The 57671-nt window shown below is 70.6% G+C and carries 49 protein-coding genes (1 of these 49 running past the window's edge); 31 read left to right on the top strand and 18 right to left on the bottom strand.

All coding sequences use genetic code 11. The features are described 5' to 3' along the window. Nucleotides 1-813, top strand: partial view of a S8 family peptidase gene (locus AB0H82_RS24580; protein WP_362996138.1) — the 3' portion only. 762 nt of this gene lie to the left of the window's left edge; the window shows 813 of its 1575 coding nt (coding positions 763-1575); the start codon falls outside the window, past its left edge; its stop codon occupies nt 811-813. A 25-nt stretch (nt 814-838) separates the two neighbouring features. Here AB0H82_RS24580 and AB0H82_RS24575 read toward each other — a convergent pair whose 3' ends face one another. Continuing rightward, nucleotides 839-2050, bottom strand: coding sequence for a serpin family protein (locus AB0H82_RS24575; RefSeq protein ID WP_362996136.1), 1212 nt, complete (start codon nt 2048-2050; stop codon nt 839-841). Nucleotides 2051-2129: 79 nt separating this feature from the next. On the opposite strand from AB0H82_RS24575, the gene AB0H82_RS24570 reads away from it, so the two are divergent. From AB0H82_RS24570 to AB0H82_RS24540, 7 genes are all read left to right on the top strand, one after another. Then, a complete protein-coding gene (locus AB0H82_RS24570) occupies nt 2130-3374 on the top strand; it encodes a DUF4190 domain-containing protein (RefSeq protein ID WP_362996134.1) in 1245 nt (414 codons plus the stop codon). 58 nt (nt 3375-3432) lie between these two features. After that, on the top strand, nt 3433-4650 hold the full coding sequence (locus AB0H82_RS24565) for an alpha/beta hydrolase (RefSeq protein WP_362996132.1): 1218 nt from the start codon (nt 3433-3435) through the stop codon (nt 4648-4650). A 112-nt stretch (nt 4651-4762) separates the two neighbouring features. Then, on the top strand, nt 4763-5518 hold the full coding sequence (locus AB0H82_RS24560; protein ID WP_362996130.1) for a GntR family transcriptional regulator: 756 nt from the start codon (nt 4763-4765) through the stop codon (nt 5516-5518). A 215-nt stretch (nt 5519-5733) separates the two neighbouring features. Continuing rightward, on the top strand, nt 5734-5919 hold the full coding sequence (locus AB0H82_RS24555) for an SPOR domain-containing protein (RefSeq protein ID WP_362996128.1): 186 nt from the start codon (nt 5734-5736) through the stop codon (nt 5917-5919). Nucleotides 5920-5993: 74 nt separating this feature from the next. Then, nucleotides 5994-6392, top strand: a complete 399-nt coding sequence (locus AB0H82_RS24550) for a (deoxy)nucleoside triphosphate pyrophosphohydrolase (RefSeq protein WP_362996126.1) — start codon at nt 5994-5996, stop codon at nt 6390-6392. A 181-nt stretch (nt 6393-6573) separates the two neighbouring features. After that, nucleotides 6574-6990, top strand: a complete 417-nt coding sequence (locus AB0H82_RS24545) for an ATP-binding protein (RefSeq protein WP_362996124.1) — start codon at nt 6574-6576, stop codon at nt 6988-6990. Between the two features lie 173 nt (nt 6991-7163). Continuing rightward, nucleotides 7164-9803 (top strand): SpoIIE family protein phosphatase, encoded by a 2640-nt coding sequence (locus AB0H82_RS24540; RefSeq protein WP_362996122.1) that lies wholly within the window; start codon nt 7164-7166, stop codon nt 9801-9803. 32 nt (nt 9804-9835) lie between these two features. Here AB0H82_RS24540 and AB0H82_RS24535 read toward each other — a convergent pair whose 3' ends face one another. The 7 genes from AB0H82_RS24535 to AB0H82_RS24505 all read right to left on the bottom strand — a co-directional run bounded on the left by AB0H82_RS24535 (nt 9836) and on the right by AB0H82_RS24505 (nt 17762). Then, nucleotides 9836-10549 carry a PspA/IM30 family protein gene (locus AB0H82_RS24535; protein WP_362996120.1) on the bottom strand — a complete coding sequence of 238 codons (714 nt, stop codon included), beginning with the start codon at nt 10547-10549 and terminating at the stop codon, nt 9836-9838. Nucleotides 10550-10639: 90 nt separating this feature from the next. Next, on the bottom strand, nt 10640-12733 hold the full coding sequence (locus AB0H82_RS24530; protein WP_362996233.1) for a TPM domain-containing protein: 2094 nt from the start codon (nt 12731-12733) through the stop codon (nt 10640-10642). A gap of 100 nt (nt 12734-12833) precedes the next feature. After that, the gene (locus tag AB0H82_RS24525) at nt 12834-13766 is read right to left on the bottom strand and encodes a hypothetical protein (protein ID WP_362996118.1); all 933 of its coding nucleotides are present in this window, start codon (nt 13764-13766) and stop codon (nt 12834-12836) included. Nucleotides 13767-13790: 24 nt separating this feature from the next. Then, complete coding sequence (locus AB0H82_RS24520) at nt 13791-14564, bottom strand: succinate dehydrogenase/fumarate reductase iron-sulfur subunit (RefSeq protein WP_362996116.1); 774 nt, start codon at nt 14562-14564, stop codon at nt 13791-13793. Further along, nucleotides 14561-16510, bottom strand: coding sequence for a fumarate reductase/succinate dehydrogenase flavoprotein subunit (locus tag AB0H82_RS24515; RefSeq protein ID WP_362996114.1), 1950 nt, complete (start codon nt 16508-16510; stop codon nt 14561-14563). The genes AB0H82_RS24520 and AB0H82_RS24515 overlap by 4 nt, the downstream gene beginning before the upstream one ends. A gap of 16 nt (nt 16511-16526) precedes the next feature. Next, nucleotides 16527-17363, bottom strand: a complete 837-nt coding sequence (locus AB0H82_RS24510) for a hypothetical protein (RefSeq protein WP_362996112.1) — start codon at nt 17361-17363, stop codon at nt 16527-16529. Nucleotides 17364-17447: 84 nt separating this feature from the next. After that, complete coding sequence (locus AB0H82_RS24505) at nt 17448-17762, bottom strand: hypothetical protein (protein ID WP_362996110.1); 315 nt, start codon at nt 17760-17762, stop codon at nt 17448-17450. Nucleotides 17763-18084: 322 nt separating this feature from the next. Here AB0H82_RS24505 and AB0H82_RS24500 point away from each other — a divergent pair, with 322 nt between their 5' ends. The 7 genes from AB0H82_RS24500 (at nt 18085) to AB0H82_RS24470 (ending at nt 28947) form a co-directional block, all read left to right on the top strand. Further along, nucleotides 18085-20424 (top strand): ABC transporter family substrate-binding protein, encoded by a 2340-nt coding sequence (locus AB0H82_RS24500; protein WP_362996108.1) that lies wholly within the window; start codon nt 18085-18087, stop codon nt 20422-20424. Between the two features lie 252 nt (nt 20425-20676). Then, complete coding sequence (typA, locus tag AB0H82_RS24495; protein ID WP_362996106.1) at nt 20677-22593, top strand: translational GTPase TypA; 1917 nt, start codon at nt 20677-20679, stop codon at nt 22591-22593. A 532-nt stretch (nt 22594-23125) separates the two neighbouring features. Next, nucleotides 23126-24751, top strand: a complete 1626-nt coding sequence (locus AB0H82_RS24490) for an ABC transporter substrate-binding protein (protein ID WP_362996104.1) — start codon at nt 23126-23128, stop codon at nt 24749-24751. Nucleotides 24752-24833: 82 nt separating this feature from the next. Further along, nucleotides 24834-25763, top strand: coding sequence for an ABC transporter permease (locus AB0H82_RS24485; RefSeq protein ID WP_362996101.1), 930 nt, complete (start codon nt 24834-24836; stop codon nt 25761-25763). Further along, the gene (locus AB0H82_RS24480; protein WP_362996099.1) at nt 25756-26718 is read left to right on the top strand and encodes an ABC transporter permease; all 963 of its coding nucleotides are present in this window, start codon (nt 25756-25758) and stop codon (nt 26716-26718) included. Before AB0H82_RS24485 ends, AB0H82_RS24480 begins: the two co-directional genes overlap by 8 nt. A gap of 11 nt (nt 26719-26729) precedes the next feature. Beyond that, complete coding sequence (locus AB0H82_RS24475; protein WP_362996097.1) at nt 26730-27791, top strand: ABC transporter ATP-binding protein; 1062 nt, start codon at nt 26730-26732, stop codon at nt 27789-27791. After that, complete coding sequence (locus AB0H82_RS24470) at nt 27784-28947, top strand: dipeptide ABC transporter ATP-binding protein (protein WP_362996095.1); 1164 nt, start codon at nt 27784-27786, stop codon at nt 28945-28947. The genes AB0H82_RS24475 and AB0H82_RS24470 overlap by 8 nt, the downstream gene beginning before the upstream one ends. 1076 nt (nt 28948-30023) lie before the next feature. Here AB0H82_RS24470 and AB0H82_RS24465 read toward each other — a convergent pair. The 6 genes from AB0H82_RS24465 to AB0H82_RS24440 form a co-directional block, all read right to left on the bottom strand. Continuing rightward, entirely contained in the window at nt 30024-30560 is a 537-nt protein-coding gene (locus AB0H82_RS24465) for a GNAT family N-acetyltransferase (protein ID WP_362996093.1), read from the bottom strand. A gap of 133 nt (nt 30561-30693) precedes the next feature. Beyond that, nucleotides 30694-31728, bottom strand: coding sequence for a dipeptide ABC transporter ATP-binding protein (locus AB0H82_RS24460; RefSeq protein ID WP_362996231.1), 1035 nt, complete (start codon nt 31726-31728; stop codon nt 30694-30696). A 26-nt stretch (nt 31729-31754) separates the two neighbouring features. Next, entirely contained in the window at nt 31755-32795 is a 1041-nt protein-coding gene (locus AB0H82_RS24455) for an ABC transporter ATP-binding protein (RefSeq protein ID WP_362996091.1), read from the bottom strand. A gap of 20 nt (nt 32796-32815) precedes the next feature. After that, a complete protein-coding gene (locus tag AB0H82_RS24450) occupies nt 32816-33796 on the bottom strand; it encodes an ABC transporter permease (RefSeq protein WP_362996089.1) in 981 nt (326 codons plus the stop codon). A gap of 91 nt (nt 33797-33887) precedes the next feature. Continuing rightward, the gene (locus AB0H82_RS24445; RefSeq protein ID WP_362996087.1) at nt 33888-35675 is read right to left on the bottom strand and encodes an ABC transporter substrate-binding protein; all 1788 of its coding nucleotides are present in this window, start codon (nt 35673-35675) and stop codon (nt 33888-33890) included. An 86-nt stretch (nt 35676-35761) separates the two neighbouring features. Beyond that, on the bottom strand, nt 35762-36787 hold the full coding sequence (locus AB0H82_RS24440) for an ABC transporter permease (protein WP_362996085.1): 1026 nt from the start codon (nt 36785-36787) through the stop codon (nt 35762-35764). 397 nt (nt 36788-37184) lie between these two features. Between AB0H82_RS24440 and AB0H82_RS24435 the strand changes: the two genes are divergently transcribed. From AB0H82_RS24435 to AB0H82_RS24415, 5 genes are read left to right on the top strand one after another with little or no spacing between them, the layout of a single operon-like run. Beyond that, nucleotides 37185-38819: an ABC transporter substrate-binding protein gene (locus AB0H82_RS24435; protein ID WP_362996083.1), complete on the top strand. Its 1635-nt coding sequence runs from the start codon at nt 37185-37187 to the stop codon at nt 38817-38819. 18 nt (nt 38820-38837) lie between these two features. Then, nucleotides 38838-39761, top strand: coding sequence for an ABC transporter permease (locus tag AB0H82_RS24430; RefSeq protein ID WP_362996081.1), 924 nt, complete (start codon nt 38838-38840; stop codon nt 39759-39761). Continuing rightward, nucleotides 39754-40746: an ABC transporter permease gene (locus AB0H82_RS24425; RefSeq protein ID WP_362996079.1), complete on the top strand. Its 993-nt coding sequence runs from the start codon at nt 39754-39756 to the stop codon at nt 40744-40746. Before AB0H82_RS24430 ends, AB0H82_RS24425 begins: the two co-directional genes overlap by 8 nt. A 6-nt stretch (nt 40747-40752) precedes the next feature. Next, complete coding sequence (locus tag AB0H82_RS24420) at nt 40753-41799, top strand: ABC transporter ATP-binding protein (protein WP_362996077.1); 1047 nt, start codon at nt 40753-40755, stop codon at nt 41797-41799. Further along, a complete protein-coding gene (locus tag AB0H82_RS24415; protein WP_362996075.1) occupies nt 41786-42844 on the top strand; it encodes a dipeptide ABC transporter ATP-binding protein in 1059 nt (352 codons plus the stop codon). The genes AB0H82_RS24420 and AB0H82_RS24415 overlap by 14 nt, the downstream gene beginning before the upstream one ends. Nucleotides 42845-42866: 22 nt before the next feature. Here AB0H82_RS24415 and AB0H82_RS24410 read toward each other — a convergent pair whose 3' ends face one another. Next, a complete protein-coding gene (locus AB0H82_RS24410; RefSeq protein WP_362996073.1) occupies nt 42867-45044 on the bottom strand; it encodes a prolyl oligopeptidase family serine peptidase in 2178 nt (725 codons plus the stop codon). Between the two features lie 147 nt (nt 45045-45191). On the opposite strand from AB0H82_RS24410, the gene AB0H82_RS24405 reads away from it, so the two are divergent. From AB0H82_RS24405 to AB0H82_RS24365, 9 genes are all read left to right on the top strand, one after another. Next, nucleotides 45192-45386 carry a hypothetical protein gene (locus tag AB0H82_RS24405; protein ID WP_362996229.1) on the top strand — a complete coding sequence of 65 codons (195 nt, stop codon included), beginning with the start codon at nt 45192-45194 and terminating at the stop codon, nt 45384-45386. A gap of 22 nt (nt 45387-45408) precedes the next feature. Next, the gene (gene mshB / locus AB0H82_RS24400) at nt 45409-46329 is read left to right on the top strand and encodes an N-acetyl-1-D-myo-inositol-2-amino-2-deoxy-alpha-D-glucopyranoside deacetylase (protein WP_362996071.1); all 921 of its coding nucleotides are present in this window, start codon (nt 45409-45411) and stop codon (nt 46327-46329) included. Next, nucleotides 46326-46820 carry a DUF6113 family protein gene (locus AB0H82_RS24395; RefSeq protein WP_362996069.1) on the top strand — a complete coding sequence of 165 codons (495 nt, stop codon included), beginning with the start codon at nt 46326-46328 and terminating at the stop codon, nt 46818-46820. The genes mshB and AB0H82_RS24395 overlap by 4 nt, the downstream gene beginning before the upstream one ends. A gap of 164 nt (nt 46821-46984) precedes the next feature. Beyond that, entirely contained in the window at nt 46985-49060 is a 2076-nt protein-coding gene (locus AB0H82_RS24390) for a hypothetical protein (protein WP_362996067.1), read from the top strand. Between the two features lie 99 nt (nt 49061-49159). Beyond that, complete coding sequence (locus AB0H82_RS24385; RefSeq protein WP_362996065.1) at nt 49160-50092, top strand: ABC transporter ATP-binding protein; 933 nt, start codon at nt 49160-49162, stop codon at nt 50090-50092. A 14-nt stretch (nt 50093-50106) separates the two neighbouring features. Further along, entirely contained in the window at nt 50107-50844 is a 738-nt protein-coding gene (locus AB0H82_RS24380) for an ABC transporter permease (RefSeq protein ID WP_362996227.1), read from the top strand. A 59-nt stretch (nt 50845-50903) separates the two neighbouring features. Then, entirely contained in the window at nt 50904-52058 is a 1155-nt protein-coding gene (locus AB0H82_RS24375) for a sensor histidine kinase (protein WP_362996225.1), read from the top strand. A 123-nt stretch (nt 52059-52181) separates the two neighbouring features. Next, nucleotides 52182-52325, top strand: a complete 144-nt coding sequence (locus AB0H82_RS24370) for a hypothetical protein (protein WP_362996064.1) — start codon at nt 52182-52184, stop codon at nt 52323-52325. A gap of 23 nt (nt 52326-52348) precedes the next feature. Continuing rightward, nucleotides 52349-52996 carry a response regulator transcription factor gene (locus AB0H82_RS24365; RefSeq protein ID WP_362996062.1) on the top strand — a complete coding sequence of 216 codons (648 nt, stop codon included), beginning with the start codon at nt 52349-52351 and terminating at the stop codon, nt 52994-52996. 20 nt (nt 52997-53016) lie between these two features. On the opposite strand, the gene AB0H82_RS24360 is transcribed toward AB0H82_RS24365, so the two are convergent. The 3 genes from AB0H82_RS24360 to AB0H82_RS24350 form a co-directional block, all read right to left on the bottom strand. After that, the gene (locus AB0H82_RS24360; RefSeq protein ID WP_362996060.1) at nt 53017-53871 is read right to left on the bottom strand and encodes a transglutaminase-like domain-containing protein; all 855 of its coding nucleotides are present in this window, start codon (nt 53869-53871) and stop codon (nt 53017-53019) included. An 81-nt stretch (nt 53872-53952) separates the two neighbouring features. Next, complete coding sequence (locus AB0H82_RS24355; protein ID WP_362996058.1) at nt 53953-54783, bottom strand: transglutaminase-like domain-containing protein; 831 nt, start codon at nt 54781-54783, stop codon at nt 53953-53955. Nucleotides 54784-54882: 99 nt separating this feature from the next. Continuing rightward, on the bottom strand, nt 54883-55884 hold the full coding sequence (locus tag AB0H82_RS24350; protein WP_362996056.1) for a GNAT family N-acetyltransferase: 1002 nt from the start codon (nt 55882-55884) through the stop codon (nt 54883-54885). Between the two features lie 143 nt (nt 55885-56027). Here AB0H82_RS24350 and fdxA point away from each other — a divergent pair, with 143 nt between their 5' ends. Beyond that, on the top strand, nt 56028-56348 hold the full coding sequence (gene fdxA, locus AB0H82_RS24345) for a ferredoxin (protein WP_362917932.1): 321 nt from the start codon (nt 56028-56030) through the stop codon (nt 56346-56348). A gap of 94 nt (nt 56349-56442) precedes the next feature. Then, on the top strand, nt 56443-57537 hold the full coding sequence (locus AB0H82_RS24340; protein ID WP_362996054.1) for a bifunctional succinyldiaminopimelate transaminase/glutamate-prephenate aminotransferase: 1095 nt from the start codon (nt 56443-56445) through the stop codon (nt 57535-57537). Nucleotides 57538-57671 lie beyond the last annotated feature (134 nt).

The raw sequence follows: 57671 nt of genomic DNA, 5'->3' as shown, positions 1-57671 counted from the left end.
ATGTCGCTCGGCGGCGGCGCCGACAGCGCGCTCGACACGGCCGTCCGCAACTCCATCGCCTCCGGCATCACCTATGCCGTGGCGGCGGGCAACGAGTCCACCGACGCGTCGACCAAGTCGCCCGCGCGCGTGGCGGAGGCCATCACCGTCGGTGCCACGACCAGCACCGACGCCAGGGCGAGCTACTCGAACTACGGCAGCATCCTCGACCTCTTCGCCCCGGGCTCCTCGATCACCTCGACGTGGAACTCCGGCGACAGCGCCACCAACACCATCTCCGGTACGTCGATGGCCTCCCCGCACGTCGCGGGCGCGGCCGCGATCTACCTGGGCCAGAACCCCTCGTCGACCCCGGCGCAGGTGTCCTCGGCCCTGGTCAGCGCCTCCTCGACGGGCGTCGTCACCAGCCCGGGCACGGGCTCGCCCAACCGTCTCCTGAACGTCACCGGGGGCACGACCAACCCGCCGGGCAAGAAGTTCACGAACGACACGGACTACGCGATCCAGGACAACGCCACGGCCGAGTCCCCGGTGACCGTGACCGAGGTCCCGGGCAACGCGCCCGCCGCCCTGAGCGTGCCGGTGACCATCCAGCACACGTACATCGGTGACCTCCAGGTCCAGCTGATCGCCCCCGACGGCACCGCCTACACCCTCAAGGGCTACGGCACCGGCGGCAGCTCGGACAACATCAACACCACGTACACGGTGAACGCCTCCTCGGAGACGGCCAACGGCACGTGGAAGCTGCGGGTCAGCGACAACGCGGCGCAGGACACCGGGAAGATCGACTCCTGGAGCCTGCAGTTCTGACACCGGGAGAACCTGAGTACGTGAGTCAGTGATCCTCGTCCTCGCGGTACGGCTCCGGGTCGGTGACCCAGCCCGCCGCGAGGACGAGGCGTGACGTGCGGTGGACGGCGAGGAAGCCGAAGGGGCGGTCGAAGGTGGCGTCCACGTCGGTGGTGATGTAGCGCTCCTCGGGCATGCCCATGGCAGCCGCGTCGAACGCCGTGACGGCCGCGGCCCGGAAGCCGCGCGCGCTGAACGTCGCGGTCGCGGTCTGCTCGCCCTGCCGGAGCGCCACGGGCTCGGCCGCGATCCCGGGGAAGTGGCCGCGCGTCGCGTCCCTCGCCGAGGTCAGGCCGAACAGCTCGTGCCGCTTCATCAGGTCGTGTTGAGCGGTCAGAGTGAACGGCACGGTCGTGACGTGCAGCGTCGGCGGGTGGGGGAAGAGGGAGCGCACCCTGCTCACCTCCAGGCCCGGTCCCACTTCTCCGTACGGCAGTTGAGTCCCCGGCGCCACCGCGACCCTGCGCGCGAGGACGTCGACGCCCGCGCCGAGCACCTGCCCCGGGCCCATGTGGTCCTCGCCCAGCAGCAGATGGACGTCGACCCCGGTGTTGCCGAGCACCTTCAGCTCGGTCACCGCCCCGGCGGAGGTCTGTGCGACGCCGACGCGGTCCAGGAGCGACGTCGACCGGCGCAGGGCGGCCAGGAAGCGGTCCCGCCACGGCCCCGCCACCGGAGCCGTCACGGAGTCCTCGAAGGGCCGTATCCACTCCGTCCGCAGGGCCAGCGCGCTCGCCAGGACGAACTCGGTGTCCTTGTCCGGACGGGCCGGCATCCGCTCGATCCGACCGCCCGTCCGCTCCGCCGCCCACGCGTCGAGCGCCGCCCCGTCCTTCCCCGGGTCACCGGTCAGTACGCCCAGCGCCTCCACCGGCACCCCGTCGCGCCACGCGTCGCGCAGGGTGAGGGTGCGCCTGGTCCACAGGCCGAGGGCCGCGTCCAGACCCCGTACGCGGTCCATCGCGGCCAGCAACTCCCGCGCTGCCGCCGCCGCTTCGTCGGCCGGCAGTCCCACCGCGTCCGCGAGTTCCGTGCGGGCCGCGCCCGATGCCCCGTCCGCGAGGAACGCGAGGAGGGGCCAGACGCCGGGGGCCGAGAAGACGGTGCCGCGGTCGACGGGCGTCGTGGCCGCCCACCGCGAGGTCAGGTCGTTGACGGCCCGCACCACTGCCCGAGTTGTCGAGAATTGCCGCCGCATTACCTTTTCTCCCCCGCCCCGATTACGATGCGCCAAGCTCTCCGCACCGCCCGCCCATGAACCCAGGAGCACGCTACCCGTGGACATACCGCCGCCGCCCGGTCCGTACGCGCCCCCGCCAGGGCAGCAGCCGTGGCAGCAGGGGCAGCAAGGACCCCCGTGGCCGCAGGGACAGCAGCAGGGGCCCCCGTGGCCGCCGCCCGGGCACGCCCCGTACCAGCAGTGGCCCGGGCCGTACTCCCCGTACTCCAAGCCGCCGGTGAACGGCTTCGCGATCGCCTCCCTGGTCTGCGGCCTCCTCTGCTGCCTGCCCGCCGTCGGCCTGGCCCTCGGTCTCGTCGCGCTCGCGCAGATCAAGAGGAAGGGCGAGCGCGGCAAGGGCATGGCGATCGCGGGCAGCATCCTCTCCGTAGTCGGCGTCCTGCTGCTCGTCGTCGCCGTCGCCACGGGCGGCGCCCGCGAATTCGCCGAAGGCTTCAAGGAGGCGGCGCGCGAGTCCCGGGAGAACGCCGGGGCCTTCCCGGTCGACAAGGGCGGCTGCTTCGACGCGCCCGACGGGAAGCTCGACTCGATGCGGTACGCCTTCCAGGTCGACGAGGTCCCCTGCGCCGGGCGCCACGACGGTGAGGTCTTCGCGTCGTTCCGCGTGAGCAACACGAGCTACCCGGGGGACGACGCGCTCGTCGACCTCGCCGGGACCAAGTGCCCCGACCTGCAGTGGCCCTACGTCCTGGACAGCTGGACCGACTTCGGCGACGCCGAGCTCTACTACTTCGTGCCCGACCGGACCACCTGGCGCCGGGGCGACCGCCACGTCACCTGCCTCTTCGGGGCCGCCGACCCGAAGCACCCGCTGAAGGGGTCCCTGCGCCGCGACGCGACGACGCTCGACGCCGACCAGCTCGCGTACGTGAAGGCGGACCGCCCCTTCGACGAGGCGTACCTCTCGCAGCCCGCGGCGGAGCGCGTCGAGGACGACCTCGAAGGGCACAAGAAGTGGGCGGCCCGCGTCGACAAGGGCCTCGCCGAGCGGGTGCGGCGGCTGCGCGCGCATGACTGGCCGAAGGCGACGCGGGACCACGTCGACGCGCTCGTCACCGAGATCGGCAAGGCCCGAAAGGAGTGGGCGAAGGCCGCCGGGGCCGACGACGCCGACAGCTTCAACGACCACTACGTAGCGGGCCTTCAGCGGCTCGGCGAGAAGAACGCCGTCGCGGCGCGCAAGTCCCTCGGCCTGGCGACCACTTCGCCCCGCGACGCCACTCCGGAGGACGGCGCGGAGTCCGGGCTCGACGAGGACCACGGCGAGGGCGCGGCGGTGTGACCTTCTCCGGGCGGGCGACTTGAGAGGATTTTGTCCGCTTCTGTGATAGTTCTTCGGTGTGACGTCCGCCGTGCCGCCGCCCGCCGTGACCCGGGTCCTGCTCCTGGCCGCCGGCCTGCTGAACGCGGCGCTCGCCGTCCTCGTCGCGGCTCCCCTGCCCCGCGTCCCCCTCCTGGTGCTCGTCGCGGCCGCGATCACCTCCTGGGGTCTCGTGCTGCTGCCGCCCGGGCTGCTGGGGCTCGCCGCCGCCGCGTGCGCCGGCCGACGGCACCCCTGGTGCGCGGGGCTCGCCGCGCTCGCCTCCTTCGCGGCCCTCGTCTACGGAGTGATGCCGTACGCCGCCGCGTACGGCACCGCGGAGCGACAGGGGCAACGGCTCGCCCCCGCGCGGTACTTCGACGGCGTCAACTACGCCAAGGTGCCCGACCGCGCGCGCACGCTCACGTACGCGCGCGTGGGCCGCGGCCACGGGGCGCACCGCGCGAAGGGGCAGAAGCTGACGCTGGACCTCTGGACGCCGCTCGGGCGGTCCGGGGGGCGGCGCCCCGCCGTCGTGTGGGTGCACGGCGGCGGCTGGAACAAGGGCCACCGCAGCCAGACCCCCGAGTGGAACCGGTGGTTCAACGCGCGCGGCTGGTCGGTCTTCGACATCGACTACCGGCTCGCGCCCCGGGGCACCCAGCTCGACCAGATCGGGGACGTGAAGTGCGCGGTCGGCTGGGTGCGGCGGCACGCGCGCGTGTACGGCGTCGACCCCGACCGGCTGCTCCTCGCGGGCAGTTCGGCGGGCGGCAACCTCGCGCTCGCCGCCGCCTACACCCGGGGCGACGGCCGGGTCCCGCCCTCCTGCGCGGTCCGCGACAGCTCGGTGTCGGGAGTGATCTCGCTCTACGGCCCCACCGACATGCGGCAGTTGATCGCCGGCACCGCGCTGCGCCGCGACCCCATGATCCCGGCCCTGATGGGCGGTTCGGCCGCGTCCGCCCCCGCCCGCTACCGCCTCGGCTCGCCCGCCCGTCTCGTCCGGGACGACGTGCCGCCGACGCTGCTGCTGCACGGGAGCGCGGACCGCGCGGTGCCGGTGGCGCAGGCGCGCGAGCTGGCCCGGCGCCTGCGGGCCGCGGGCGCCCCCGCGACGTACGTCGAACTCCCGTGGGCCGACCACTGTTTCGACGTGAACTGGGGAGGCTGGGGGAGTCAGATCGCCCGGGCGGCGACCGAACGCTTCCTCGGAATCGTTGATCGCCCGCCATATCCGGGGAAAGCTCCTGCGTAAAGACCTGCGCCAGGAGAAATCATCACTTCGAGTGATTCCTTGGCCTTGGGTTGCATGCAACAACCCACGGTTGCCAGGCTGTTGCTGTCTGTCAACCTGATGGGAGTGGCCAGTGACTTTCGGTGAGCAGCCGGCGTATCTGCGGGTCGCGGGTGATCTCCGCAAGAAGATCGCCGACGGCTCCCTGCCGCCGCGTACGCGCCTTCCCTCGCAAGCGAGAATCCGCGAGGAGTACGGCGTCTCGGACACGGTCGCCCTGGAGGCGCGCAAGGTCCTGATGGCGGAGGGCCTGGTCGAGGGGCGCTCCGGATCCGGCACCTATGTGCGCGAGCGCCCCGTCCCCCGCAAGATCGCCCGCTCCGGCTACCGCGCGGCGAACGGCGGTTCGACCCCCTTCCGCCAGGAGCAGGCCGCCGACGGCGTGCGCGGCACCTGGGAGTCCCGCAGCGAGCAGACCGAGGCCGGCGCCGCGATCGCCGAGCGGCTCGCCATCCGCGCGGGCGACCGCGTGATGTGCACCAAGTACGTCTTCCGGGACGCCGGTGAGGCCATGATGCTCTCCACCTCCTGGGAGCCCCTCGCCATCACCGGGCGCACCCCCGTCATGCTCCCCGAGGAGGGCCCCCTCGGCGGCTGCGGCGTGGTGGACCGGATGGCCGCCATCGACGTGATCGTGGACAACGTCGCGGAGGAGGTCGGCGCCCGCCCCGGCCTGGCCGAGGAGCTCACGGCGCTCGGCGGCGTCCCCGGCCACGTGGTCCTCGTCGTCCACCGCACGTACTACGCGTCGGGCCGCCCGGTCGAGACGGCCGACATCGTGGTGCCCGCCGACCGCTATCAGATCGCGTACCGCCTTCCCGTGAAGTGACCTCGGTCCGTGCCGTGCCCAGGGGGGCGCATCCACAGGGTGCGCCCCCCTGCTGTCTGCCGGGCGTTGGCCGATAGCGGCCCAACCGCGTACCTCTTTGTGCAAAGCCGTATCCGCTGAGTAAAGGTCGGGCGTAGGCTCGGGCATATGCGGATTGCGGTTTCCTTACTGATCGAGGCGTGGGGCGCGCCGGGGGTGGCGAACGGAGGGGCGCGATGAATGACGGCACGGTAATGCTGCCCTGGTTCGTGATACGGCAGGACGACAACGGCAACCGCTACCGCGTCGGCAGGTACGCGACGAAGGCCGAGGCCCAGCGCATCGCGGACCGCCTCGACGACCGCGGGCACAAGCAGCTCTACTCGGTCGAGAAGTTGAGCGCGAACGGCAGCGGGCGATAGCCGGCAGCGGTAGCGGTGACGGCAGTGAACAGCGGACGGCGGGCGGAAACGGACGCCCGGCTAGGCTCCGCGGCATGAACGAACGGATCGTGGTGGGCGCCGCCCTGTACGACGACGGACGCCTGCTCGCCGCGCGGCGCAGCGCGCCCCCCGAACTCGCGGGCGGCTGGGAGCTGCCCGGCGGCAAGGTCGAGCCCGGCGAGCGGTGCGAGGACGCGCTGGTGCGCGAGCTCCGCGAGGAACTGGGTGTCGAGGCCGAACCGACCGGCCGGGTGCCGGGGGAGTGGCCGCTCGCCAAGGGGTACGTCCTGCGGGTGTGGACCGCCCGGCTCGTCTCCGGCGAACCCCGGCCCCTGGAGGACCACGACGAGCTGCGCTGGCTCGCCCCCGACCAGGTCTGGTCCGTGGACTGGCTGACCGCGGACGTGCCCGCCGTCACGGCGACGCTCGCACACGCGCACGCCGCGTCCTGACCCCCGGCCACAACCCGGCCACGACCCGCCCAGGACACGCACACGACCCGCCCACGACCCGCCTACGCCGTTCGAGCCGTTCGTGCCACGGTGCGCCCCGGTGTGCGGTAAATGAGCCCTGATATCGGGTATATGCCCACTATTCCCATGAAACCGGACGGGTTCAGCTACTGGTCTGGAAGTGATCGGCGTGATCGACACCGAAGGCGACTGCGCCGAGTGGGCCTTCCCCGCTGACCCCGGCGCCGTCCGCACCGCCCGCACCGTCGTCCGCAAACAGCTCGCCGACTGGGGCCTCGGCCCCCTCGGCGACGTCACCGTGTTGCTCGTGAGCGAGCTGGTGACCAATTCCCTGCGCCATGCCTCCGGGCCCATCGGCGTACGTCTCGTACGCCCCATGGACCCCCTCGACACCCTCCTGGTCGAGGTGTCCGACCCGCTCCCCGACCCGCCCCTGGAGCGCATCGCCGCCGTCGACGACGAGGGCGGGCGCGGCCTCCAGCTGGTCTCCCGTTCGTCCCGGCGCTGGGGCACACGTCCGGGTCGTACGGGCAGAACGGGGAAGACGGTGTGGTTCGAGCTGGCGTTGCCGGGTTAGAAGACTGGCAGTGTGCGACAGACGTCCTGCACAAGGGCGGCACGGGCCAAAAAGCGTCGAGTCCGTGCTGTGATCGTGAACGCCGTGTGGCGCGGCACCGTAGTGCTGGATACTGCGGTCAGCCGTATGCGGTGACCGGTGCCGGACGCGGTGAGCTGGAGGGGACGGTTCGCGTGAGCGAGATACCAGCGAAGGCGACGGAGCGCGACGGTCCGTCGGGCGACGCTATGGCCCGCGGGGCCGCGGAGGACGCGACGGGCGACACGGCCCCGGGCGACCGTGCGGCCGACGAGACGTGGCAGAGCAACCCACCCGGTTCGATCTACGACTACATCAAGGTCGCCTCGTTCTCGATCGGCGCGGACGGCCTCGTCGACCAGTGGAGCGTGCGCGCCGAGCGGCTGTTCGGCGTGCCCGCGCGGGACGCCGTCGGCAAGGACCCCATCGAGGCCTTCGTGCCGCCCGAGCTGCGCGCCGGCGGTCACCGCAAGATGGCGGAGATCCTCGACGGACGGGAGTGGACGGGCGTCGTCCCCTTCCGGGTGCCCGACGCGGACCGTACGGAAGGGCCCGGCACGGAGGGCATCGCCGAGGTCTACGTCATGCCGACCGAGACCGAGGAGGGCGAGCGGGCCGCGGTCTGCATCGTCGTCGACGTGCGGGTGCTGCGGCAGATCGAGACCGACCTCGCCGCCTCGCAGGCCATTTTCGGCCAATCTCCCTTCGGCTTCCTGCTCTTCGGCACGGACCTGAAGGTGCAGCGCGCCAACCGCCGGTTCGCCGACGTCTTCGGCGGCGGCGTCGAGGACCACCGCGGCCGCACCGTCCACGACTACCTGCCGCGCCACGAGGCCGACCGCATGTCCGCCGCCATGAAGCGGGTCCTGGAGACCGGCGATGCGGTGACGGACATGCAGATAGTGGGACCCGCGCCCGGCAGCAGCGACCGCAGGCACTGGTCGATCAACCTCTACCGCGTGCACAGCGGCTCGGGCCGCCCCATCGGCGTCGCGGGCCTCGGCACCGACGTCACCCGGCGGCACGCCGCCGCCCGCGAGGCCGCCCACGCGCGGCGCAATCTGGCTCTCCTGAACGAGGCCGGGGCCCGCATCGGCAACTCCCTCGACCTGGAGACCACCGCCAGGGAACTGCTCGACGTCGCCGTCCCCGGCTTCTGCGACCTGGCCTCCGTCGACCTGTACCAAGGGCTCCTGGACGGCGACGAGACACCGCCGGGACTCGCCGACGGCAGCGCGGAACTGCGCCGGGTGGCCTTCGCGAGCGCCGTCGCCGACGCCCCGTTCCCGGCCGGTGCCGGACCCATGGACGTCGGGGCCGTCCACCGGTTCGGGTTCGCGTCGCCCTGCGCCGACGCCCTGCGCACCGCCCGCCCCCGGCTGATCACCGGGGAGGACGACGAGTCCGCGAGCCGGCTCACCCGCGGCCTGGTCCAGTCGACGCTCGCCGTGCCGATGGTCGCCCACGACACCGTGGTCGGCCTCGCCCAGTTCTCCCGTACGAAGGGCAGCGAACCCTTCGGCGAGCGCGACCGGGCACTCGCCGTCGAACTGGCCGCCCGCGCCGCCGTCTGCATCGACAACGCCCGCCTCTACCGCCGCGAGCACGAGCGCGCGCTGATACTGCAACGGTCCCTGCTGCCGCCCGGCGACCCCGAGGCGTCCGGCCTCGACATCGCCTGCCGCTACCTGCCGGGCAACGCCGCGACGGAGGTCGGTGGCGACTGGTTCGACGTCATCGAACTGCCCGGCCACCGCACCGCCCTCGTCGTCGGCGACGTCATGGGGCGCGGCCTGCGCGCCGCCGTCGCCATGGGGGAGCTGCGCACCGCCGTCCGCACCCTGGCCCTCCTCGACCTGGAACCCGCCGAGGTGCTCTCCGCCCTCGACGAGATCGCGCGCGGCCTCGGCAACCCCGCCGGGCCCCAGCAGTCCAGCCGCGCGGCCCGCAAGGCGGCGGACGCGGACCTCAGCGAGGTCTACCTCGCCACCTGCGTCTACGCGGTCTACGACGCCGTCACGCGCCGCTGCACCTTCGCCAACGCGGGCCACCTGCCGCCCGTCATCGTCGAACCCGGCGAGTCCGCGCTGATGCTCGACGTACCCCCGGGCCTGCCGCTCGGCGTCGGCGGCGAGCCCTTCGAGGACGTCGAGGTCGAACTCCCCGAGGGCGCCCTCCTCGCGCTCTACACGGACGGCCTCGTCGAATCCCGCGACCACGCCCTGGACGAGGGCCTGAACGCGTTCGTACGCGCACTCAACGACGCCCCGCCCGCCCTGGAGGACGTCTGCGACCACGTCCTGAACACCCTCGACACCCACCACGGAGAGGACGACATCGCGCTCCTGATGGCACGCGTCCAGGGGCTGCCCGCCGAGCACGTCGGCGACTGGACGCTGCCGCGCGACCTCAAGTCCGTCGGCCGCGCCCGCGAACTGGCCTGCGACCAGCTGCGCGACTGGGACCTCGAACAGCTCTGCGACACCGCGGAGCTGCTGGTCAGCGAGCTCGTCACCAACGCCCTGCGGTACGGCGACGGCGACATCAGGCTGCGCCTCCTGCTGGACCGCACGCTGGTCTGCGAGGTGTGGGACGCCAGCTTCGTCCAGCCGCGCCGGCGCCGGGCGCGCGACACCGACGAGGGCGGGCGCGGACTCCAGCTGGTCGGGCTGCTCAGCGCCGCGTGGGGCTCGCGCAGGACACCGCGCGGCAAGACGGTGTGGTTCGAACTCGCCCTGCCCGACGGGGACGCGGAGCCGATGGACGCGGCGGAGGCGCTGCTCAGCCTGTTCTAGGCCGACTTCTCCGTCGATTTCTCCGTCGAGTTCTAGGTCGTGGCCTTGAGCGCGGCGAGGCGGGCCGTGACCTCCGCCTCGTCGCCCAGGCTGTCTAGCTCCTCGAACTGCGCGTCGAGCGAGGATGCGGCCAGCTCCTGCTTGCCGAGCGCCCGCGCCTCCTCGCGCCGCACCTTGTCCTCGAAGCGGCTCAACTCGCTCGTCGGGTCCAGGACGTCGATGTTCCTGGCCGCGTCCAGCATCCGGTTCTGCGCCTGCGCGGTCTTGGCGCGGGCCACCAACTGGTCCCTGCGCGACTCCAGCTCCGACAGCTTCGTCTTCATCCGGTCGAGTCCGGACTTCAGCTTCTCCACGACCTCGGTCTGCGAGGCGATCGTCGGCTCGGCGTCCTTCGCCTCCCGCTCGGACCGCAGCTGCCGCCCGAGCGCCACCTTGGCGAGCCGGTCGAACGTGTCGGCCTCCGCGGCGTTCCCGGCCGCCCGCAGCTCGTCCGCCTTCCTGCTCGCCGCGAGGGCCTTGCCGCCCCATTCGACGGCCGCGTCCTGGTCGGCCCTGTGGTCCTGCTCCAGCATCCGCAGATTGCCGATGGTGGTCGCGACCGCCTCCTCGGCCTCCCTGATGTTGTCCGAGTAGTCGCGGATCAGCTGGTCGATCATCTTCTGCGGGTCCTCGGCCTGGTCGAGGAGCGCGTTGATGTTCGCCTTGGCGAGCTGGGTGACGCGGCCGAGGATGGTCTGCTTCGTCATGGCCTTGATCTCCTTGTTCTCCTTGTACGAGGGTGTGTCGGGGACGTGCGAAAGCCGCTGCCACTGCCGGTGCCGTTACGGCTGCCGGGATCAGAACCTGCCGCCTCCGCCCCTGCGCCCCCGCGTGCCGCCCCCGCCGAAACTGCCGGGACCACCGCCGCCGAAACCGCCCCCTCCGTAGCCACCGCCTCGGCGGCCGCCGCCTCCGAAGAGCTCGCCCAGGATGATCCCGCCGAGCACCGCGCCGCCCATCCCGCCGCCCCGGCCGCCGCTCCCGCCGAAGCCGCCTCCGTAGGAGTTGCCGTACGGATTGCCGTAGCCCCGCACGTCGCGCTCCGCGAGCTGCTGCGCCTGCCGGGCCAGCCCGTCCGCCCGCTGGGCCGCGGCGAGCGCGGCGGTGGCGTCCTCGTCCCGGCCGGCCTCCGCCTGCGCGAGGTGCCGTGCCGCCTCCGCGAGGCGGGTCCTGGCCTCGCTGCCGACGGCGCCGCGGTGCGTGGTGACGAAGTCCGTCGCCGCCCCGACGGCGCTGCGGGCGGTGAGCAGCGCCTGGGAGAGCAGGGTCCGGGAGCGGCGGTCGGTGACCTCGCGCTCACGGGCCCCCGCGAGCGCCGCGTCGAGTGCGGCGTCGGCCTCCTCGACGCGGCGCAGGGCGTCGAGGGGGTCGTAGGGCCCGGCGGACATCCGGCCGCGCACGTCCGCGAGCACCGACTCCGCGCGGGCCACCCGGCCCCGCAGATCGGCCGTGGGGACCCCTTCCCCGGTGCCTGCGAGGAGGCCGCGCGCGTCGGCGAGGTCCGCCTCGGACTCGGCGAGGGCGTCGGGCAGCTTCCCCGCGGCCAGCGCGAGCTCTTCGGCCAGCCGGCCGACTGCCGCCACGAAGGTGCCGGCCTGGTCCACGGCGCCCTCGGCGGCCCGCAGGTGGACGGCGGCCCCGCCGTTCTCACCCGCGTCGATCCGCTGCCGGGCGCGGCCGAGGTGGGTGGCGGCGAAGGCCAGCCGATCCTCGGCCTGTTCGACATGGCCGAGCACGGTGGCGAAGGCCGTCGGCGCGTATGTCCGGCGGAGCTCTTCGAGCGTGTCGTTCGCGGCGCCGGTCCGCTCCTCGACCTGCCGGAACGCCGCCTCCGCGTGCTCCAGGGCCCGCGGGGCGTTCTTCTCCAGGGCGCGCAGCTCGTCGAAGCGCGCGGTCTCGGCGTCCAGCCTGCGGCCCGCCTCCGTGCAGCGCGCGACGATCTCGTCCAGCATGCGGCGTCTGGTGGGGTCGTCCTCCGGGTGGGCGTCGTCGAGCTCCTGGCGCAGCCGGAACGCCGCCGTCAGCTCGGCCTGCGCGTACGCGAGCGCCGCGCCGAAGGGCTTGGCCGCTTCCTCGCCGAACTGCGCGGTGGCGAAGCCGAGCTCCTCGGTGCTGGTGCGGATCGCGTCGTCGGTCTCGACGAGCAGCAGACGGGCCTTCGTGTCGAGCTCGTCGACCGGCACGGCCTCCCTCCCCCGGGGCGCCCCCTGCCCCCAGCCGCCACCTCCACCGGGCGTGGTGCGGGTGGCGGCGCGCTTCCTGCGCCGCTTGTACGCGACCGTCGCCGCGATCCCGGCCGCGCAGGCCGCCGCCACGGGCAGCACGAGATCGCCGGCCGTGGAGTCGGCGCCGCCCGGGTCGGCCGGGCCCGGCGTGACCGAAGGGGTGGGCACGGGCCGCCCCGCGAGCACCGCGCGGTACCCGTCCGCCGCGCCGACGGCCGCCCCGGCCCAGTCGTTCCGGCGCAGGGCGGGCCGGATCGCGGTGGTCGCCACGTCCTGGAGCTGCGCGTCGGTGAGCCGCGAACCGTCGTCCACGGAGTACGCGAACCGGCGGTCGTGCGTGGCCACGGCGAGCAGTACGTCGTCGAGCCCGAGGCCGTTGCGGTCGGCGGTGGCGTCGGCCCAGCTCTGCGGGGAGCGCCCGGAGAAGTCCCGTACGTACACGACGAAGAGCTGCACGCCGCGCTCGTCGTAGAGCCGGTCCAGGGCCTGCTCGACCGCGTCCTCACGCCCTTCGAGCGCGCGGGTCCGGTCGGTGATCTGCCCCGTGCGGGAGAGGGCGACCGGATCGTCGGCGAACGCGGGCGCCGGACTCAGCAACGAGAACCACCCGAGCAGCACGACCACCACGGCCTTTGCTGCCCGCGCGGCCATCGACGAGGACGGCATCACATTTGGGAGCGTATGGGCGCATTCGTTCCCCCGCGACCCGGGAGCGGGCGCCGACCGGAACCCGGGGCGCCCACCCGCCCCTAGGCCCTCGGGAGGCTCAGCGTCCCCATACCAGCACCCCAGGCAGCTCCGACGTCCTGTCGTTGTCGGCCGGGCGGAGGCCGGACTCGGGGCGGTTCTTCCATGTCATCGTGACGAGTGGGGTGGTGCCCTTGCCGACGGTGACCTTTGAGCCCGCGTATCGCTGGCCCCGGGCTGTCTTCTTGCGGAGCTTGGCCGCTGTGGTGATGGCCGCCTTGCGTGAGGCGGTGTGTGCGCAGAGGGTTTCCGAGGACGACGTGCGGTCCTTGCCGAGGCGGCCGCCGATCGCGAAGAGCACGACGTCCGCGTCGTCGCGCTTCGCGTAGTACGTCGCTTCGTAGACGTCACCCAGGCAGTCGGCGACCGCCTCGTACGCCTCGTCGTCCCGCAGGGACTCGTCGGGCGTGGCGAGGCCGAGGGCGATGTCGGAGCGCTTGGCGGCGCGTGCGGAGCCGGAGACCTCGTACGTCCCGGGGTCGCCGCCCTTCTTGTAGCGGGTGCCGTCGTCGGTGCGGGTGGCGCGGTAGCCCTGCTTCTTCATCGCCCGGTCGACCGCGTCCGTGTCGAACTTCCCCGTGAGCAGCGAACTGTCGCCGACCGCGACGGACGTCCGCACGTCCTTCACGTCGAACCCCCAGTCCGCGCGGACGCTGCGGCCCGTGTAGCCGTGCTGGGCGACTTCGAGGATGCCGAAGCCCTCCAGGCCGCGGTAGAGCGCCGGGTTCTCGGCGACGAGCCGGCGCACGGTCCGTACGTCCCGGTACATCACCCCCTGGTCCGCCGCCGCGGCGGGGACCGCGGCGAGCGCCCGCTCCAGCCCCGTACCGCCGCCCTCGTCGTCCCCGCCACCGGGCAGCGAGCAGCCGGCGCCGGCCACGCTCAGCGCGCTCACGAGCAGCAGGGCGGCGAGGGGGCGGAGGCGGGAGTGGGAGCGGCAGGGTATGCGCATGCGCGGCAGTGTGGCACAGAGGTCCTACTCCGCCCGCCGCCGCCGGATCTTGCTGCCCAGCCACACCAGCGGGTCGTACTTGCGGTCAACGGCCCGTTCCTTCAAAGGAATCAGCGCGTTGTCCGTGATCTTGATGCCCTCGGGGCACACCTCCGTGCAGCACTTGGTGATGTTGCAGTAGCCGAGGCCGTGCTCCTCCTGCGCGGTCCGTTTCCGGTCGAGGCCGGAGTCGGCCGCCGCGTCCAGCGGGTGCATGTCCAGTTCGGCGACGCGCATCAGTAACCGGGGTCCTGCGAAGGCCTCCTTGTTCTCCTCGTGGTCGCGCACCACGTGGCACGTGTCCTGGCACAGGAAGCACTCGATGCACTTGCGGAACTCCTGCGGGCGGTCCACATCCGCCTGCTGCATGCGGTATTCGCCGGGGCCCAGATCGGAGGGCGGCACGAAGGCCGGGATCTCGCGCGCCTTCGTGTAGTTGAAGCCGACGTCCGTCACCAGGTCGCGCACCACGGGGAAGGCCCGCAGCGGCGTCACCGTGATGACCTCCTCCCGGTCGAAGACCGACATGCGCGTCATGCACAGCAGCCGCGGCCTGCCGTTGATCTCCGCGGAGCACGAACCGCACTTGCCCGCCTTGCAGTTCCAGCGCACCGCGAGATCGGGTGCCTGGGTGGCCTGCAGGCGGTGGATGATGTCGAGAACGACCTCGCCCTCGTTGACCTCGACCTTGAAGTCCTCCAGGCCGCCGCCGCCGAGATCCCCGCGCCAGACCTTGAATCGCGCGTCGTACGAACTCACTCGTACAGCTCCTCTTCCGTCAGGTACTTGACCAGCTCCTCCTTCTCGAAGAGGGCGAGCAGGTCCGGGCGGATCGGTTCGGTGGACACGCGGACGAGGTCGATCTGGCCGCGTACGGGATCGGTGGCCGCCAACCCGGCGCTCGGATCGGCGAGTTGGCACAGGAGGTTGGCGCGGCGCCACTCGCGGTTCATCGCCGGGTGGTCCTCGCGGGTGTGGCCGCCGCGGCTCTCCGTGCGCTCCAGGGCGGCCCGCGCGACACACTCGCTGACCAGGAGCATGTTCCGCAGGTCGAGGGCGAGGTGCCAGCCCGGGTTGAACTGGCGGTGGCCCTCGACACCGGCCCGCCGCGCCCGCACCCGGAGCTCGGCGAGCTTCTCCAGGGCCTGCTCCATCTCCGCCTCGCGGCGGATGATGCCGACCAGGTCGTTCATGGTCTGCTGGAGCTCCTGATGGAGGGTGTACGGATTCTCCGGCGTCGCCCCGTCCTCCAGGCCCTCGGCGCTGAACGGCCGCAGCGCCTCCGCGGCCGCCGTGTCGATCTGCACCTCGTCCACCGCGGGCCGGGCGGCGAGCCCCGCGGCGTACCGGGCCGCGTGCAGCCCCGCCCGCCGCCCGAAGACGAGCAGGTCGGACAGCGAGTTGCCGCCGAGCCGGTTGGAGCCGTGCATGCCACCCGCGACCTCACCCGCGGCGTACAGCCCCGTCACGCGGCGCGCCGCCGCGGTGTCGGAGTCGACCGCGATGCCGCCCATCACGTAGTGACAGGTCGGCCCGACCTCCATGGCCTCCGCGGTGATGTCGACGTCCGCGAGCTCCTTGAACTGGTGGTACATGGACGGCAGCCGGCGCTTGATGACCTCGGCGGGCATGCGCGTCGACACGTCGAGGAAGACCCCGCCGTGCGGCGAGCCGCGGCCCGCCTTGACCTCGGAGTTGATGGCCCGGGCCACCTCGTCGCGAGGCAGCAGTTCGGGGGGACGGCGGTTGTGGTCCGGGTCCTCGTACCAGCGGTCGCCCTCCTCCTCCGACTGCGCGTACTTCTCCTTGAAGACGTCGGGGACGTAGTCGAACATGAACCGCTTGCCCTCGGAGTTCCTGAGCACCCCGCCGTCGCCGCGCACGGACTCGGTGACGAGGATGCCCTTGACCGACGGCGGCCAGACCATGCCGGTCGGGTGGAACTGCACGAACTCCATGTTGAGCAGCGGCGCCCCGGCGAGCAGCGCGAGCGCGTGCCCGTCGCCCGTGTACTCCCACGAGTTCGACGTCACCTTGAAGGACTTGCCGATGCCGCCCGTCGCGAGGACCACGCTCGGCGCTTCGAGGACGAAGAAGCGGCCGGACTCGCGGTCGTAGCAGAAGGCGCCGCTGACCCGGCCGCCCTCGCCGAACCCCGCGCCCTCCTCCTTGAGCACCCGCGTGACCGTGCACTCCTGGAAGACCTTCAACCGCGCTTCGTAGTCGCCGTGTTCGCGGAAGTCCTCCTGCTGGAGGGAGACGATCTTCTGCTGGAGCGTGCGGATCAGTTCGAGGCCGGTGCGGTCACCCACGTGCGCGAGCCGCGGGTACTCGTGGCCGCCGAAGTTGCGCTGCGATATGCGGCCGTCCGGCGTGCGGTCGAACAGGGCGCCCCAGGTCTCCAGCTCCCACACGCGGTCCGGTGCCTCGCGCGCGTGCAGCTCGGCCATGCGCCACTGGTTGAGGAACTTGCCGCCGCGCAGGGTGTCGCGGAAGTGGACCTGCCAGTTGTCGCCGGAGTTCACATTGCCCATGGACGCGGCGATGCCGCCCTCGGCCATCACCGTGTGGGCCTTCCCGAACAGCGACTTGCAGATCACGGCCGTACGGGCGCCCTGCTCACGCGCCTCGATCGCGGCCCGCAGCCCCGCGCCCCCGGCTCCCACCACGACGACGTCCCACTGCTGCCGTTCCACTTGTGACATCAGAAGGTCCTGTCCGTTAGAAGAAGCGCGGATCGTCGAAGGCACCGCTGGCGACCAGGTAGACGTAGAGGTCGGCGAGCGCCACGCTCGCCAACGACGTCCACGCGAGCAGCATGTGACGGCTGGTCAGCTTGCCCGTCCACTGCCACAGGCGGTACCGCACCGGGTGCTTGGAGAAGTGTTTGAGCCTGCCGCCGATGACGTGCCGGCAGGAGTGGCAGGAGAGGGTGTAGATCCAGATCAGTACGACGTTGACGAGCAGGACGAGCGTGCCGAGCCCCATGTGGCCCCACTCGTAGTGCTCGTCGCGGAAGGCGAGGACGGTGTCGTACGTGAGGATGGCCGCGACCGGCACGGCGGCGTAGAAGAAGTACCGGTGGATGTTCTGCAGGATCAGCGGGAAGCGGGTCTCGCCCGTGTACTTCTTGTGCGGCTCGGCGACCGCGCAGGCGGGCGGTGACGCCCAGAAGCCGCGGTAGTAGGCCTTGCGGTAGTAGTAGCAGGTCAGCCGGAAGCCCAGCGGGAAGATCAGGATGAGCACCGAGGGGGACAGGCCCCACCAGCTGCCGAAGATCTCCCAGTTGGGTCCTGAGCGCATAGGTTCGCAGTTCTCGGCCAGGCACGGCGAGTAGAACGGCGAGACGTAGGGCGCCGCGTAGTAGTCGGCGTTCGCGAAGGCCCGCCAGGTCGAGTAGACGATGAAGGCGAGCAGCCCGGCGACGGATCCCGCGGGCGCCAGCCACCAGCGGTCGGTCCGCAGATGGGCAGCGGTGATCGCGGCGCGCGTACCGTCACGTACGCCGCCGCCGGGGGCCGGTCCGCTCTTCGGTTGGGGTTCCGTGCCGGTGGCCAACGAGGCTCCACTCCTTCGTCCTCGGGTCGGGGAGGCGCTGCGAGTGCGTGCTTTTCCGTGGGTGTACGGCGTGCGGCGTGCAGGTCAGGGCGCGTGGCGGTCGCGGCCGCCGAGGCCCTCGTCGTCGAGGTCTCCGGTGTTCGTCCACAGAGAGCTGTCGTACGGCGTGTCGGGGATGGTCACGAAGTCGGGCGTGGGCGGCTCGGGGCGGGGCGAGGGCGGCGCGGCCGCCGCGCGCAGCAGCGCCACGCTCTCGCGCAGATGGTCGGTGTCCGTGCGCACCCGGCGCACGTCGACCCCCGCTATCTCGGTGCCGGCCTGCTGCTCCAGCCGGCCGACGGTCCGGACGAGGTCGTCCACGCATCGTTGAACAGCCGTCAATTCATCGTGCAGAGCCATTACTTGCCCTCACTTCAGGGGTGCGGTGGCAACGCTCATGCGCCTGCGAGTGTCGCGCGTCACATCCCGGCTTGTGAAGAGATCTGCACCGATTGCCGGATCAGTAGCGGTGAATGCGCCGGATCACGCGCCGTCCCGGCCGTTGGGCCGCACGAGTGGGATATGAGCGCCACCGCGTCGTGTCGCCCCCGGGGTGCGCGCCTCGTCACCTTCAGTGGGGCCATAGATGTGATCAGCTCCATATACCGCCAAACGTGATCAAACCCGGCCCGGGCCTGGCAGCGGGCGGCCGGGCGAGCCCCGGACCCCGGAGGTACCAGTCATGTCCCACGACCGCGCCAGAGTCAGATCTGTCGTGTTCCTCGCGACGGGGGTGCTGGCCCTGCCCGCCCTCGCCGGCTGCAGCTCGAACGACGAGGCCGGCCGACCGACCGCGGGCCAGGACATCGCTCCCGCCGCCAGGGACCTGGTCGCCGACGGAGGGGCCATGAACTGGGCGGTCGACGCCAGGCCCGAGACGTTCAACACCTTCCAGGCCGACGCCGACGAGGCCACCGCACGGGTCGCAGGCGCGGTCCTGCCTTCCCTGTTCCGCCTCGACGCGCAGGGCAGGGCACAGCGCAACGCCGACTTCCTCGAATCGGCGGAGGTCGTCGAGCGCGAACCCCAGCAGGTCGTCCTGTACAAGCTGAACCAGCAGGCGGTCTGGAGCGACGGCCGGGAGATCGGCGCCGACGACTTCCTCGCCCAGTGGCGGGCCCTGTCCGGAAAGGACACCGCGTACTGGACGGCGCGGAACGCCGGCTACGACCGCATCGCGAAGATCGAGCGCGGCGCGAACAACCTGGAGGTGCGGGTCACCTTCGCCAAGCCGTACGCCGACTGGCGCTCCCTCTTCTCACCGCTGTACCCGAAGCAGGTCATGGGCACCCCCGACACCTTCAACGACGGCGCGCGCCGCAAGCTGAAGGTCACGGCGGGCCCCTTCGCGCTCGGGGCCGTCGACCGCAAGGCCGGCGACGTCACGCTGGAGCGCAGCCCGCGCTGGTGGGGCCGCCCGGCCAAGCTCGACAGGATCGTGCTGCGCGAGGTGACGCGCGCCGAGCGGACCGAGGCGCTCGCCAAGGGCAAGGTCGACCTCGCCACGATCGACTCGGCGGAGGCCGGGCGGATCACCCGGGCCGCCCGGGACGAGGGCGCCGGAGGCCCGGCGGCCCACGGCCCCGGCGCCGGGCTCACCCCCGGCAAGGCGCTGCGCTCCTGGGCGATCGCCCACGGCTCCGACGAGGAGGCCGCCGACGCGGAGACCGAGGCCCGCGCCCGGACCGCCAAGGCGGTCAAGGAGTACGCCACGGAACAGGCGGGCCTGCGCGGCTACGTGGTCCGAAAGTCCCTGGAACCGGCCTACACCCAGCTCGCGCTCAACGGCTCCGAGGGCCCGCTCGCCGACGACCGGGTGCGCCGCGCGGTCGCCCGCGCCCTGAACCGCAAGGAGCTGGCGAAGACGGTCCTCAAGCCGCTCGGCCTGCCCGCCGTGCCGGTCGGCAGCCACCTCGCCCTCGCCGGACAGCAGGCGTACGCGGACAACAGCGGGGCCCTCGGCAAGCAGGACACCGCCGAGGCGCGGGCGCTGCTCGCGGACGCCGGCTGGACCCCGGGCGCCCTGTTGAAGGGCAAGAAGGACGAGACGGAGAAGGAGAAGGGCGAGAAGGCGGCGGGCGGCGAGGCCGACGAGAAGGACACGAAGAAGAGCGAGAAGACAGACAAGGGCGACAAGGGCGACAAGGGCGAGAAAGGCAAGAAGGACGGGAAGGCGGACTCCTCGGACGACGGCACCTACATCGTCGGCGAAGAGGACGGCAAGCCCCACGAGAACGGCACCTCCGTGCTCGCCCCCGCCCCCGCGGCCGCCTACCAGCGGGCCGTCCTGAACCGCCAGGCCGACGTCGTCGCCCTGCCCCGCGAGGCCGACAAGGAGAAGAAGCGGGAACCGGGCGACCACTCCAGGCAGCACGCCAAGGGCGGCGCCCCCGGCGCCTACGCCCCGAAGGGCACCGCAGCGCCCAAGGGGTCGGCGAAGGCCGCGGCCGGGCCGCTGGCCAAGGACGGCAAGCCCCTCACCCTCCGCTTCGTGCTGCCCTCCGGGGAGGGCTCGGAGTCGCTGCGCGCGGTGGCCGACCGGATCTCCCGGATGCTCCAGAAGATCGGCGTCCGCACGGAGACGTCGAAGGTCGCCGACGACAGCTACTTCAAGGACCACATCGCGTCCGGCCAGTACGATCTGGCCCTGTACTCGTGGCCCGCGTCGGCCTTCCCGGCCACCGACGCCCGCCCGATCTTCGCCAAGCCGGTGCCGGCCGCGGACGGCTCGCTGAACGTCGAACAGAACTACACGCGTGTCGGCACGGACCACATCGACCAGCTCTTCGAACAGGCGGTCGGCGAGCTGGACGAGGACGAGGCGCGCGCCCTGGTCAGGAAGGCGGACGCCCGCATCTGGGCCGAGGCGGGCTCCATCCCCCTCTACCAGCGCCCCCAGCTGCTTGCCGCCCGCCCGAACCTGGCGAACGCCGGAGCGTTCGGCTTCCAGGCCCCGCACTACGAGGACATCGGCTTCCTCAAGCAGGGCGCGAAGGCCTCCGCACCGCCCTCCGCGAAGTAAACGGCTCAGATTACGCTCAACTCTCTTGCCCGCCGGCCACCCCGGCGGGCAAGCTCGTTCTACCCATTGACCTGTTGACCTGCTGTTTCCCCAGAGTTCCCGAGGCTTTCCGCACCCCTGCGAAGCCCCCGCGGAGGCTGCCTCCGCGAGGGACACGTAGACTGGGGTGAGGCCGTGGCGTGTCCAGCCCGGCAGGGTCCGCGTAACTCAGATGTACGCGACCGTCCACTCACTCCAGGAGTACGCCGCACTATGCCTGTGACCTCGACGCGTCACGATATCCGCAACGTCGCCATCGTCGCTCACGTCGACCATGGCAAGACGACCATCGTCGACGCCATGCTCAAGCAGGCCGGTTCCTTCGCCGCGCACGCCGCCGAGTCCCTCGACGACCGCATGATGGACTCGAACGACCTGGAGCGTGAGAAGGGCATCACGATCCTCGCCAAGAACACGGCGGTGAAGTATCACCCCAAGGACGGCGGGGACCCGATCACGATCAACATCATCGACACCCCCGGCCACGCCGACTTCGGTGGCGAGGTCGAGCGCGGTCTGTCGATGGTGGACGCGGTCGTCCTGCTGGTCGACGCCTCCGAGGGCCCGCTCCCGCAGACCCGCTTCGTGCTGCGCAAGGCGCTGCAGCAGCGGCTGCCCGTGATCCTCTGCATCAACAAGACGGACCGCCCCGACTCCCGGATCGACGAGGTCGTCAACGAGACGTACGACCTCTTCCTCGACCTGGACGCGGACGAGGACCAGATCGAGTTCCCGATCGTCTACGCCTGTGGCCGTGACGGCGTCGCCTCGCTGACCAAGCCGGAGGACGGCACGGTCCCGGCGGACTCCACCAACCTGGAGCCGTTCTTCTCCACGATCCTGGAGCACGTCCCGGCCCCGACGTACGACGAGAGCGCCCCGCTCCAGGCGCACGTCACCAACCTCGACGCGGACAACTTCCTCGGCCGCATCGCGCTGCTCCGCGTCGAGCAGGGCGAGCTGCGCAAGGGCCAGACGGTCGCGTGGATCAAGCGTGACGGCACCATCTCGAACGTCCGCATCACCGAGCTGATGATGACCGAGGCGCTCACCCGCAAGCCGGCCGAGATGGCGGGCCCGGGTGACATCTGCGCGGTCGCCGGTATCCCCGACATCATGATCGGCGAGACCCTGGCCGACCCGGAGAACCCGATCGCGCTGCCGCTCATCACGGTCGACGAGCCGGCGATCTCCATGACCATCGGTACGAACACCTCGCCGCTGGTCGGCCGCGGCGGCACCGGCAAGGGCGCGGACGCCAAGTCCGCGGTCAAGGACCGCAAGGTCACCGCCCGCCAGGTCAAGGACCGCCTGGAGCGCGAGCTGATCGGTAACGTCTCGCTGCGCGTCCTCGACACCGAGCGCCCCGACGCCTGGGAGGTGCAGGGCCGCGGTGAGCTGGCCCTTGCCATCCTGGTCGAGCAGATGCGCCGCGAGGGCTTCGAGATGACCATCGGCAAGCCGCAGGTGGTCACCCGGCAGATCGACGGCAAGACCCACGAGCCGGTCGAGCGCATGACGATCGACGTGCCCGAGGAGCACATGGGCGCCGTCACGCAGCTCATGGGCGTCCGCAAGGGCCGCATGGACAACATGTCGAACCACGGCTCGGGCTGGGTCCGCCTGGAGTTCGTCGTGCCGTCCCGCGGCCTCATCGGCTTCCGTACGGAGTTCCTGACGCAGACCCGCGGCACGGGCATCGCCCACTCCATCCACGAGGGCCACGAGCCGTGGTTCGGCGAGCTGAAGACCCGTAACAACGGCTCCCTGGTCGCCGACCGCGCCGGCGCCGTCACCGCCTTCGCGATGACGAACCTCCAGGAGCGCGGCGTGCTGTTCACCGAGCCCGGCACCGAGGTGTACGAGGGCATGATCGTCGGCGAGAACTCCCGCGCCGACGACATGGACGTGAACATCACCAAGGAGAAGAAGCTCACCAACATGCGCTCCGCCTCCGCCGACTCCTTCGAGGCGATCGTGCCGCCGCGCAAGCTGTCGCTTGAGCAGTCCCTGGAGTTCTGCCGCGACGACGAGTGCGTCGAGGTGACCCCGGAGGCCGTGCGCATCCGCAAGGTCGTCCTGGACCAGAAGGAGCGCGGCCGCTCGGCGTCCCGCGCCAAGCACAGCTGACGCCCAGTACACAGCTGACGCTCAGTACACAGCCGACGCCAAGCACAGCTGACCCGCTCATGTAGGCGGTTAGCGGATCACTGGCGCTCACGAGGCCGATTTTCGCCGCTCCCTGAGGGAGTCGGACGGAAGTCGGCCTCTGGCGTTTCCGCTGACCGGTACGGTGTGGCCACTGCCGCGCGGAGCTCTCCCGGCAACCGGTTTTTCACCGCCAAGTGTCCGGTATGCGGACGTCACTGACCGTTAGATGTGTAACACGTCCGTTTCGCAACCATCTATCTCGGATCGGTTTGTCCGGATTTTGGAAGTTGTACGTGCCAGGTGTGATTGAACCGAGACCAAAAGAGTGTGGTCGACCGGTACCGCATGGCTAATAGTTGACCGCGTATAGCTCGGGTCAATGGGTCACGCGCTGTGGGGAGCGCCGACTCACGAGCACACTGGGGTACTCGATCTTCGCCGTCAGGGGTGTCGGCGCGGTTGCACGTACCCCCTCTTGTAGTGAACAAGTGGACTCATGAGGAGGAACCCCATGCGTGGTGCCAAGAGCGCCAAGTGGGTCGCGATAGCCGGTGTTGTGGCGCTGACGGCCACCGCTTGTGGCGGCGGCGACAGTGACAGCAACGGCAGCGGAAAGGTCGACCCCAAGGGGATCGTCAGCTACGCCAATGGTGAGCCGCAGAACGCCCTGCAGCCTTCCAACACCATGGAGGCGTACGGCAGCGTCGTCATCGACTCGCTCTTCACGGGCCTGGTCCACTACGACAAGCAGGGCGACATCACCTACGAGAACGCCGAGTCGGTCACCCCCGACAAGGCGAACAAGGTGTGGACCGTCAAGCTGAAGCCGGGCTGGAAGTTCCACAACGGCGAGGCCGTCACCTCCAAGTCGTACGTCGACGCCTGGAACTGGGCCGCCGACCCGGCCAACTCCCAGCAGAACAGCTCCTGGTACCGCGACATCGTCGGCTACGACGACGTGCACCCGGAGAAGGGCAAGGCCAAGAAGAAGGCCATGTCCGGCCTGAAGGTCGTCGACGAGCACACCTTCACCATCACGCTGAAGCACGGCATCCCGTACTACGCGTACAAGCTGGTCTACCAGCCCTTCTTCCCGCTGCCCTCGGCCGCGCTGAAGGACCCGAAGAAGTACGGCGAGTCGCCCGTCGGCAACGGTCCCTACAAGTTCAAGAGCTGGGACCACAAGAAGTCGATCCAGGTCACCGCCTGGTCCGGCTACAAGGGTGAGAAGAAGCCGAAGAACGGCGGCATCAACTTCAAGGCGTACACGACGCCCCAGGCCGCCTACAACGACCTGCGGTCCGACAACGTCGACACGATGCCGCTGATCCCGGACAGCGAGCTCGCCAACTTCAAGCAGGACTTCGGCGACCGCGCCATCGAGCAGGACTTCTCGGCGATCAACACGGTCAACCCGGCGTTCTACAGCAAGACGTTCAAGGACATGGACGTCAAGGTCATCCAGGGTCTCTCGATGGCCATCGACCGCGAGACGATCGTCAAGCAGACGTTCGCGGGCACCCGTGAGCCTGCGAGCGGCTGGGTCGCCAAGGGCGTGAAGGGCTACAAGGCCGGCGCCTGTGGCGAGTTCTGCAAGTTCGACCCGAAGAAGGCGAAGCAGCTCGTCAAGGACGGCGGCGGCGTCCCGGGCAACAAGATCTCCATCCAGTACAACGCCGACCAGCCGCACGAGGGCTGGGTCACGGCGGTGTGCAACAGCATCACCAAGTCGACCGGCGTGAAGTGCGTCGGCGACCCGAAGACCGACTTCCAGGCCGACACCGAGGTGCGGGACAAGAAGCAGGTCAAGGCGATGTACCGGTCGGGCTGGGTGCTCGACTACCCGTTCAACGGCAACTTCCTCGCCGACCTCTACGGGACCGGCGTCGACGGCAACAAGGGCGGCTTCTCGGACAAGAAGTTCGACGAGCTGACCAAGAAGGCCGACCAGGCCAAGACCATCGACGAGTCCGCGGAGCTCTACCAGGAGGCCGAGAAGCGCCTGGCGGAGACCTTCCCGGGCATCCCGCTCTGGTACAACAAGACGCTCTCCGCGCACTCCAAGAACGTGAAGAACGTCGAGTTCGACCAGGCCGGCGACCCCGTCCTGGCCGACATCGAGGTCTTCGAGAAGTAGTCGACGGAGGTCCGTTCCCGAAGCGACGCCCGGTCACCCCCGGGCGTCGCTTCGGGCGGCTCCGGATTGGACGGAGGCACCAATGGGGCGCTACGTCGCGCGGCGACTGCTCCAGATGATCCCGGTTTTCATCGGGACAACCCTTTTGATCTTCCTCATGGTCAACGTGCTCCCCGGCGATCCCGTACGGGCGCTCTGGGGCGACAAGCCGCCGGACCCCGCACAGGTGGCCCAGCTGAAGCACGACCGTGGGCTCGATCTGCCGCTGTGGCAGCAGTACCTGCACTACATGGGCGGTCTGCTGAAGGGCGATTTCGGTAACACCATCGCGGGCAACCGGCCCGTGCTCGACGAGATCTCGCAGGCCTTCCCGGTCTCGATGAAGCTGGCCTCGATGGCCTGGACGTTCGAGCTCATCGTGGGCATCACCCTGGGTGTGCTGGCCGGTGTGCGTCGTGGACGGTTCGTCGACAACACGGTGACGCTGTTCACTCTGCTGGTGATCTCCGTCCCGATCTTCGTGATCGGTCTGCTCTGCCAGCTGTTCTTCGGCAACGAGCTGGGCTGGATCACACCAACGGTTCAAGACTCCGAGAACATGGGCCAGTTGATGGTGCCGGCCATCGTGCTCGGCATGGTCGGCCTCGCCTATGTGGCGCGCCTGACCAGAACCTCCATCGCCGAGAACCGGTCCGCCGACTACATGCGGACCGCGGTGGCCAAGGGCCTGCCGCGGCAGCGCATCATCACCCGGCACCTGCTGCGCAACTCGCTGATCCCGGTCGTCACCTACCTCGGCACGGACATCGGCACCCTGATGGGCGGCGCGGTCATCACCGAGGGCATCTTCAACGTGACCGGCGTCGGCAACCTGCTGTTCACGGCGCTCGCCCACCGCGAGGGCGCGGTCATCGTCGGTGTCGTCACCGTCCTGGTGCTCGTGTACCTCGCAGCCAGCCTGATCGTCGACCTGCTTTACGCGGTCCTGGACCCGAGGATCCGTTATGCCTGACCTCACCAAGACCTCGACCACGGACGAGAAGGCCGCGGCTCAGGACGAAGTCGTGGCAGGTGCCGCAGTCTCCGCCACGCCGGCGCCCGGCAAGCCTCGCAGCCTGGGGGCCGACGCCTGGCGGGATCTGCGCCGCAACCCGCTCTTCGTGATCGCCGCGGCGCTGATCACGGTCCTGATCGTGGTGGCGCTCTTCCCGGGCCTGTTCACCAGCGTCGACCCGAAGAGCGCCGACCTGGCGAACGACTTCCTGAAGAAGCCCAACTACGGCCACCTCTTCCAGGCCGACTGGTTCGGATACGACCGGCAGGGCCGGAGCATCTACTCCCGGGTGGTCTACGGCACGCGCAACTCCATCACCGTCGGCCTCGGCGTGACCATCCTGGTCACCCTCTTCGGTGGTCTGATGGGCATGCTCGCCGGCTACTTCGGCGGCTTCTGGGACAGCCTCATCTCGCGTCTCACCGACGTGTTCTTCGGCATCCCGTTCCTGCTCGGTGCCATGGTCGTGCTGAACGCCTTCACCAACCGCACCGTGTGGGTGGTCATGGGCGCGCTGGCCTTCCTGGGCTGGACACAGATCACCCGCGTGATGCGCGGCGCGGTCATCACGACCAAGCACGCCGACTACGTGGTGGCGGCGCGTGCGCTCGGCGCAGGGACGAAGCGGATCCTGGTCCGCCACATCCTGCCGAACGCGCTCGCTCCCGTGATCGTCGTGGCGACCATCTCGCTCGGCACGTACATCGTGGCGGAGTCGACGTTGTCGTACCTGGGTCTCGGCCTCGCCGACGACGCCATCTCCTGGGGTGGCGACATCTCGAAGGCGACGCAGGACATCCGGAACAACCCGCACACGCTGTTCTTCCCGGCAGGAATGCTGAGTATCACGGTGCTGGCGTTCATCATGATGGGTGACGCCGTACGCGAAGCCCTCGACCCGAAGCTGCGCTGAGGGAGGCGTACATGACCAGCATCGACCTCAAGACGGACTCTGTCCCCGCCCCCCGCTCGGGCGAGGAGAAGAGTGGCCGCCTCCTCGACGTGAAGGACCTCCACGTCGAGTTCCACACCCGCGAGGGCGTGGTCAAGGCCGTCAACGGCGTCAACTACAGCGTGGACGCGGGCGAGACGCTTGCCGTGCTCGGCGAGTCCGGCTCCGGCAAGTCCGTGACCGCGCAGGCCATCATGGGCATCCTCGACATGCCGCCCGGCAGGATCCCGCAGGGCGAGATCCTCTTCCGCGGCCAGGACATGCTCAAGATGTCCAACGAGGAGCGCAGGAAGGTCCGCGGCCGCAAGATCGCGATGATCTTCCAGGACGCGCTCTCCTCGCTCAACCCCGTCCTCTCGGTGGGCTACCAGCTCGGCGAGATGTTCCGGGTGCACGAGGGCATGGGCCGCAAGGAGGCCAAGGCCAAGGCCGTCGAGCTGATGGACAAGGTCAAGATCCCGGCCGCCAAGGAGCGGGTGAACGACTACCCGCACCAGTTCTCCGGCGGCATGCGCCAGCGCATCATGATCGCGATGGCGCTCGCCCTGGAGCCGGACCTGATCATCGCGGACGAGCCCACCACGGCGCTCGACGTGACGGTCCAGGCCCAGGTCATGGACCTGCTCGCGGAACTTCAGCGCGAGTACAACATGGGCCTGATCCTGATCACCCACGACCTCGGCGTCGTCGCCGACGTCGCGGACAAGATTGCGGTCATGTACGCGGGCCGGATCGTCGAGACGGCACCCGTCCACGAGCTGTACAAGCGCCCCGCGCACCCGTACACCCGTGGCCTCCTGGACTCGATCCCGCGGCTCGACCAGAAGGGCCAGGAGCTCTACGCGATCAAGGGCCTGCCGCCCAACCTGCTGAAGATCCCCGGCGGTTGCGCGTTCAACCCGCGCTGCCCGAAGGCGCAGGACATCTGCCGCACGGAGATCCCGGCGCTCGCGCCGGTCACCGAGCAGGACGGCGCGGAGCTGCCGGGCCGCGGCAGCGCGTGCCACTTCTGGAAGGAGACGATCCATGGCTGAGCCGACGAAGGCTTCGAAGCTCTCGAAGACGGACGAGGCCGCCGACGCCACCCCGAACGTCTCCGAGGTGGAAACGGTCGAGGCGGCCACCGCCGAGGAGGCCGTCGCGGCCATCGAGGCGCCGGTCGAGCGCGGTGAGCCGATCCTCCAGGTCCGCAACCTGGTCAAGCACTTCCCTCTCACCCAGGGAATCCTGATCAAGAAGCAGATCGGCGCGGTCAAGGCGGTCGACGGCATCTCCTTCGACCTGTACCAGGGCGAGACCCTGGGCATCGTGGGCGAGTCCGGCTGTGGCAAGTCCACGGTCGCCAAGCTCCTGATGACCCTGGAGCGCGCCACGGCCGGCGAGGTCTTCTACAAGGGCCAGGACATCACCAAGCTGTCCGGGCGCGCGCTGAAGGCGGTCCGCCGCAACATCCAGATGGTGTTCCAGGACCCCTACACGTCCCTGAACCCCCGTATGACGGTGGGCGACATCATCGGGGAGCCCTTCGAGATCCACCCCGAGGTGGCCCCGAAGGGTTCGCGCCGCCAGAAGGTCCAGGAGCTCCTGGACGTCGTCGGCCTCAACCCCGAGTACATCAACCGCTACCCGCACCAGTTCTCGGGCGGTCAGCGCCAGCGCATCGGCATCGCGCGCGGGCTGGCCCTCAACCCCGAGATCATCATCTGCGACGAGCCGGTCTCGGCCCTGGACGTCTCCGTCCAGGCCCAGGTCATCAACCTGATGGAGAAGCTCCAGGACGAGTTCAACCTCTCCTACCTCTTCATCGCGCACGACCTGTCGATCGTCCGGCACATCTCGGACCGCGTGGGCGTGATGTACCTCGGGAAGATGGCGGAGATCGGCTCGGACGAGCAGATCTACGAGCACCCGACGCACCCCTACACGCAGGCGCTGCTCTCCGCGGTCCCCGTCCCGGACCCGGAGGCCCGCGAGGGCCGCGAGCGCATCATCCTCACCGGTGACGTGCCGTCTCCCGCGAACCCGCCCTCGGGCTGCCGCTTCCGCACCCGCTGCTGGAAGGCGGAGGACAAGTGCGCGAAGGAGGTCCCCCTGCTCGCGATCCCGGAGCGCTTCAAGGGCCAGGACACTCCGGCGGCCCACGAGTCGGCGTGCCACTTCGCGGAGGAGAAGGCGGTGCTGGTCGGCTGAGGCCGGTGCCTTGTGTGTGACGCGTGACTGAGGGGCGCCCGGGACTGCACGAGTCCCGGGCGCCCCTCGAAGGCTTCGGCGGCCGGTGCCTTTGATGGTGAGCGGGGCCGCCCGGTTTTTTGCGGAGTGTGGCGCCTCCGGGCCGGCAGTAAAGGGCGCTCCTGCGTCGCGTCGGCTGCGCCGATTCCGCTCCGCTCCACCCTTGACTGCCGTCCCTGCACCGCACGTTGACCTTGGGCCGGACGGCCAGGGGTGGGGCCGACGGGATCGCTGGGATGGGTCATCGGCTTTCGCTGCCGGGTGCGGACCGGCCCATCGTGGGCGGCCGTCACGGTCCATGGCGCTGGACAGGCCCGGGCCCCGCCCCTCTCGGGTACCTACTTCGGAAAAGTTGCGAACGAGGAGGCCGTGCGCCCCCCTCCACGACCAATGCGCCGCCCCGACCGGGAGGGGGGAGGGCGCCTGTCGGGGACCAACTTTCGCGAAGTTGCGAAGGGGAAGGCCGTGCGCCCCCTCTTCAAGACCAAGGCGCCCTCCCAGCCGGGCGGGAAAGGCCACCTGTCGGGGACCTACTTTCGCGAAGTTGCGAATGCGTGTGCCGCACGCCCCCTTGAATAGCCGATGCGCCCCACGTATCCGAGCCCGTTGCGCCGCGATCCCGTGATGAACGGCCCTGCGTGACGGCGCGCGGGGTGTGGCAGGGGGCGCGCGGCCTCTCCATTCGCAACTTTTCCCAAGTAGGTGCCCGACCAGCCGCCCGCAGGCCCGGCAACGCCCCCCACTGCGACGGGCACACACGATGGACCGGCCCGCACCCGGCAGCGAAAGTCGATGACCCGACGGACAGTCCCGTCGGCCCCATCCCTGGCCGTCCGGGTCGAAGTCAACGTGCGGTGGAGGGGCGGGAGTCAAGGGTGGAGCGGAGCGGAATCGGCGCAGCCGACGCGACCGCAGGGAGCGCCCTTTACTGCCGGCCCGGAACCGCCACACTCCGGAAAGTCCGGGCGGCCCCGGTGACCAGCGAAGACGCAGGGCCACCGAAGTCCCCGCCGCTCCGTCAAGGCGGAGCCAACCGGTCACATGGGAAGCGAACGCAGTCGTACCGGCCCCCCGGGCCACTGTGCGTCCTCCCGCAGCGGTGTCACCATCGTCCGCAGGGGCATCGTCACCACGCGGGCCCCGGGCTGTTCCACCTGTACGTCCACGTCGAGCGCGTGCCAGCCCAGCCTCTCGTACAGCGTGACGAGCGGGGGGCGGCAGAAGAGCAGGGCGTGGGCGGGGCCCAGGGTGCGGGCGTGGGACAGGGCCGTCGTGAGGACCTCGCGGGCCAGGCCCCGGCCGCGTACGTCGGGGGCGACCGCTACGCCACCCACCCCGATCACTTCGAGGTCGGTTCCGTCGACCGTCAGGGGGAGGCGTCGCAGGCCCGCGTGGGCCACGAGGCGGCCGTTGTGGCGTATGCCGAAGTGTTCTTCCTTCGGGAGCCAGGCCAGACCGGTCTCCGCGACGCCGAAGGGGTCGTCGCCGGCGCCCAGGATCTCGTCCTGTTCGGTCTTCGTGTACTGGGCGAGCCGGACCGCGCTCGGCCGGTCGGACGTGTGGTGTGGGCTCATCTCCGTATGATCGCAGGCCCGGAACCGGCCCCGCCCCGCTCGGGTCAAGGGGGAGGGCGGGCCGGTTCCGGGGAGCGGGGCGCTACCCGGAGGGGGAGGGTGGGCAGGCCCCGGGCCGTTGCATGCGGGACGGTCAGAGCGACTTGCGGGCCGAGGGGACCGCGAGCTCCGCCGGGTCCTCCGGGTAGTGGCATGCCGTCAGGTGGCCCTCGCGGTTGCCGTCGATCTGGACCAGCGGCGGGTCCTCCGACGCGCACTTGTCCGTCGCCTTCCAGCACCGCGTGCGGAAGCGGCAGCCCGAGGGCGGGTTGACCGGAGAGGGGACGTCGCCGGTCAGGAGGATGCGTTCGCGGCGCGGTACGTCGTCCGCCGTCGCCTCCGGCACCGCCGACAGGAGCGCCTTCGTGTAGGGGTGGCGCGGGTTCCCGTACAGGCTCTCGCGGTCGGCGATCTCCACGATCCGGCCCAGGTACATGACCGCGACCCGCTGCGAGAAGTGCCGTACCACCGCCAGGTCGTGCGCGATGAAGAGGAACGCGATGCCCAGGTCCTTCTGGAGCTTCTGGAGCAGGTTCACCACCTGCGCCTGGATCGAGACGTCGAGCGCCGAGACCGGTTCGTCCGCCACGATCAGTTTGGGCTCCAGGGCGAGCGCCCGGGCCACGCCGATGCGCTGGCGCTGGCCGCCCGAGAATTCGTGCGGGAAGCGGTTGTAGTGCTCCGGGTTGAGGCCGACCGTTTCGAGGAGCTCGCGGACGCGGGCCTCGCGGCCGCCCGCCGGGTTGATGCCGTTGACCTCCATCGGACCCGAGATGATCTTGCCGACCGTCTGGCGCGGGTTCAGCGACGCGTACGGGTCCTGGAAGATCATCTGGATCTCCGAGCGGACCGGCGCCAGCTGCTTGCGCGAGGCGTGCGTGATGTCCTGGCCGCGGTAGGTGATCTTCCCGCCCGTCGGCTCCAGGAGGCGCGTGATCAGCCGGCCCGTCGTCGACTTGCCGCAGCCGGACTCGCCGACCAGGCCCAGGCTCTCGCCCTCGGCGACGGTGAAGTCCAGGCCGTCCACCGCCTGCACGGCGCCGATCCGCCGCTTGAACGGGAAACCGCCCAGGATGGGGAAGTGCTTGGTCAGACCGCTGACATCCAGGAGAGGAGTGCTGTCGCTCATAGTGGTCAAGTCCAGTCTCTTGTACGTCAGTCGGTGCGCGCGCCGCGCCCCGCGGCACCCGCGTAGTCCGCGAAGAATTCCGCCCGCTGCTCCGCGGTGAGGTGGCAGGCCGCGCCCCGGCCCCCGGTCAGTTCGAGGAGCGGCTGCTCGCCCGAGCAGCGCCCGCCCCCGACCTGCTCGGTGAACGCGCACCGCGGGTGGAAGCGGCACCCGGAGGGCGGGTTGAGGAGGCTCGGCGGCGTGCCGGGGATGGGGGAGAGCGGGACGTCCACCGGGCCGTCCAGGGACGGCATCGAGCCGAGCAGGCCCCAGGTGTAGGGGTGCTGGGGCGCGCGCAGGACTTCCTTCTTCGTGCCGCGCTCCACGCACCGGCCGCCGTACATCACCAGGACGTCGTCGGCGATGTCGGCGATCACGCCCAGGTCGTGCGTGATGAAGATGATCGCCGTGCCGAACTCCTGTTGGAGGTCCTTCAGGAGGTCCATGATCTGCGCCTGGACCGTCACGTCGAGTGCCGTGGTCGGCTCGTCGGCGATCAGCAGCGCCGGGTTGCAGACCAGCGACATCGCGATCATCGCGCGCTGGCGCATGCCGCCGGAGAACTGGTGCGGGTAGTCGTCCACACGCAGGTCGGGCTGCGGGATGCCGACCTTCGTCAGCATCTCGATGGACCGGTCCCTGGCCTCCTTCTTGGAGGCGCCGGTGTGCTTGCGGAACGTCTCGCCGATCTGCCGGCCGATGGTGTGGTACGGCGACAGGGACGCGAGCGCGTCCTGGAAGATCATCGCCATCTTGTTGCCGCGCAGCTTCTCCAGCTCCCGCTCGGTGGCGGTGAGGAGCTCCTGGCCGTCCAGCAGGATCTCGCCGTCGATGGCGGTGCTGTCCTTGTGGTGCAGGCCGAGGATGGCGAGGTTGGTGACGGACTTGCCGGAGCCGGACTCGCCCACGATGCCGAGGGTCTTGCCCTTCTCCACCTCGAAGTCGAGGCCGTCCACGGCCTTGACCGTGCCGTCCTCGGTGGAGAAGTGGACGCGCAGGTCGCGTACGGACAGGAAGGGGGTGCTCATCTGATCTGTCTCCCTGAGCCCTAGGCGAGGCGTACGCGCGGGTCGATGAGGGCGTAGACCGCGTCGACGATGATGTTGAAGACGACGATCGCCGTGGCGGCCACCAGGACGACGCCCAGCAGCATGGGCAGGTCGCTGGTGTAGACGGCGCGGACCGAGAGGTCGCCGATGCCGTGCAGGGCGAAGGTCTTCTCGGTGATGATCGCGCCGCCGAGGAGCACACCCAGGTCGAGGCCGAAGATGGTGACGATCGGCCCCATCGCCCCTCGCCAGGCGAAGCGGAAGAAGACCGAGCGGGCGGAGAGGCCCTTGGCCCGGGCCGTGCGGACGTAGTCCTCGCTGAGGGTCTCGACCATCTGGGAGCGGGTCATGCGGGTGTAGTTCGCCGTGAAGATCAGCGAGAGGACCAGCCAGGGGATCAGCAGTCCGGAGAACCACTCGCCGGGGCTCTCGGTGATCGGCGTGTACTGCGGCCGGTCCATCCACTGCAGCTGGTACACGAAGAGGTAGACGGCGAAGACGCCGACGACGTAGATCTGCAGCGAGGACGCGATCAGCGAGGCGGACGACGCGATCTTGTCGATGACCTTGCCCTGCTTGGCGGCGGCCAGCATGCCGGTGCCCACGCCGAACACGACGAAGACGGCCGAGGCGCCGAGCGAGAGGGACACGGTGGTCGGGAAGCGGTCCAGGATCGTGCCAAGGACCGGCTCACGGTTGCGGAACGAGTAACCGAGGCACGGCGCCGGACAGTTGCCGAAGCTGGCGTAGTCGCGGCCCACGAACAGGCCCTGGAACCAGTGCCAGTACTGCACCGGCAGCGAGTCGGCGATCCCGAGGTTGTGCCGCACCAGGTCCAGGGTCTCCGGCGAGCAGACCTTGCCGCAGGCCAGCCGGGCCGGGTCGCGCGGGGCGGCGTAGAAGAGGACGAAGACGAGAACGCTGATGATCAGCAGGATCACCGCGCCACCGACGATGCGGCGAAGGAGGAAGCGGAGCATGGCAGTTGGTTTTCCTGACGGATGCCGTGGGTGAGGAGGGGGTGGGGCGGTCCTCGGGGAGGAGAGGCCGCCCCACCACGGGGGCCGGTCGTCAGGCCTTGACGTACGTCTTGTAGATCAGCGTCGCGGCGAACTGCGGGTCGTGCTGGGCGCCGCCGACCTTGGAGCCGTGCAGGTAGAAGCGGCGCTGGTAGGTCTCCGGGATGATCGGCACGACCTCTTCCATGATCCGCTTGTCGAGCTCGGCCCAGGCCTTGCCGGCTTCCTTCTGGTCGGAGATCTGGGCGTTCTTCTTGATCGCCTCGTTGATCCAGTCGACGTCGGTCTGCGAGATGTTGTTCTGGCCGTCGCCGATGGCCTCACCGTCGAAGAGCGGCTGGATCAGGGTGTAGGCGGTCGGCCAGTCCGGGGACCAGCCGAACCACATGACGTCGAACTTGTTGTCGATGCGCTGGGCCTGGTCGTAGTAGTCCGTCGAGTTGAGCGGCTTGATGACCGGGTCGAAGCCGGCGGCCTTCAGCGCGTTCTCGATGACGACCTTGGTCTTGTCGTACGTGGGGCGCTGCGGGAAGGCGTAGACGATCTTCTGGCCGAGCTTGCCGGCCTTCTTGAGGATGGCCTTGGCGGCGGCCGGGTCGCCCGCGGGCTTCTTCAGCTTGCCGAAGACGTCGAACTTCTCGCGGCCGATGATGTCGGGGCTGAGGATGGTCGTCGCCAGCTCGCCCGCCGACTCGCCGCCGTAGATCCGGCGGATCTGCTCCAGCGGCCACGCGACGTTGAGGGCCTTGCGCACCTCGACGTCGGTGATGCGCTTGGTGTTGATGGCGTAGTAGTACGTACCGGAGGACAGGCCGTTGAAGGACCGCTTCTTGACCTCGGGGTTGGAGAGCACCTTCTGCATGCGCTCGGCCGGGATCGGCTCGTAGATGGCGATCATCTGCTGGTCCTTGCCCTGGTCCGCGATGAAGCGGTCGCAGGAGTCGAGGCCCGTCGGTCCGAACTCGAACTCGAAGCTGTCCGGGTAGGCGGTGCGGATCGGGTCCGTCTTCGGGTCCCAGTGCTTGTTGCGCGTCAGCGTCATCGACTTGTCGATGGAGCGGTGCTTGACGATGTACGGGCCGCAGGAGAACGGCGTCTTGTCGTACTTCTCCTTGGTGTCGTGCTTCACCGGGGTGGCCGCGTACGAGTGCATCGCCAGCGTGAAGTTGAAGTCCGGGCGGGCTTCCTTCAGCTTGAAGGTGACGGTCTTCTTCGCCTTGTCGATGACGATCGAGTCCAGGTGGTCACCGTCGTACGGGCCCTTGTAACCCTCGCGCCACTTGGCGCCCTTGCCGGTCAGCGCCGTCTGGACGTACGAGGCGCCCTCGGTGATGAAGGAGGCCCAGGAGCGCTCGATGCCGTGGCGCACGTCCTCGACCGTGAGCTCGCTGCCGTCCTGCCACTTCAGGCCGTCCTTCAGCGTGAAGGTCCAGGTCTTGTTGCCGTCGGACGCCTTGCCCACATCGGTGGCGAGGTCACCGACGAGGGTCATCTTGCCCTTGTCGTCGATGTAGTAGCCGGTGAGGGTGCGGGCGTACAGGTTGGCGATCGAGGAGTTGTACGCGAAGTAGATGCGCTGCGGGTCCATGTGCGACACGTCGTCCTCGGCGACACCGTAGATCGTGCCGCCCTTCTTCGCGCCGGGGACCTCGGGGGCGGGGCCCTTCGAGTCCTCCGCGGTGCCGATCTTGACGCTGGCCCCGGTGTACTCGGTGGCGCCACCGTGGTTCGAGCCCTTGCCGCCGTTGCCGGAGCCGCCGCTGCTGCACGCGGTGAGGACCATCGATCCACCGGCCGCGACCGAGGTCGCGACGACGAAGTTTCTGCGGGAGAGAGACATGTGGCTACCAACCCTGATTGTCGAAGAAAGAGGAGCGGGAGAACGGCCGGGCACTGCCCCGTCGCGGGTGTCCGGCCGGGGGAGTGTCAGCGTTTGGTCTTCGGGTCCAGCGCGTCGCGCACCGAGTCGCCGAGGAGGTTGAAGGCGACGACGAAGATCACCATCGCGATGCCGGGGAAGGCCATGTACGTGATGTCCTGCTCGTACACCTCGGAGGCGCGCTGGATCATCACGCCCCAGTCGGGGGTGGGCTCCTGAAGTCCCACGCCCAGGAAGGCGAGTCCGGCCTCGGCGGTGACGAACATGGGGAGGGCGAGCGTGGCCTGGATGAGGATCGGCGTCCACAGGTTGGGCAGCAGTTCCTTGAAGATGATCCGGGCCGGTGAGGCACCGGTCACCTTCGCCGCCTCCACGAACTCCCGCTCGCGCAGGGCCAGTACCTCGCCGCGCAGCAGCCGGGCGATGGACGCCCAGCCGAAGGCCGTCATCACCGCGATGAGGCTGGTGACCGTCAGCCAGGTCGGTGTCTTGTCCTCGGGGGCGACGACCACCGAGATCATCACGGGCCAGAAGGCGATGAAGAAGAGCGTCGAGGGGAAGGCGAGCAGGATGTCGATGACCCGGCCGATGAAGTAGTCGGTCTTGCCGCCGAGGTAGCCGGCCGTGATGCCGACGGCGATGCCGATGAGCGTCACGAGGATCGTGGTCGCGGCGGCGATCAGCAGCGAGTTGCGCATGCCGTACAGCAGGAAGGTCAGGACGTCCCGGCCCAGCTGGGGCTCGATGCCGAACCAGAACTCGCTGTCGATGCCGCCGTTCGGCTTGATCGGATAGCTGAACTCGTTGAACAGGCTCGGGTCGTTGACCCCGTACGTCGTGTACGGGTCCTTGCCGTACACCTTCGCGATCAACGGCGCACACAGCGCGACGACAAAGAAGAACAGCACGACACACGCGGCGACGACGCCGGACTTGTCCCGCTTGAACCGGGTCCAGGCGAGCCGGCCCGGCGAACGGCCCTTGCTGCCCAGGTCCTTGGGCGAAGAAGGCGTGCCGGATGCCTTGTCCGTCACTTCAAGCGTGGCGGCAGTGGCGGGAGTTGGCGAGGTCATGGCGCTCCAGGCCCGGAGGGGTCATCAGGAATCCGCAGGACAACCAGCACCCACGGGCTAGGCGCGACTTTCGCAAGGCGTTTCCCACGCGGTCAATGAATCGTCAGGCGCTTTGGGCCGCTCTTGGGTTCCTTGATCAAGAGTTTGCTTGAACATGGGCATGCCATTACTCGGGCGTAATCATGCGTGATGGACAAGAGTGGGCACTCCGGGACGAGCAGGGCAATGAGTCCGATATGAGTCCGATATGCGGGCGGTCGCGTCTCGGAATGCGTACATCCGCATGGGCTCGCACTCGTACGGGCGGGGTAAATGTGCGGTTCGTACGGCTTGCGGCGATATTTGGCGGTACGTGAGATCGCTCGATCGGAACTTACAGCCGGAACAGGAGGACTCCATGCGTGGAGCCACGCACGCCAAGTGGGCCACATGCGCGGTGGCGGTCGCCCTCGCGGCGACGGCCTGCGGTGGCGGGGGAAGCGGCGGCGGTGGCGGCGGCGACGGCTCCGGCATCGTGAGCTCCTCCTGGGGAGACCCGCAGAACCCGCTCGAACCGGCGAACACCAACGAGGTCCAGGGCGGCAAGATCCTCGACATGATCTTCCGGGGTCTCAAGCGGTACGACCCGAAGACCGGCGAGGCCAAGGACATGGTCGCCGAGTCGATCGAAACCAAGGACGCGCGGAACTTCACGGTCAAGATCAAGGACAACTGGAAGTTCAGCAACGGCGAGAAGGTCACCGCCAAGTCCTTCGTGGACGCCTGGAACTACGGCGCCCACCTCAAGAACAACCAGAAGAACGCCTACTTCTTCGGCTACATCGAGGGGTACGACAAGGTCCACCCCGAGAAGGGCGACCCGAGCGCCGAGACCCTCTCCGGACTGAAGGTCGTCGACGAGCGGACCTTCACCGTCAAGCTCAGCCAGAAGTTTTCCACCTGGCCCGACACCCTCGGCTACCCGGCCTTCGCGCCGCTGCCCAAGGCGTTCTACGACGACCATCAGGGCTGGCTCTCCAAGCCCGTCGGCAATGGCCCCTACACCGTGGACTCGTACACCAAGGGCTCGCAGATGTCCCTGCGCAAGTGGGACGGCTACCCCGGCGAGGACAAGGCGCGCAACGGCGGGGTGGACATGAAGGTCTACACCGACAACAGCATCGCCTACACCGACCTGATGGCCGGCAACCTCGACCTCGTCGACGACGTCCCCGCCTCGCAGCTCAGAAACGCCAAGAACGACCTCGGCGACCGCTACATCAACACCCCCGCCGGCATCATCCAGACCCTCGCCTTCCCCATGTACGACAGCAAGTGGAAGAAGGAGGGTGCGGAGAAGGTCCGCCGGGGGCTCTCCATGGCCATCAACCGCGAGCAGATCACCGACACGATCTTCCAGAAGACGCGGACGCCCGCCTCCGACTGGACCTCGCCGGTCCTCGGTGAGAAGGGCGGCTTCAAGAAGGGGCTGTGCGGCGACGCCTGTACGTACGACGCGGCGAAGGCCAAGAAGCTGGTCGAGGAGGGCGGCGGCATCCCCGGCGGCACCCTCAAGGTCACGTACAACGCGGACACCGGCTCCCACAAGGAGTGGGTCGACGCCGTCTGCAACTCCATCAACAGGGCCCTCGACAACGACAAGGCCTGCGTCGCCAGCCCCGTCGGCACCTTCGCCGACTTCCGCAGCAAGGCATCCAAGCAGGAGCTCGACGGTGCCTGGCGCGCGGGCTGGCAGATGGACTATCCGCTGATCCAGAACTTCCTGGAGCCGGTCTACTTCACGGACGCCCCGTCCAACGACGGCAAGTTCTCCGACGAGGAGTTCGACAAGCTCGTCAACGAGGCCAACGGCGAGACGGACACGAGCAAGGCCATCGGCAAGTTCCAGGACGCCGAGAAGATCCTCGCCCGCGACATGCCCGCCATCCCGCTCTGGTACCAGAACGGCAGCGCCGGCTACTCGGACAAGGTCTCCGACGTCTCCCTGAACCAGTTCAGCGTGCCCGTCTACAACGAGATCAAGGTCGACTGAGACGCCGGGAGCCCCGCCATGGGACGTTATGTGATCCGGCGTCTGCTGCAGATGATCCCCGTCTTCATCGGCGCCACGCTGCTCATCTTCCTGATGGTGAACGTGATGGGCGACCCCGTCGCGGGGCTGTGCGGGGACCGCAGGTGCGACCCCGCGACGGCCCTCCGCCTGAAGAAGGAGTTCGGCCTCGATAAGCCGGTGTGGCAGCAGTACCTGACGTACATGGGCAACGTCTTCACCGGCGACTTCGGCACCGCGTTCAACGGCCAGAAGGTCACCGAGCTGATGTCGGCCGCCTTCCCCGTCACCCTGCGCCTGACCCTCGTCGCCATCGTCTTCGAGATCGTCATCGGCATCTCGCTGGGCGTCCTGACGGGCCTGCGGCGCGGGCGCCCCATCGACACCGTGGTCCTGCTGCTCACGCTCGTCGTGATCTCCATCCCCACCTTCGTCACCGGGCTCGTCCTGCAGCTCCTGCTCGGCGTCCAGTGGGGCGTCGTCAAACCCTCCGTGTCGAGCGAGGCGCCCTTCAACGAACTGCTGATCCCGGGACTCGTGCTCGCCTCCGTCTCCCTGGCGTACGTCACCCGCCTGACCCGCACCTCCATCGCGGAGAACCGGCGCGCCGACTACGTCCGCACCGCCGTCGCGAAAGGGCTCCCGCGGCGCCGCGTCATCACCCGCCACCTGCTGCGCAACTCACTGATCCCCGTCGTCACCTTCATCGGCACCGACGTGGGCGCCCTGATGGGCGGCGCCATCGTCACCGAGCGGATCTTCAACATCCACGGCGTCGGCTTCCAGCTCTACCAAGGGATTCTGCGCCAGAGCACGCAGACCGTCGTCGGTTTTGTGACCGTGCTGGTGCTGGTCTTCCTGGTGGCCAACCTCATCGTCGACCTCCTGTACGCCGTACTCGACCCGAGGATCCGCTATGCCTGAACCGCAGGAGCCGGAGCGCGCCATGGCCGCCACCGGCATGGGCGGCGCGATGGACCTCGCCGCGAGCGAGGCGACGTCACTGGAGAAGGCGCCGGTCGGCCCCGACGGCGGTGGACCCGACGGCAGCGGGCCCACCGCCCCGGCCCGCAGCCTGTGGTCCGACGCCTGGCGGGACCTGCGGCGCAACCCCATCTTCATCGTCTCGGGGCTGATCATCCTCTTCCTCGTCGTCATCTCCCTCTGGCCCTCGCTGATCGCCTCCCGCAACCCGCTCGACTGCGACCTCGCCAACGCCCAGAAGGGCTCGGCACCCGGCCACCCCTTCGGCTTCAACGAGCAGGGCTGCGACGTCTACACGCGCGTCGTGTACGGCACCCGGGTCTCGGTCACCGTCGGCGTCTGCGCCACCCTCGGCGTCGCGGTCATCGGCAGCGTGCTCGGCGGGCTCGCCGGGTTCTTCGGCGGCGCGTGGGACGCCGTCCTCTCCCGCATCACCGACATCTTCTTCGCCATCCCCGTCGTCCTCGGCGGCCTGGTGCTCCTGTCGGTGGTCACCAGCTCCACCGTCTGGCCCGTCGTCGGCTTCATGGTGCTGCTCGGCTGGCCGCAGATCTCCCGCATCGCGCGCGGCTCGGTCATCACCGCCAAGCAGAACGACTACGTCCAGGCAGCGCGGGCCCTCGGCGCCTCCAACTCCCGGATGCTGCTCCGCCACATCACCCCGAACGCCGTCGCCCCGGTCATCGTCGTCGCGACCATCGCGCTCGGCACGTACATCGCCCTGGAGGCCACCCTCTCCTACCTCGGCGTCGGCCTGAAGCCGCCGACCGTCAGCTGGGGCATCGACATCTCGGCCGCCTCCCAGTACATCCGCAACGCCCCGCACATGCTGCTCTGGCCGGCCGGGGCCCTCGCGATCACCGTGCTCGCGTTCATCATGCTCGGCGACGCGGTGCGCGACGCCCTCGACCCGAAGCTGAGGTAGGCGCCCATGGCAACCGTGGCATCCGAGGCACCCGCACCCGAGGGACCCCACTCCGCCAAGCTGCTCGAAGTCCGCGACCTGCACGTGGAGTTCCGTACCAGGGACGGGGTCGCCAAGGCCGTCAACGGCGTCGACTACAGCGTCGCCGCGGGCGAGACCCTCGCCGTCCTCGGCGAGTCCGGCTCCGGCAAGTCCGTGACCGCCCAGGCCGTCATGGGCATCCTCGACACCCCGCCCGGCAGGATCACCAAGGGGGAGATCCTCTTCCGGGGCCGGGACCTCCTCAAGCTGAAGGAGGGCGAGCGGCGCAAGGTCCGCGGCGCCGGCATGGCGATGATCTTCCAGGACGCGCTGTCCTCCCTGAACCCGGTGCTGAGCGTCGGCGAACAGCTCGGCGAGATGTACGTCGTGCACAAGGGCATGTCGAGGAAGGACGCGAAGGCCAAGGCCGTCGAGCTGATGGACCGCGTGCGCATCCCGGCGGCCAGGGAGCGCGTCGGGCAGTACCCGCACCAGTTCAGCGGCGGCATGCGCCAGCGCATCATGATCGCCATGGCGATGGCGCTCGAACCCTCGCTGATCATCGCCGACGAGCCCACCACCGCCCTCGACGTGACCGTCCAGGCGCAGGTCATGGACCTGCTCGCGGAGCTCCAGCGCGAGATGAACATGGGGCTGATCCTCATCACCCACGACCTCGGCGTCGTCGCGGACGTCGCCGACACCATCGCCGTCATGTACGCGGGCCGCATCGTCGAACGGGCCCCCGTCCACGAGATCTACCGGGCCCCCGCCCACCCGTACACCCTCGGCCTGCTCGAATCCATCCCGCGCCTCGACCAGAAGGGCCGGGAGCTCTACGCGATCAAGGGCCTGCCGCCGAACCTCATGAACATCCCGCCCGGCTGCCCCTTCCACCCCCGCTGCCCCATGGCCCAGGACATCTGCGTGACCGACGATCCACCGCTCGCGAAGGTCACGTACGAAGGACTGACCGCCGACCGCGGGAGCGCCTGCCACTTCTGGAAGGAGACGCTCGATGCGACACGCTGAGGGCGGCATGCGACCCGGTGCGGGCGGCGAGCCGATCCTCCAGGTCCGCGGCCTCGTCAAGCACTACCCGCTGACCCGGGGCATCGTCATCCGCAAGCAGGTCGGCGCGGTCAAGGCCGTCGACGGCGTCGACTTCGACCTGGCGCGGGGCGAGACGCTCGGTATCGTGGGGGAGTCCGGCTGCGGCAAGTCGACGGTCGCGAAGATGCTGGTGAACCTGGAGCGGCCCACCGCGGGGCAGATCCGTTACAAGGGCGAGGACATCACCCAGCTGTCGGGGCGTGCCCTGAAGGCGGTGCGCCGCAACATCCAGATGGTGTTCCAGGACCCCTACACCTCGCTCAACCCGCGGATGACCGTCGGCGACATCATCGGCGAGCCGTACGAGATCCACCCCGAGGTCGCCCCGAAGGGCTCGCGGCGGCAGAAGGTCCAGGAGCTCCTCGACGTCGTCGGGCTCAACCCCGAGTACATCAACCGCTATCCCCACCAGTTCTCCGGCGGCCAGCGCCAGCGCATCGGCATCGCCCGCGGCCTCGCGCTGCGGCCCGAGGTCATCGTCGCCGACGAACCGGTCTCCGCGCTCGACGTCTCCGTCCAGGCGCAGGTCATCAACCTCCTGGACAAGCTGCAAAACGAGTTCGACCTGAGCTACGTCTTCATCGCCCACGACCTGTCGATCGTGCGGCACATCTCCGACCGGGTCGGCGTGATGTACCTCGGGCGGATCATCGAGATCGGCTCGGACGAGGAGATCTACGAACACCCCACGCACCCCTACACCCAGGCGCTGCTCTCCGCCGTGCCGGTCCCCGACCCCCAGGCGCGCGAGCACCGGGAGCGGATCATCCTCTCCGGAGACGTGCCCTCGCCCGCGAACCCGCCCTCGGGCTGCCGGTTCCGCACCCGCTGCTGGAAGGCGCGGGAGCGGTGCGCGCTTGAGGTCCCTGCGCTCGCGGTGCCCGCGGAGTTCCGGTACGAGGACGGGCCCGCGGCGCACGACTCGGCCTGCCACTTCGCCGAGGAGAAGCAGGTCGTGCCGTAGGCAGCCGCGGGCCCGCGGTCTGTCACATCCCCAGGGAGCGCTTCAGGAAGTCGACCTGGAGCAGCAGCATGTTCTCCGCGACCTGCTCCTGCGGCGTCATGTGCGTGACGCCGGAGAGCGGCAGGACCTCGTGCGGGCGGCCCGCGGCGAGCAGCGCCGAGGAGAGCCGCAGGGAGTGCGCCACCACCACGTTGTCGTCGGCGAGGCCGTGCACGATCAGCATCGGGCGGTGCGGTTCGGCGGCTTCGACGAGTCCGTCGTCCCAGATCAGGGAGTTGTGCCGGTACGTCTCCTGACTGCGGGCCGGGTCGCCCAGGTACCGCTCCTCGTAGTGCGTGTCGTAGAGCCGCAGATCCGTCACCGGGGCGCCGACCACCGCCGCGTGGAACACGTCGGGGCGGCGCAGCGCGGCCATGCCGGCCAGGTAGCCGCCGAAGGACCAGCCGCGGATCGCCACCCGGCCGAGGTCGAAGGGGAACCGGTCGGCGAGTGAGTGGAGCGCGTCGATCTGGTCCTCAAGGGTCAGCGTCTTGTCGTACTTGATCGACTTCTCCCAGCCGGGGGAGTGGCCCGGGGTGCCGCGGCCGTCCGCGACGAGCACCGCGAAGCCCTGATCGGCGAACCACTGCGAGGTCAGGAAGATGTTGTGCGCGCGCTGGACGCGCTGGCCGTGCGGGCCGCCGTACGGATCGAGGAGTACCGGAAGGGGCCCGTCCGTCTCCTTGTAATCAGTGGGGAGCAGGACGGCGCACGGAATCTTCCGCGTGCCCCCTTCGGTGAGCGTCACGCGCGGAGTGAGCCCCGGGCGCTGGGCGTGTGAGGCGACGGTCGCCACCTGCTTGCCCTCGCGCAGCACCTGGACCCGAGCGCCGGGACGGTCGAGTGTGGCGGACACCAGGACGGTGAGGCCGCCGCGGCCGCCCCCACGGACCGCGGAGTGCACACCGGGCTCCTGGGACACCCGCTCCACACCCAGTTCGTTGACGCGGTACACATGGATCTCACCGGTCTCGGGGTCGGCCGCACCCGCGCCCGCCGACGCCGAGATCAGAATGTCCTCCTCCGTCACGTCCAGGACCGCCCTGACGTGCAACTGGGGCCCGGTCAGCGGCCGTTCCCCCCACGCCAGGACGCGCGCGCCGCCCTCGTCCGCGATCCGCACCAGCTTCCCGCTGGGCGACCAGCACGGCACCCCAGGGAAAAGTTCAAGCCATTCTGGATCCTCCTCGGCGTGCACCATCCGCGTCGACCCGCCGTCCGGATCCACCGCCAGATACAGCTGGCTGCCCTGGTCGCGCGACTGCACCAGCAGCAGCGGAGCGCCGTCCGCCGACCAGTGCACGCGCGCGAGATAGGGGAAGCGGACGCGGTCCCAGACCACCTCGGTGCGCGACCCGTCCAGACCCAGGACGAACAGCCGTACGTCCGCGTTGGGCGTGCCCGCGGCCGGGTACGCGACCCGCGCGGGTTCCCGCTCCGGATGCGCCGGGTCCGCGATCCACCAGCGCTGTACGGGAGCGTCGTCGACCCGCGCGACGAGCAGCCGGTCCGACTCCGGCGACCACCAGAAGCCCCGCGAACGGCCCATCTCCTCGGCCGCGATGAACTCCGCGAGACCGTAGCCGACCGTCGCCTCCTGGCCCGGCTCCGGCTCCGCCAGGGCCCGGTCGCCCGTACCGTCGGCGCCCGTCACCCGCAGGGCGCCCCGCGCCACGTACGCCACGTGCCGCCCGTCCGGCGAGGGGCGCGGGTCGATCACCGGGCCCGGCGCGGGCAGTTCACGGGCCGTGCCCGCGCGTAGCTCCGCCGCGAAGAGCCGGCCCGACAGCGCGAACGCCGCCAGCTCCACCGCCGCGTCGGTCGCGTACCCCACGATGCCCGCGCCGCCCTCACGGCTGCGCTCGCGCCGGGCGCGCTCCTCGGGGGACAACTGCTCGGCCGCGCCGCCAAGGAGCACGTCCGGATCGGCCGCCACGCGCTCGCCGCCGCCGTCCGACACGTCCAGGACCCAGAGCCGGTTCGTCCGGTCCGTGCCGTCGGACGAGCGCAGGAAGACGAGGCGCGATCCGTCCGGCGCCACCGTGAACGCACGGGGCGCGCCGAGAGTGAAGCGCTGCGTGCGGGCGTGCTGACGCGGAAAGGAGAGCCGCTGCGCCGGGCTCTCGTCGGGCCTGGGATTTCCGGGGTTCTCGGTGGTCATCCCCCGAGCCTATGGCTCATGCGCCCCCCTGTGCTGCCGTGCTCCGAGTCATGCGTCCGCACGGATAGTTATGATCCGTAGCGCTTGGTGGGTATGTACCTGCTGGCGTCCGCACTGGGTTACGGCAACGACTTGGAGGTGACCGCCGTGGCACTCTCGATTTCGGCGGTGGTGCTGCTGGCGATCATCGTCTTCCTGCTGGTCAAGAAGTCAGGTCTGAAGGCGGGGCACGCGGTCGTCTGTACGCTGCTCGGCTTCTACCTGGCGAGCTCGTCCATGGCACCGACCATCAACGAGCTGACGACGAACGTGGCGGGGATGATCGGCGACATCAAGTTCTGACCGGGGCTCGTAGGGTGGTCCCATGACGGAACTGCCCGCCCGGCGCCTGCTGCTCGTGCACGCGCACCCCGACGACGAGTCGATCACCACCGGCGCGACCATGGCCAAGTACGCGGCCGAGGGCGCCCACGTCACCTTGGTGACGTGCACGCTCGGCGAGGAGGGCGAGGTCATCCCGGCCGAGCTCGCCCACCTCGCCGCCGACCGCGAGGACTCCCTGGGCGCCCACCGCATCGGGGAACTGGCCGCCGCCATGAAGGAAGTAGGGGTCACCGACCACCGCTTCCTCGGCGGCCCCGGGCGCTACCGCGACTCCGGGATGATGGGCACCGAGCAGAACGACCGCCCCGGCTCCTTCTGGTCGGCGGACCTCGACGAGGCCGCCGCCCACCTGGTCGAGGTGGTCCGCGAGGTGCGCCCGCAGGTCCTCGTGACGTACGACCCCGACGGCGGCTACGGCCACCCCGACCACATCAAGGCGCACCGCGTCGCCATGCGCGCCGCCGAACTCGCCGCCGATCCCGCCTTCCGCGCCGACCTCGGCGCGCCCCACACCGTCAGCAAGATCTACTGGAACCGCGCCCCGCGGTCCGTGGTCGAGGAGCGCTTCCGCTGGCTGGCGGGAGCGCTGGGGCACTCGCCGTTCGGCTCGCCCGCCGCCGTCGCCGACGTGCCCGGCGTCACGGACGACGAGCGGATCACGACCGAGATCGACGGCAGGGCCTTCAAGGCCGCCAAGACGGCGGCGATGGCGGCCCACGTCACCCAGATCACCGTGAGCGGCCCGCTCTTCGTCCTCTCCAACCAGCTCGCGCAGCCCGTCTTCGATGTGGAGTACTACGAGCTGGTGCGGGGAGAAGCGTCGTCAGGACCGGCCCGTGAGACCGATCTTTTCGCCGGTCTCGAAAAGATGACGGATGTGGCGGAGGTGACCGCGCTGTGAGTACGCGATCTCGTGCGGCGTCGTCGGGGACCGGGTCCAAGGCGGCTTCCGGTGGGTCCAAGGCCCCCGGCGGGGCCGGTGCGGGTGCCGCCGTCGCCGGCGGCGGCTTCCTCGCCCAGCCCCTCAGACCGGGGCGCCTCGCCGCCTACGCCGGGCTCTTCGTGTTCGGCGCCCTCGTCGGCGCCGCCGGAGCACTCGTCCAAGGCGGCTTCTTCCCCGCCGGGTTGCTGCTCGCGCTCGTCGGCGCCGCCGGTGCCTTCTACGGCGGGGCACGGGCGGTCGGCACCAAGGCGGGGGCCGTCGCGCCCGCCGCGGGCTGGCTCGTCGTGGTGATGCTGCTCACCGCCACCAGACCCGAGGGCGACTTCCTCTTCGGCGCGGATCTCGGCTCGTACGGCTTCCTGCTCGGCGGAATGGCCGTCGCTGTGATGTGCGCCACGCTCGGGCAGGGCTCGCAACCGAGCGCGTCCGCCGCCCGACTTGGCAAGTGACGTACCACTTCGGACCGTGTCCCGCAGGGGTTTGACGCCGGTCACGGAATGAGTGCCGACGGCGGCCAGTATGGTGGTGCGGCCGCCGAGCCTCCCCAACCTCCGGCCGGGGGGACCCCGGACGAGGTCGAGCCGGGCGGCGGAGTCAACCAGGAGAACCTGCCTTGAGTCGTGAAACTGACAGTTCGTCCTCCGGGCCCCAGGGGCGCGGTGGAGCCGCATACCCCTCGGGGACGCCGCCGTACGGCTCCCCGGCACAGGGCGCTGCCGCCGACGGCGGCGCGGACGGCGCGCGGCGGCAGGCCGCCGGCGAGCGGCCCGACGAGCCAGAGACCCAGACCACGCTGACCACCCGCATCCGGATCAACATCCCGGGTTCGCGGCCCATCCCGCCGGTCGTCATGCGTACGCCGGTCGGTGACGAGGGCTCGCACGGGGACTCCTCGTCCTCGTCCTCGGACGACGACGGCCGCGGGGACGGCGCAGCGCCGGGTGCTCCCGGTGCTCCTGGTGCTCCCGGTGCGGGAGGCACGGGCGGGGCGACGGGGGCCGGAGCCTCGGCCTCGGCGGCTTCCCCGGCCTCCTCGGCCGAGGGAGGTCAGGCGCCCTCGTCCTCGGCCGACGAGAAGACGAGCGACTGGTTCGCGCCGCGCAAGCCCGCGCGGGCCGACGGCGGAAACGGACCGAGCGGTTCGGGTGCTCCCGGGTCCCATGGTTCCGGGACCAACGGCTCCGGTGTGAACGGGTCCGGTGCGAATGGGTCCGGTGCGAACGGATCCGGGGCGAATGGTTCCGGTACGGGGCAGTTCGACGTGTCCGGCGCCGTGGCGTCGGGCCCGCTCGGTTCGGGCGGTCCGCAGGGCGACCCGCACCGCGGCGACCTGCCGTACTTCTCCGGCGGTACGGGCGGCGCAGGGGACTCCCGGCCCGCGGGACCGACCGGCGGCCCCGTCACGGGCGACAGCCCGCTGGCGGCGCCGGGCCGGCACGCTGCTCCGGGCGCACCCGGCGGCCCCGCCGACTCCGGTGCGCGGCCGCCCCGTTCCGGCGCCATGAGCGACGACACCGCGATCCTCACGCCGCAGAAGCCCGGCCCGGTCCCGCCGCCGCCCGGCGCCAACGTCTCCGGTGAGACCCTCACCAGCGGCATCCCCGTCGTACCGCCCACGCAGGACAACTCCCCGTTCGCGCCGGGCCCGCAGGGTGAAGGACCGGTTCCGCACACCCCGCCGAAGCTGCCCGACCCGGTGCGCTCGGACGTTCCGCCCGCCGCTCCCGCGCCGAAAAAGAAGAAGGGCCGCAACAAGCTGGTCCTCCTCGCGGTCGCCGTCGTGGTCGCGGGCTGCGGGGCGTACGGCGCGGGCCTGTTGATGAACCACGCCGACGTCCCGAAGGGCACCACCGTGCTCGGCGTCGACATCGGTGGCGGCACCCGCGACGAGGCCGTGAAGAAGCTCGACGCGGCCCTCGACGCGCGCGTCACCAAGCCGCTGAAGCTCTCGGTGGACGGTGACGCGGTCACGCTCAAGCCGGACCAGGCGGGCCTCACCCTGGACAGCCAGGCCACCGTCCGCGAGGCCGCGGGCAGCGACTACAACCCCGTCTCGGTGATCGGCTCGCTCTTCGGCGGGCAGCGCGTCGTCGAGCCCGTCATGCCCGTCGACGAGGAGAAGCTCGCGGCGGCCCTGGAGCGCGCGGCGGGCGGCTCGGGCACGGCGCAGGACGGCACGGTCAAGTTCGTGCCGGGCAAGGCCGTCCCGGTCTACGGCAAGGTCGGCAAGGGCATCGACCCGCAGGCGTCGACCGCTTCGGTCGCCGAGGCGTACAAGAAGCAGGTCGAGACGGGCAGCGCGGGCGCGGTCCAGGTGCCGGTCTCCACCCGTAGGCCGACCGTCTCCAAGGCCGAGGTCGACAAGTTCATGACCCGGTTCGCCAAGCCGGCCATGTCCGCCAACGTCACGATCAAGGCGGGCGCCAAGTCGATCCCCTTCGGCCCGGAGAGGTCGCTGCCGAAGATCCTGCAGACGAAGGCCCTCAAGGACGGCACCCTCCAGGTGCACTACAACCTCGAAGAGCTCAAGAAGCTGTACGGCAACGTGTTCGACGGCGTCCTGATCCAGCGCGGCGACGGCTCGAAGACGCCGGTCCAGCCGACCGACGTGGCCGCGGCGATGGGCAAGGCGCTGGTCGGCAAGACCCCCGCCGAGCGGATCGGCGTCATCGAGACGAACGCGAGCTGATCCCTCCCGGCTCACGGACTCCGGCATGACATCTGTCATGCCGGAGTCCGTACCATCGACACTGCCGCCGTGACCTGCGGTTTTGTGACGATGGTGCGCATGACGACGACCACAGCACCGCCCGCCACCAGCGCGGTGAGCTTCGAGCAGGTGACCAAGAGCTACGGCGACGTCCGCGCCGTCGACGGCCTGACCCTCGACCTCCACCCGGGCGAGACGGTGGCGCTCCTCGGACCGAACGGCGCGGGCAAGTCCTCCACCCTCGACCTGCTGCTCGGCCTGCGCAGGCCGGACAGCGGAAGCGTGCGGGTCTACGGGACCGAGCCGCGCGAGGCCATCACCGCGGGCCGGGTCGGCGCCATGCTGCAGAGCGGCGGGCTGATGGGCGAGGTCACCGTGCGCGAGCTGGTGACGCTCGCCTGCGAGCTGCACCCGAGGCCCCACCGCGTCAACGACGTGCTCGCCCACGCGGGCATCACCCAGCTCGCGGACCGCAAGGCCGACAAGCTCTCCGGAGGCCAGGAGCAGCGCGTCCGCTTCGCGCTCGCCACGGCAGGCGCCAACGACCTGATCGTCCTGGACGAGCCGACCACCGGCATGGACGTCACCGCGCGCCAGGCGTTCTGGGCGACCATGCGCGAGCAGGCGGACCGGGGCCGCGCGGTCCTCTTCGCCACGCACTATCTGGAGGAGGCCGACGCGATCGCCGACCGCGTCCTGGTCCTGCACCGCGGCCGGCTCCTCGCGGACGGCACCGCGGCCGAGATCAAGGCGAAGGCGGGCGCCCGCAAGGTCGCGTTCGACCTGGAGCGCATCGACGCGGAGCTCACGGAACACCTCCGCGCGCTGCCCTTCCTGACCACCCTCGACGTCGCGGGCCACACGGTCCGCCTCCAGTCGACGGACGCCGACGCCACCGTGCACGCGCTGTACGGGCTCGGCGTCCACCCCCGCAACCTCGAAGTCGCCGGGCTCGGCCTGGAGCAGGCCTTCGTGGCGATCACCGAGGCCGAGGAGGCCAGGACCGCGTGACAGGCACCCACGGCATGAACAGCCTCATCAAGCTCGAAATCACCCGCGCCCTGCGCAACCGCAAGTTCCTCTTCTTCTCCGTCGTCTATCCGTCGATGCTCTTCCTGATCATCGCGGGCACGCAGGACTCCGACCAGGTTCCCGACACGGGCCTGTCCGTCCCCGCGTTCATGATGGTCTCGATGGCGTCCTTCGGCGCCCTCACCGCCGTACTCATGGGCAACAGCGAGCGCATCGCCAAGGAGCGTGAGAGCGGCTGGGTGCGGCAGTTGCGCCTGACGGCGCTCCCCGGGCGGGGGTACGTCCTGGCGAAGACCGCGAGCGCGGCCGTGGTCAGCCTGCCGTCCATCGTCGTGGTGTTCGCGGTCGCCGCGATCTTCAAGGGCGTCCGCTTCGACGCCTGGCAGTGGCTGGCGCTGACCGGCGCGATCTGGGCGGGCAGCCTCTGCTTCGCCGCCCTCGGCGTGGCCATCGGCTACCTCGCGTCCGGTGACGCCGTGCGCCCGATCACGATGATCGTCTACTTCGGGCTCTCCCTGCTCGGCGGCCTCTGGATGCCGGTGACGACGTTCCCGCACTGGCTCCAGGAGGCGGCGTCCTGGCTGCCCACCCACGCGTACGCTGCCCTCGGGCAGGCCATCGAACTGGGCGACGCACCGCACGCGAAGGACATCACGCTCCTGGTCGCCTACTTCCTTCTCTTCGCGGGCGGCGCGGCATGGCTGTACCGGAAGGACACCCTGAAGGCGTGAGCACGACCCGGGGCGCCGAGCGCGCCCGCGAGACCGGCCCGTTCGACGACGGCCACCCGCTGCAGACGTTCGGGCGGCCCGTCCTCGGCCGCCGCCAGGTCCTCACGAAGGCCGTCTGGATCGGCATCTGGCTGGTCTTCCTGGCGAGCCCCGTCCGCGACCTCGTGATGACCGGGCGGAGCGCCGCAGCCACCGCCCTCGGCGCGCTGGGCCTCGCGGCCTTCGTGGCCTGCTACCTCACACTCGTCTTCCGTTACACGACCCGGATGCTCGACCGGCGCGCGGTGTACGTGTCGTTCGCCGCGCAGTTGACGCTCGCCGTGGTCCTCGCGCTCGGCTTCGGCACCGACTGGCTCGGGCTCTTCGTGTACGTCTCCGTGTCCGCCGGCGCCGTCCTGCCGATGCGGTACGCGACCTGGACCATCCCCGCGGTCACCGCCGTGATGGTCGTGGTGGGCCTGCGCACGGACGGCCTGCGGGACCTGCTCGGCAACCTGGCCGTGCTCAGCGTCCTCGTGGGGTTCGCGATGGCAGGCGTGCGCCAGCTGGTCCGTACGACGATCCAGCTGCGGCAGGCCCGCGCCACCGTCGCCCAACTGGCCGCGAACGAGGAGCGACTGCGCCTCGCCAGGGACCTGCACGACCTGCTCGGCCACTCGCTCTCCCTCATCACGCTCAAGAGCGAGCTCGCCGGCCGGATGCTGCCCGACCACCCCGGTCAGGCGGCCCGGCAGGTCGCCGACATCGAGCAGGTCAGCCGCCAGGCCCTGGTGGACGTGCGCGAGGCCGTCTCCGGCTACCGCAGGCGCACCCTGGCCGGTGAGCTGGCCGGCGCCCGCACCGCGCTGGCCGCGGCGGGCATCGAGGCCGACGTGCCGCTGGAGCCGCCCGCCGAACTGCCGGGGGAGGAGGCGGAGGCGGCGCTGGCGTGGGCGCTGCGGGAGGCCGTGACCAACGTCGTGCGGCACAGCGGGGCCCGCCGGTGCACGGTGGCGTTCACGGCACGGAAGACGCTCGACGGGCCGCTCCTCGAACTCTCCGTGCAAGACGACGGAGTGGGCGGCTCCGGCACCGCCGCGGGCAACGGCCTGACGGGCCTCGGCGAACGCGTGGAGGCGGTCGGCGGCATCCTGGAGACGGACCCGGGCCCCCACCACGGCTTTCGCTTGACGGTCCGGGTGCCCCTTGCGGCGGCCCCCACGACACCCGGATGAGCCATGCGCCCCCTTGTGCTGCTGTGCGTCGAGCCATGCGCGCACACGGAAAATTATGATCCGTAGCGCTCTGAGGGAATGTTCGGAGCATGTTGCTTGAGCCCGACGAACAGGGAGAGCGCCATGGCATCCGCACCACCCGACTCCGCGCCGCAGTTCGAACTCCGCTGCGGTGGCCTGCACGTGACCATCCAGCGCGTGCCCGTGTGGCTTGTCTCGCTCGTCACCACCGCCGGTGGCATCGGCGCCGCATGGTGGGCCCAGTGATCACCGGCCGTAACCTGAGGCCCATGGAAGAGACGTCCCGCGACCCCGGCCACCACCCCGCCGACTCCGTGCGGGTCCTCCTCGCCGAGGACCAGTCGATGGTCCGTGAGGCCCTCGCGGCGCTGCTCGGGCTGGAGCCGGACATCGAGGTCGTCGCCCAGGTGGCCCGCGGCGACGAGGTGGTCGCCGCGGCCCGCGCACACGCCGTGGACGTGGCGCTGCTCGACATCGAGATGCCCGGCATGACCGGCATCGAGGCGGCGGCCGAGCTGCACGCCGCGCTGCCCGCCCTGAAGATCGTCGTGCTCACCACCTTCGGGCGCCCCGGCTATCTGCGCGGCGCCATGGAGGCGGGCGCCGACGCGTTCCTCGTCAAGGACGCCCCCGCGGCCCAGCTCGCCGCGGCGGTGCGCAAGGTGCTCGCGGGGGAACGGGTCATCGACCCCACGCTGGCGGCGGCCGCGCTCGCGGAGGGCGCGAACCCGCTGACGGACCGCGAGCGTGAGGTGCTGCGCGCGGCCGCGGGCGGCGCCACCAACGCCGAGCTCGCCAAGGCCCTGCACCTCTCCCAGGGCACCGTCCGCAACTACCTCTCGACGGCCATCCAGAAGCTCGCCGTCCGCAACCGCGCCGAGGCGGTCAGCACCGCCACGGACAAGGGCTGGCTCTGACGCTCCGGCGGCCCCGCTCGTCAGTTCAGCATCGCCCGCGCCCCCAGGGCCTGCTGTCTGGCCCGGTCGGCCGTCGCCGGGTCCAGGCCGGCGACGTGGTCGGCGTAGGTGTCCAGCTCCCGCGCACCCGCAAGGAACTCGCCCTTGTGCACGAGGAGTTGGGCGCGTTCGTAGTGCAGCCGGGGCGGCGGTGACGGCAGGAGCAGGCAGAGGTCGACCGCCCAGAGCGAGACGTCGGCGCGCTCGGGGCGGGGCGCCGCCCAGGCGCGGATGTTGTTGAGGATGCGCGCCACGATGTCCAGCGGGTCCGCGGGGCTCAGCATCGACGGTTCGGGCGGGGCCCCCGTGGCCGCCGCCACGAGCAGCTCCACGTCGGTGCCGGTGAGCAGTCGGCCGCCGTCGAAGGGGTCGGCGAGGACCTGGTCGTCGCGCGGCCCGAAGCCGACGACGAAGCGTCCGGGGAGCGCGACTCCGTGGACGGGGGCGCCCGCGCGCCGCGCCACTTCCATCCAGACGACGGAGAGCAGGATCGGCAGGCCCCTGCGGCGGCGCAGGACCTGGTGCAGGAGCGAGGAGTCGAGGCGTTGGTAGTCGCCGGGCCTGCCCTTGAAGCCGCAGCGCGCGCCGAGGAGCTCGGCCAGGGCAGCGGCCCAGGCGCGCGGGTCGTCGGCGCGGCGGGAGCGGCGGCCGGGCGCGGCCTGTTCCGCGAGCCGGTCGAGCAGGCGCCGTGCGGCGTCGATGTCCGCCTCGTCGAGCGAGGGGTCGGCCTCGGTGCCGATCAGCAGGCACAGCAGCGCCAGATCGGGCCGGGCGGACTCGGCCTCGGCCGCGAACAGCCGCCGCCACTCGGTGGTTCCGGGGGGTCGGGGGTGCATACGTCCGTGGTGCCCGGTCGCCTCGATCGATACGTCCGAGATCGATACGTCCGTCCGGGCGGGCCGCGCCGCCCGGCCCTGTCAGTTCAGCATCGCCCGCGCGGCCCGCGCCTGCTGGCGCACCCGGTCCGCCGTGGTCGGCTCCACCGGAGTCACCACATCCGCGTACGCGTCGAGCTCCGCCGCGCCCCCCAGGAAATCGCCCCGCTGGACGAGGAGTTGGGCCCGTTCGTAGCGCAGCCGGGCCGGATGGGCGGGCAGCAGGAGCGACAGCTCAAGGGCCCAAAGGGCGACGTCGGACCGCTCGGGCCTGGCGGCGGCCCAGGCCCGGATGTTGTTGAGGATCCGCTGCACGATGTTCAGCGGGTCCGCGGGCGTCAGCATGGACGGCTGGATGCCGCTGCCCGCGGTCCCGGCCACGAGCAGCTCCGCGTCGGTGCCGGTGAGCAGCCTGCCGCCGTCGAAGGGGTCGGCGAGGACCTGGTCGTCGCGCGGCCCGAAGCCGACGACGAAGTGCCCCGGGAGCGCGACTCCGTAGACGGGGGCGCCCGCGCGCCGCGCCACTTCCATCCACACCACGGAGAGCAGGATCGGCAGGCCCCTGCGGCGGCGCAGGACCTGGTGCAGGAGCGAGGAGTCAAGACGCTGGTAATCGCCCGGTGTTCCCTCGAACCCGCACTGTTCACCGAGGAGTTCGGCCATCGCCGTCGCCCACGCGCGCGGCCCGCCGGGCCGGAACGGCAACAGGCCCGCGAGGCGGTCGAGCTCGATCTCGGCGGCGTCGATCCCCGCCTCGTCGAGCGAGGGATCCGCCTCGGCGCCGATCAGCAGGCACAGCGGCGCCAGACCGGGCCGTTCCGACCGCGCCTCTTCGGCGAACCGCCGCCGCCATTCGCCGGACTCCGCGTGCATACGTGCCTCGTGTCTGCCCTCGCCGGGCGCTGTCTCCGTGCCGTGCTCTGCTCTGTCGTGCCTGTCGTGCCGTGCTCCGCCGGGCCCCGCCGCTCCCGCTCAGGCAGGGCCGTACCGGTAGTGGTGATAGGCGTGATGAGCGGCGAAACCCATCCCGCCGTACAGCGCCCGCGCGCTGTCGTTGTCGTCCTCGACCTGCAGCCAGGCCGCCGAAGCGCCCTCGGACAGGGCCTGCCTGGCCAGTGCGGTCATCACCGCGGTGGCGAGCCCCTGGCGCCGGTGCTCCGGGTCCACCTCGACGGCCATGAAGCCCGCCCAGCGTCCGTCCACCACGCACCGCCCGATGGCGGCCGGGGCGTCACCGCTCCCGGGCACGGAAGCGAACCATACCGAGGGCCCGCCCGCCAGCACCTTGAGTACATGCGGTCCGGGTACCCCGAACCGCTTGTACCGCCGCAGCCACGGCTCGTCGAAGGAGCGGGAGAGCACGACACGGTCCACGTCCGCGGCCAGGTCGCCGACCGGGGCGAGCCCGCCGACGTGCAGCTCGGCGGTCACCTCGCGCACCCAGCCGCGCTCCTCCAAGCCGGCGCAGAGCAGTTCCTGCGTGCCCTCGGCGCCGGTCGCGGTCTGCACGTACGGCGGCAGGTCACGGGCCGCGTACCAGTCGCGTACGTACGAGAGGGCCTCGTCGAGCGGCCGCCCCGGATCGCCCAGCGGCAGCACGGAGTTGGCCCGCCGCGTGAACCCCGCCGCCGACCGCAGCTCCCACTCCCCGAGCCGCTCGCTCTCCACGGGCCGCCAGGCCCGGGCGGAGACCCGTGCCAGCTCCTCGTACGAGGCGGCGGGCCCCCGGCGGCGCGCGGGTGCGGCCGGCACGACCTTGCCCGCCACCAGGGAGCGCTCCGGAATCCGGACGCTCTCGCCGTTGCGTCGTGTGATGAGCACCACACCGTCGTCCCACGATGTGAGAACACCCACCGTGTCGGTGAACTTCTCAGGCGACGCGGTAGCGTCGCTCAAGCGCCGGATCGAGACTCGTTTGCCCACGTCAGCAGGGGTGATGCGGACCTCTAGCCGTCCGCCGCCGGTGATTTCCACAGCTCTGCAAGCCCCTCCTGTTCGGATCATGCCCGGGAACGGAGATACTAGGGGCGGGCATCGACGACGCCGCGCTCCCGCGCGCCAGGCGAGCGGAGCCTGAAGACGGCCCGCCAACGCCCGTATCGAGGAGGAACGACAGCGTGACCTACGTCATCGCGCAGCCTTGTGTCGACGTCAAGGACAAGGCGTGCATCGAGGAGTGCCCGGTCGACTGCATTTACGAGGGCCAGCGGTCCTTGTACATCCACCCGGACGAATGCGTCGACTGTGGAGCCTGCGAACCGGTCTGCCCGGTCGAGGCGATCTTCTACGAGGACGACACTCCTGAGGAGTGGAAGGACTACTACAAGGCGAACGTCGAGTTCTTCGACGAGCTCGGTTCGCCCGGTGGCGCGAGCAAGCTCGGCCTGATCGAGCGTGACCACGCCTTCATCGCCGCCCTGCCGCCGCAGAACCAGTAACGGCCGCCTGAGCGTCGCCCCGGTCCCGTACGGCATCCCCGCCGCACGGGACCGAGGCATTTGCAACGACCAGCACCAGTACGGGAGTCAACACGTGTCCGCAGTCTCCGACCGGCTTCCCACCTTCCCCTGGGACAAGCTAGAGCCGTACAAGGCCACGGCGGCCGCCCACCCCGGCGGCATCGTCGACCTGTCGGTCGGCACCCCGGTGGACCCGGTTCCCGAGCTGATCCAGAAAGCGCTGGTCGCCGCCGCGGACTCGCCCGGCTATCCGACGGTGTGGGGCACGGCCGAGCTGCGCGACGCGCTCACCGGCTGGTGCGGACGGCGGCTCGGCGCCCGGGACCTCACCCACCGCAACGTCCTGCCGGTCGTCGGCTCCAAGGAGCTCGTGGCCTGGCTCCCGACGCAGCTGGGCCTCGGCCCGGGCGACGTGGTGGCCTACCCGCGGCTCGCCTACCCGACGTACGAGGTGGGGGCGCGCCTGGCGCGCGCGGAGTACGTCGCCTACGACGAGCCGACGTCGCTCGACCCGACCGGCCTCAAGCTCCTCTGGCTCAACTCGCCCTCGAACCCCACCGGTCGCGTCCTGTCCAAGGAAGAGCTGACCCGCACCGTCGCCTGGGCCCGCGAGCACGGCGTGCTGCTCGTCAGCGACGAGTGCTACCTGGAGCTCGGCTGGGAGGCCGACCCGGTCTCGGTCCTGCATCCGGACGTGTGCGGCGGAACGTACGAGGGCATCGTCGCCGTCCACTCGCTCTCCAAGCGGTCCAACCTCGCGGGCTACCGCGCGGCGTTCGTCGCCGGTGACGCGGACGTCCTCGGCGACCTGCTGCAGATCCGCAAGCACGGCGGCATGATGACCTCGGCGCCGACCCAGGCCGCCGTCGTGGCGGCCCTCGGCGACGACGAGCACGTGCGCGAGCAGCGCGAGCGGTACGCGGCCCGGCGCACGGCCCTGCGCGACGCCCTGGTGAAGCACGGCTTCCGCATCGAGCACAGCGAGGCGAGCCTGTATCTGTGGGCCACCCGCGACGAGTCCTGCTGGGACACCGTCGGCCACCTCGCGGGCCTCGGCATCCTGGTGGCGCCCGGCGACTTCTACGGCCCGGCGGGCGGCCGCTTCGTGCGCGTGGCGCTGACGGCGACGGACGAGCGGGTCGCGGCGGCGGTCGAGCGGCTGGTGTGACGCGGCTCTGAGCATGGCGGAGGGGGCCGGGGGCGGTGGGGCCGGGCCCCCGCCCCCCCGGGCCGGGGGGCACCCCCCCGCCCGGGCGTGTCCCGCGGGGGGTGGGGGGGGCGGCCCCCCCTGGTGCGGAGATC

This window comes from Streptomyces sp. NPDC050732, from assembly GCF_040654255.1.
Classification (GTDB): domain Bacteria; phylum Actinomycetota; class Actinomycetes; order Streptomycetales; family Streptomycetaceae; genus Streptomyces.
Note: the sequence above shows the minus strand (reverse complement) of the source record. Positions and strands in the feature narration are given on the sequence as shown.

Bases quoted from the DNA above. Each gene is read 5' to 3' on its own strand.
- AB0H82_RS24575 (WP_362996136.1), bottom strand. From the start codon at position 2,050: ATGCGGCGGCAATTCTCGACAACTCGGGCAGTGGTGCGGGCCGTCAAC.
- AB0H82_RS24555 (WP_362996128.1), top strand. From the start codon at position 5,734: ATGAATGACGGCACGGTAATGCTGCCCTGGTTCGTGATACGGCAGGAC.
- AB0H82_RS24550 (WP_362996126.1), top strand. From the start codon at position 5,994: ATGAACGAACGGATCGTGGTGGGCGCCGCCCTGTACGACGACGGACGC.
- AB0H82_RS24535 (WP_362996120.1), bottom strand. From the start codon at position 10,549: ATGACGAAGCAGACCATCCTCGGCCGCGTCACCCAGCTCGCCAAGGCG.
- AB0H82_RS24530 (WP_362996233.1), bottom strand. From the start codon at position 12,733: ATGCCGTCCTCGTCGATGGCCGCGCGGGCAGCAAAGGCCGTGGTGGTC.
- AB0H82_RS24525 (WP_362996118.1), bottom strand. From the start codon at position 13,766: ATGCGCATACCCTGCCGCTCCCACTCCCGCCTCCGCCCCCTCGCCGCC.
- AB0H82_RS24515 (WP_362996114.1), bottom strand. From the start codon at position 16,510: ATGTCACAAGTGGAACGGCAGCAGTGGGACGTCGTCGTGGTGGGAGCC.
- AB0H82_RS24505 (WP_362996110.1), bottom strand. From the start codon at position 17,762: ATGGCTCTGCACGATGAATTGACGGCTGTTCAACGATGCGTGGACGAC.
- AB0H82_RS24500 (WP_362996108.1), top strand. From the start codon at position 18,085: ATGTCCCACGACCGCGCCAGAGTCAGATCTGTCGTGTTCCTCGCGACG.
- typA (WP_362996106.1), top strand. From the start codon at position 20,677: ATGCCTGTGACCTCGACGCGTCACGATATCCGCAACGTCGCCATCGTC.
- AB0H82_RS24490 (WP_362996104.1), top strand. From the start codon at position 23,126: ATGCGTGGTGCCAAGAGCGCCAAGTGGGTCGCGATAGCCGGTGTTGTG.
- AB0H82_RS24485 (WP_362996101.1), top strand. From the start codon at position 24,834: ATGGGGCGCTACGTCGCGCGGCGACTGCTCCAGATGATCCCGGTTTTC.
- AB0H82_RS24480 (WP_362996099.1), top strand. From the start codon at position 25,756: ATGCCTGACCTCACCAAGACCTCGACCACGGACGAGAAGGCCGCGGCT.
- AB0H82_RS24475 (WP_362996097.1), top strand. From the start codon at position 26,730: ATGACCAGCATCGACCTCAAGACGGACTCTGTCCCCGCCCCCCGCTCG.
- AB0H82_RS24470 (WP_362996095.1), top strand. From the start codon at position 27,784: ATGGCTGAGCCGACGAAGGCTTCGAAGCTCTCGAAGACGGACGAGGCC.
- AB0H82_RS24465 (WP_362996093.1), bottom strand. From the start codon at position 30,560: ATGAGCCCACACCACACGTCCGACCGGCCGAGCGCGGTCCGGCTCGCC.
- AB0H82_RS24460 (WP_362996231.1), bottom strand. From the start codon at position 31,728: ATGAGCGACAGCACTCCTCTCCTGGATGTCAGCGGTCTGACCAAGCAC.
- AB0H82_RS24455 (WP_362996091.1), bottom strand. From the start codon at position 32,795: ATGAGCACCCCCTTCCTGTCCGTACGCGACCTGCGCGTCCACTTCTCC.
- AB0H82_RS24450 (WP_362996089.1), bottom strand. From the start codon at position 33,796: ATGCTCCGCTTCCTCCTTCGCCGCATCGTCGGTGGCGCGGTGATCCTG.
- AB0H82_RS24445 (WP_362996087.1), bottom strand. From the start codon at position 35,675: ATGTCTCTCTCCCGCAGAAACTTCGTCGTCGCGACCTCGGTCGCGGCC.
- AB0H82_RS24440 (WP_362996085.1), bottom strand. From the start codon at position 36,787: ATGACCTCGCCAACTCCCGCCACTGCCGCCACGCTTGAAGTGACGGAC.
- AB0H82_RS24435 (WP_362996083.1), top strand. From the start codon at position 37,185: ATGCGTGGAGCCACGCACGCCAAGTGGGCCACATGCGCGGTGGCGGTC.
- AB0H82_RS24430 (WP_362996081.1), top strand. From the start codon at position 38,838: ATGGGACGTTATGTGATCCGGCGTCTGCTGCAGATGATCCCCGTCTTC.
- AB0H82_RS24425 (WP_362996079.1), top strand. From the start codon at position 39,754: ATGCCTGAACCGCAGGAGCCGGAGCGCGCCATGGCCGCCACCGGCATG.
- AB0H82_RS24420 (WP_362996077.1), top strand. From the start codon at position 40,753: ATGGCAACCGTGGCATCCGAGGCACCCGCACCCGAGGGACCCCACTCC.
- AB0H82_RS24415 (WP_362996075.1), top strand. From the start codon at position 41,786: ATGCGACACGCTGAGGGCGGCATGCGACCCGGTGCGGGCGGCGAGCCG.
- AB0H82_RS24410 (WP_362996073.1), bottom strand. From the start codon at position 45,044: ATGACCACCGAGAACCCCGGAAATCCCAGGCCCGACGAGAGCCCGGCG.
- mshB (WP_362996071.1), top strand. From the start codon at position 45,409: ATGACGGAACTGCCCGCCCGGCGCCTGCTGCTCGTGCACGCGCACCCC.
- AB0H82_RS24385 (WP_362996065.1), top strand. From the start codon at position 49,160: ATGACGACGACCACAGCACCGCCCGCCACCAGCGCGGTGAGCTTCGAG.
- AB0H82_RS24380 (WP_362996227.1), top strand. From the start codon at position 50,107: ATGAACAGCCTCATCAAGCTCGAAATCACCCGCGCCCTGCGCAACCGC.
- AB0H82_RS24370 (WP_362996064.1), top strand. From the start codon at position 52,182: ATGGCATCCGCACCACCCGACTCCGCGCCGCAGTTCGAACTCCGCTGC.
- AB0H82_RS24365 (WP_362996062.1), top strand. From the start codon at position 52,349: ATGGAAGAGACGTCCCGCGACCCCGGCCACCACCCCGCCGACTCCGTG.
- AB0H82_RS24360 (WP_362996060.1), bottom strand. From the start codon at position 53,871: ATGCACCCCCGACCCCCCGGAACCACCGAGTGGCGGCGGCTGTTCGCG.
- AB0H82_RS24355 (WP_362996058.1), bottom strand. From the start codon at position 54,783: ATGCACGCGGAGTCCGGCGAATGGCGGCGGCGGTTCGCCGAAGAGGCG.